Genomic DNA, 57671 nt, shown 5'->3' with positions numbered 1-57671 from the left:
TGCCAGCTCTGGTGGGTGGAGCACGGAGGGCGTCTGGACACCGTACATGATACCGAGCGTATCAAGTGGGAGCTGTGGCGCGTGGTGTACGGCATCTGGGACTATATTAAAAACTCCGGTAAGTTTCCGGAAGCCGGGACCATGACGCTTGAATGGGTAGGGATGATTCCGGGCAAGCGTGAGAGCCGCCGTTTCGAGGGCGACTACATGCTGAGCCAGCGTGACCTGATCGAGAAGCGTACACATCCAGATGCGGTGGCCTACGGCGGATGGTCCATTGATCTGCATCCCGCCGACGGGGTGTTCAGCGAACGGCAGCCTTGCAATCAATGGCATAGCAAGGGCATTTTCCAGATTCCGTATCGGTGCCTATACAGCCGGAACATCCAAAACCTGTTCTTCGCCGGCCGGATCATCAGCGTCAGTCACGTGGCGTTCGGCGCCACACGCGTAATGGCCACCAGTGCCTACGTGGGGCAGGCGGTAGCGGTAGCGGCAGCCTTGTGCAAACGGCAGGGTGTGCTTCCACGCGCACTTTACGAACAGGGGTACATCGGCCAGTTGCAGCGCGAATTGATGAAGACCGGGCAGCATATTCCCGGTCTTGTGCTGACCGATGATGCAGACCTGGTCGCACATGCGCGGCTGGTGGCTTCGAGTACCCTGGCTTTTTCGAGATTCTCGCGCGGAAATTTGCGCTGGAAATCGCTTGACATCGGCGCTGCCCAGTTGGTGCCGTTGCATGCCGGCGCCGTGCCGGTGTTTTCCCTACCCGTTCAGGCCAGCGGCAATACCGCACTGACCGTAGAACTGCGGGTGAGCAGCCGGAAAGGCGGATTTACGCCGGATACGGTGCTGGCCACGGAATCTGTTGCGCTTGCGCCTGGAATAACTGACCTGGAGCTTGATTTCGGGGTTGTGCTGGAGGAGGCACAATATGTCTTCCTGACTTTCCTTGCAAACCCGGAGGTACAGCTTCCTTACACCAACCAGCGGATCACAGGGCTGCTCTCGGTGTTTAATGGTGTAAACAAGAAAGTGTCAAACAATGGCTGCCAGCAGCCGCCCGTCGGCTCGGGGGTCGATGAGTTTGAGTTCTGGTGCCCCCAACGCCGCCCTGAAGGGCAGAACATCGCCATTGCGTTAGCTAATCCACTGATGGCATTCGAACCAGACAATATCCGGAACGGCGTGGACCGGCCGGTTACCGGGCCTAACGCCTGGGTGGCCGACCCGAATGACACTGATCCATATGTCTCGTTGCAATGGGATACGCCTCAAACGATCAGCCGCATCGTGCTGGTGTTTGACACCGACGCAGACCACGCGATGGAGTCCGTACTGATGACTCACCCCGAACGGGTGATGCCGTTCTGTGTGCGGAATTACAGAATAGAAGATGCGGCCGGGAACGTGATCTACCGAAAGACGGATAACTACCAGACAAGGAATACCATTGTCTTGGACGAACCGGTGACGACCGATAAGTTCACAATCCATGTCGCACATCCGTCCGCAGAAGTTCCCGCGGCCGTGTTTGCCATCAGATGTTATGGGGGGATGCAATGACGACACTGGACTACTGGGTAATTGCAATTTTTTCCATCGGCATACTGGTTGCCGGACTATCCATGAGCGACCGCAAACCCGATATGCAGTCCTATTTCGGCGCAAGCGGAGCCTTGCCCTGGTGGATGAGCGGTTTGTCCCTGTACATGGGGTTTTTCTCTGCGGGCACTTTTGTGGTATGGGGTGCCATTGCCTATGAACAGGGATGGGTGGCCATTACCATACAGTGGATGATGGCCATTGCCGGATTCCTGATCGGTCGTTTCATCGCACCGCGATGGCGACAAACCGGTGTGCTTACCGCAGCTGAATTCGTGCAACAGCGGTTTGGCAGTGGTGTCCATAAGTTTTATACGTACGTTTTTCTCCTGATGAGCTTCGCATACAACGGGGCCTTCCTTTATCCGGTGGCCAAATTGGTGAATGTGTCAACCGGACTGCCTTCCCATTATGCGATCATGCTTTTCGGTCTCATGGCCGTGCTCTACACGACTTCCGGCGGGCTATGGGCAGTTATCGTGACCAATGTGCTGCAATTCGTGGTGCTCACCGCAGCGGTGGTCATCGTCGTGCCGCTGGCATTCGATCGGGTAGGCGGCATATCCGCTTTCGTAAAAGCGGCTCCCGAGGGATTTTTTAACCTTACGGGCGGTGAATACACCCCATGGTTTATCGCCGCTTTCGGCCTTTATAACATGGTGTTCATCGGCGGCAATTGGGCTTATGTACAACGGTACACCAGTGTGCCCACCAAGCAGGAAGCGAAAAAAGTGGGCTACCTCTTCGGCTTGCTGTATCTGATCAGTCCCGTCATATGGATGCTGCCGCCCATGCTGTACCGATTGGTAAACGTGGATCTGGCAGGCCTCGAGAATGAGGGCGCCTACCTGATGATGTGCAAGGAGGTGTTGCCGGCAGGCCTCATGGGGCTCATGATAACCGGGATGATTTTTGCCACTACCGATTCAGTGAACGCATCGCTCAACGTATCGTCTGCGGTGTTTACCAATGATGTCTATAAACGGATAAATTCCGGGGCTACCAACCGGTCGTTGATGTGGGTGGCCCGCTTATCCACGCTTACGTTTGGCATGATCACCGTTCTGGTTGCCCTGATGGTACCCGCAATGGGCGGCATTGTACAGGTTGTGCTCAGCATCGGTGCGCTTACCGGGGTGCCGCTGTATGGCCCCGCTGTGTGGGCGTTGTTTTCAAACCGGCAGACCGGCTTTTCCGTTTTGTTTACTACCATTGCCAGTTTGGCGGTCAACCTGTTTTATAAGTTTGGTGCTCCTTTGCTGTTCGATATTTCGCTAAACAGAATGCAAGAGACGGTGCTGGGTGTGTCTCTTCCCATACTCCTACTGGTAGTCTTCGAAGTGATTTACCGAAACAAAGCCTATCGCGTTCCAGATGTTGCCGTGCCGGATAGTTCAAGAGACACTGACGCGGGCTCATCACGGGGCAAGCGCCAAAGTGCACTGGCGACAAAGACCATTGGCGTGACCTTGCTGGGAGTCAGTCTGATAATTTTTGTGCTGGGACTATTTGCTACGCACGGCAGAACCATTGTGCTGGCAACATCCCTGGCCACCACACTCCTGGGCACCGGGCTGCTGGTTTCGCGGCCGCGGCAAAAGCGCAATGCAGACAGCGTGCTTTAACAGCTTTATCCGAGATGTCAACCATTTCATCGAGAAAGAAACCGGCGCTAATGCTCATGCAACATACTCCAGACTGCTTCTCTATATAAAATCCTTTAAGCTATTAACCACAGAAGATATTCTTCAGCTTTATAAGCCGGCCGCCCTGGTTAATTTTCAACTAAGCGAATTGCCTTTGGCAGGCGAAAAACGCGACAGGATTTTAGCTGCCCTGCAAACCTATCTGGACCGAAATAATCTGACTTATTCTTTAGACCATGAAATTGCCAACCTTGAAATCTCCGGCGCATCCGAAGGCCAGTTGATAGAAATCGTCCGCAACTACGACGTCGCACTACAAGTCACCTCGTCGCTATCCACCCGCATCCGCCCGGGAAGATTCGCCCAACCGGTGCGTTCTTATGGCTTTGAAGTATTCATGCCCGCCGCAGATCCTCCTATTGTTGCCATCGTGGATACAGGCATCAGCGCATCCACTCCGCTGGCCCCTTTGCTTATTGCAGACGAGGACCTTAATCTCACTGGAACTCCCGTCAGCCAAGACAATCCGATCGTAGAAGGGGTCATGGCACCGCCGTAGCAGCCTTGGCAGCACTCGGCAAGGGTCATGTAGCCAAGGTTATCAAGGGGCTATGGTCCCCTTTCTCTTGATAATTTGGACGTTTGGATTTTAGGGAGAGTTACAATTTGCTTATGCAGACATATGAACATTGTCAATTATATAAAACCGCTGCTGCATACCGCCGGAGGAAACAAAAGAATAAACGCTCGTTGCAATCATATCAGAGAAAGGCCGTGGTGTCATTAAATGATCTTGATCGAGACATTTACAACCACCAGGACGCACCTGGAATCTTATTGGAATGCTACGATCTCAATTATACTGCTTCTACCGGACGCGAGGCTCCAGACCATCGACGGCATCACGTAGTCGCCTTAATCGTCGCAGCCACAGCCTAAGATTAAGTACTAACTGGACAATAAAAAAACAGCAATTCCAAGCAATACTCCATATTTTCCAGAAATGAAGCTGATCCCGTAGCTAAAAAAGACCGGTTTGAACTCCCCAGGCGATGATTTATTGATGAATCAAGCTTTCATAGTACGCTACCGAAGCACCCATACCTGCAGCACCATGATAGTTGGGCGCTTCAAAAACAAATGCATAAGGTTTGTAGAGCGTAGCACAGCTTGGATAGTCTTTTTCTAATTGTTTATACTCATCCCAATATGCATGGTATAATTTAATAGATTCTGCCATGTTGGTTTTATCATACGTCCCACTTTGATCCCCTGTATAACCCAAGGCCATTACCTTCCAGCCTTCGGCGATAATTTTATGTAGCAATAATCCATACTTGGAAGAAACAAATAGGTATTGCTGGTCTTCTTTGTCAGACATTGTGATCTGCTTACTCAGCTGCACCATTTTATCGAATATTTTGATTGCTTCGTATCTTTCTTCAACCGCTTCATCAAGTTTTTTGTCTTTATAAAGCTGTTCGAAAGCCCTTAACAATACAGGTTCATTTGAATCAGGAATCTTTTTCCCATGAATTCCTCCCAAAAATTCATCTCTGGTCCACCAAACCCATCCACGTTGGAAAGATTCTATTTTGGCTGTAGCATGTCCTCTTAATACCGCTTGTGAGGATAACATACATAACTCGCGGAATTTTTTTCTTGACTCGCCTTTAATTCCGCTCTCGTCCATGAAGTTATTAAAAACCTGCTCTTCGGTTAAATCGGTATTTTGCGCCCAATGACTGATAACATATGCGTTTAAACGGCACCAAAGCTCATTTTTAATATAGGGACCAACCCAACCGCCACCTCTTGACCATGACCATATTCCACGAAAGTTAGGCATGTTTTTAATGTCATTTAATCCTTTAAATCCGGTTTGCGGGGCAATACTAAAATATTCTTCAAAACCATTAATTACTCCATTCATAACATAATTTGGATATGCGCCTTTTCCTTCATATTCACGCTGACATTGAACCTCAACAATCTGTGGGTGTTTGCCAATAGTTATAGTAGGGTTAAAATCATATAACCTGCGATAATCTCCGCGGATATGTTTGATAGAAAACACCAAATTAGGATGTTTTTCGATTCGGTTAGTAACGTTTAAATAATAGTCCGGATTTTCATGCATACCGCCAAAAGACCATGTTCTGTAAAAGAGCATTTTGTTTCGCTTCACGCAAACTTCGTCTCGTAGCAGGTTGATCAGCTTTACATGACTCTCTTCAGCATTGGTAATAGGTCCGTTTCCGGTATGATAGGGGACGTTATCCAAATATGTTTCTCCGGTTCTGATAATCAATCCGTCTAAGTCTGGAAATGTTTCAAACACTTCTTTTAGCATTGCCCGGTGAATTTCAATAGTCTTTGGTCGTTCAAAAGAAATACGGCCTTCGCTATCCATGATTTCGTCTTTATATATTTCTACTAATTTTTTTGGGAGTATAATAATGTCAGTCTGATAATATATTTTGATACCTGCCTTATGGGCTTTCTTTATATTATTTCGTATTCTTTCTGCAGCAGCTAATACCCAGGCTCGTTCTTCGGAGCCTTCAGGGAATATAGTTGGGTTGAGCTTGTCGTACGTAATAGCTGCATGTACAAATGTGAAATCAGTAATTACCTGGCCCGTGTAGCCATTTTTTGCCAAAAAGGCCGGGTCGTTAAAAATAGTTTCTGTTAAGGGTTCTCCGGGATTATTTTGCACCATATCCAGGATGTAGAAGTCATTTTTCTTCTGGGCAGTGGCTATAATATGAGTTACAGTGATCAAAAGAACAGCGCAAATCGATTTAAATTTTAGCATTGTAGTTATAAATTAATGTTTAAAGGTTTACCTTCTGTTATCAGTTTAGAAAATGTCTGTACTCCATTTTTTACGATACTCACACGTATCTGATTTTTTTCTCTTTTCAACTCGATATCAAACAGATTCTCAAATGCGTGTATTTTTCTGAGCGCCATTTTGTTCCAGGTTGTTGGTAAATATGGGCTGATTGTAAATGACCGTAAGCCAGTAGGCCTTATTCCTAAAAGGCCTTCTGTATAAATGCGGCAGTATAATCCGCTTTCTGCAGAAAGATGCCGCTGATTGCCTTCCGGGTATGCTTCTACAGCGTAAGGCACATGCTCGCCTAACAGGCGGCGGTTTGAATAGTAAGTTAGGTATTTAAGTGCCTTTTCTTTTTCTCCGGCAGCAAAAACACCACGTAAGGCGTATAAGGTAGATCTGTCCCAGAATGTCTCTTTGCCTGCTTCGGTTGCAAGTCCGTCAGCTGTCCACAATCTTGGAGAAAAGAGTGCTTCGATTGTTCCCTTTTTGCGGTCAAAAATATCAACGGTTAATGGTAAACAGATCCAAGCCCGTAAAACATCGTTATCCTCATAATAGCGATAGGTATCATAGCCTTCAACTTTTGCTCCGAAATAGCCTTCAATTGCTTTGCGTAATTTCCCTGCCTGGTTGTGATAAGCTTTTATTTGTGAAGCGCTTTTGGATAGTGCTTTAGCAAGAAAACCTGCCGATATGAGTGCATCGTAATAGAGAGCGGATGTACTTAAGTTAGCTTTTCCGGACGGAAAGCGGTTTTCAAGCTCGTCGGTGTCGGAAGCAACGACACCATCCTCATTTAGCTTGCGTCTGCAATATTCTAAGCACCATTCAATAAGCGGCCAAAGTTCTTCGGCTTTTGTTTTGTTTCCCAGAGCCAGGGCAAATCTTGTAGCTCCGTAAGCAACCATAGCAGCATCACCACGATCGCCGACTCCACGCCAAAATGTATCTCCCTGCGAAGTTATAGAACTTGGTAAGGGATCAAAATCACTGTTCATGAATCGTGCGAAATGCCTGTATGCATTTAATGACGCTTCATTTCCAGAAGCGTAACCCAAAAACGGGAAGAATGGTGCTATGTATTCCGCCTGATCGTTTGCCCAAACAGCAGCATAATACTCGCCGCCGCCCGGGCCATGCATAAGCCCGCCTTTAGTCCGATAAATGCTCTCTGATGCTCTTACTTTAGCAAAGGCGAAAGTGCGGTTAAGCACCTCATTGGGGGTTTCTAATTGTAGCTGATTATGCCATTGTTTTACCAATTGCATTCTTCGAAGGCGCTCATTTTCTGTGTCGAACGTTAATGGGTTGTCATTCGTTCTGGCAGCCTGAAAACTGGCAGTGAAGTGTATCGTCTCCCCTGGCTGCAGGTGTTTGCTGCCCGGGCCTTTTAGTTTTTCAGAAAAGATATATTTTCCTTCAATTCCAACCTCAGGATCTGTGGTAAATGTTGATTCGTAAGCAGGAATTTCGATGAATACAGACTGGTTGGAGTGGTTTGTCAATTCATATGCTTCTAAATAAACAGGCTTATCTACAGAGGGGAAAAAGGTTCGTTTGCAACTGATGTTATTCGCAAACACGCTATTACAAACAAAAAGACCGTTTAGCGAGATCGTTTTTACTTTTTCTCCGGTTAGTTTTGCTCCATTTACATATATATATGTTAAAGGATCCCAGTTAAAGGTACGTTTCAGGTGATCGCGTGTTTTATTGGGGTGTTTCCTCAACATTGGCCATATAATTGTACGGCTTAACATGAAAGCGTTTTCAGCATTTACCCCATAATCAACAATCACCGAAAGATGCTCTCCGCTCATTTCCAGGTGATCTTCATGTGGCACCCGTTTATCAATATGCCAAATGATACCACCGTCTTCATCCATTTGCCATCTGCTTTCCTGTTGTGCTAAAGAAGATTTGTCGTCTGTTAATAAAATAGTGAACAATACGGTTAAACGCATGGCAAACCTGGAAATACTCTTGAATGCTTCTGTCATTTTTGTTTGTATTTATAATTCGTGTTCTGTTTAAATCTAAAAAGCTGTGTGATGGGCTTATAATAATAGGTATGTTCGAAGGGATGCATCCCCCAAAGCTCCCTGGTTTTTTGAATGTGGTGTTGACCTACTGGAAGCGATCTCGAAATTGGTCGGGAGCTGACTTATTTTGGGGGGTAGGTTAGTTTAGGAATACTTATAATAAAGCGAGAACCTAAAAAATCTATAAAAAGAAAACATATGAAGATTCGATTGGTCATTCTAATGCTTTTGTCTTTATGCGCTGTTTTCTCCAGCACTTGCTTGGGGGAAAGCATCTATGTGCATCCACAAAATGGATCAGATAGTAGTAAGGGAGATTTTTCAGCACCTTTTAGAACCTTAAAAAAGGCGGTGAGCGTAGTAATGCCCGGAGATACGATCCATTTGTATCCGATGGTATACCAGGAATCATTAGAATTTCGAAACAATAAGTCAGGTACGCCGGACAAGCCCATTGTGGTTGAGGGGCATGGTGCAATCATAGATGGCGCAGTTCCGTTGGTTCTTTCCAGTTGGGAAAAATTACCGGACGGGATATACAAAAACACAAAGTTGCCGCTGATTAAGGGATTTGATATCAGCCGTTATAATTTTTTCTTTAACAATGAAATGATCAGGATGGGAAGAACCTCCAAAGGGATAAAAGCACCATTTAAACCATATGAAAGTTTAAAACAGGGGGAATGGACTTATAGCGAAAGCGAGAGCGCTTTTTATATCAAAACAGCGCCGGGGACCTCGCTTACTTCCTATAAAATCACAGCTCCCATACTGTCTAATGGCGTTTCTTTTACCAGCTGTAGTTATGTTACTATTAAAAATATTACTGCAATGCGGGTGATTAACGATGGGTTTAATATTCATGGCGATTGTGTTGGTCTTTACTTCGAAAATATAACTGCCAGGGATTGTGGAGATGATGGTTTCAGTGCTCATGAAAATAGTTTAGTTAGGGTAAACGGTTTTACAAGCATCGGAAATAGCACAGGGGTGTGTAGCATTAATAATAGCAGTTCTGAAATGGCCAATATTCTTATAAAAGACTGTATCGGCCACGACATTTTCTTTCCGCAGGGTGGGGTTAATGTAATACGCAACTGTGTAGTTTTATCGTCTTCCCAAAAAGGAATTACAGTTGGTGCTCAGCCAGATCTAAACTTTTATTCTACACTGATCTTTGACAACCTTCTTGTTATCCGCAATGGAGATCCCATTTCAATCCGGGTTTCCGTAGGAGGGACATTAAAGATTAATGCAGCCTTATTATCCGGAATTGGACTCATCAATGAAGGGACAGCAAGCTTAACAAATGCTGTAATAGGAGGAGATAAAGGCGTCTCGTTAGAAATAAGGAAAGACGCAACATGGAAGGCAAATCAAAATCAATATGGATTGTCTGCAATAAGTCTTTTTGGTAAAGTATTTACAAAAGAAGATTTTTCCGAATATAAGTCGATTACACGGCAAGACAGTCAATCCAGCTGGGATTTAACCACGATAGACATTAAAAGTCAATATGGCAAGGCTGGAGTAAATATTGATCTTCTGCCAAAATTTTAATTAAACAATATGCAAATGCTACTACGATCAGCTTTCATTACACTTTCTTTTTTCTTGGCCCCAACTTTTAGTTCTCTGGCGAAGGATACCAATTCTTTCGAAAAAACAATTTTTGCCCATTACATGGGCTGTTATCCGTTGGATAAATATAACGCCAGACTCAGCAGCGTTAATCCGTATGACTTCAATGTGTATACCAATGCAATAGGAGGCAAGATTGTTAATTTCCCGATTTTACAAGCAGGTAAACAGCTGGATGAGATTGAAGCTGCAGCATTGGATATAAGAAGAGCTATAAGGGCCGGCCTTGATGGATTTGCAGTTGATGTTTTAGCCGGCAAAGAGATTGGTTTGCATACATTAGATGTATTGTTCGCAGCGGCAGAAAAATATGATTTACCTTTTGCTATCACTTTTTGTCTGGATAACCCGAGTAGAAATCCGGGGGCAATTAAATATTTGCTGGACAATCATGGTAATAGTCCAAAGCTAGCCCGCAGAGATGGGAAGGTATTACTTTTTGGTTATTACTCTATGAGGGATGCGGAGAACTATGCAAGAGAATATTTTGAACGCAAAAGAACTGGTAAGCAGGTAGTTCCAGAATATTATCATAATGATACTAATTTCAAAGGGTTTCCTCAGTTACCCAGGGATACCTTAGCTTTTCCAGAGCTTAACAGTATGAACGATTTTTTAGTGGATCCTAAAGCATTTGCTGCTCACGTTAAAACATTCAGACACTATGAGGAAAAATGGGGAACACCGCTTCATATGCAATTTGAATTAAGTTCTGTATTGAGGGCTCCTTCGCCGCAATTCCGTGGTGAAGAAGGATATCAAAAAATAAAAGAAATTGTAAACATACTTTCCAGCGGTTTTAATTCTTTGGGTTTATTCCTTCCTTCGACTTTTCTGACTCCCGAACAAATCATTGAGCTGTCTGAAATTTGCAGAAAGAACAATTGTGAATGGGGCGAAGCGCTGAGCTATCAATATGACAATGAACTTTGGGAAAGAATCCACATTGGAGCAACCGGATTGGAAATGCAGAAGAGATGGGAAATGATAGAAAAGACAGGATCTACGCTTCTGCAGTTTACTACATGGAACGATTATGCAGAGAATACCCAGTTGGCTCCGTCTCAGGAGGTGAATTACACATTTTTGGACTTGAATGCATGGTTTGTGAAAAGATGGAAAGATGGCCGCGACCCACAAGTTGATGACGATAAAATTCATGTTATCTATCCAAAATACCCAAAAGGGGCAGAGGAAAACAGCTATCCTTTTAAGGTGACCCGGGTACTTAATTTTGATAGGCCTATAGAGGTGATTACAATTTTGAAATCTCCGGCAGTAGTACGTTTACCGGGGCGAAATATTTCCTGGAAGGCCCCTGCCGGATTCTTTTATAAGCAGATCAAAGCTGAAACAGGCGCGGTTTCGGTAGAAGTTTTACGAGAACAAAAAGTGGTGAAATTGCTGCAATGCCCTGAACCAATTACTTCGATGATCTTTAGGCAACAGGCAACGCCTACTACTTTTACGACAGAATATGAGAAACACTGGAAGGCAGATTTTGGTGATAGCCCTGTTGTGATAAATAGCTGGTACGGCGATCAGGACAATGACGGACTTCCAAACTGGTTTGAAATGTTATGGTTTGGTACATACGGAGATTTTAGCACAGCAACAGGCGCTAGTCCCGATGATGATCCCGATCAGGATGGTTTTACTAATTTGCAGGAGTATCAAAACAGGACCGATCCAACGTGTAAAGATCCTGTAGCATACAACAGCCAATTCGAATGGGATCTTACAGATAACTCCCGAACACTGAGTTTTAATCCGGAATCAGACGCAAACTACAACAATGTTTGGTATTATCTTGCGTCCACAGGCGGATCTAAACCCTCTTTTTCCCGATATGAATTGACGGCTTACATTCCTAGAAGAAAAGGCGAGGTGACGCATAAATCTTTTCCATACCCGGTTTTCCAATTTCCGTTCGGTACTGATCAACGAGATCCTGGCAAGCCAACTTCCTCCATTAGCTTCTTATCAAGGGAAAATCAAAATTATTTGACATTAAATACAACAGTTGAAAATGGGGCAGCAGTTGCGTGGAAGAGTCCAGTAGATGCAAAAGTTGACATTGAAGTGGTATGCAAAACGGACAACAAGGACATTCAGTTTGAAATTTTCTCCAGAGGGGTACCCCAAAAGTTACATAGTGAAAAACTTTCAAAAGGTAAGGTGCTTAAGAAAGCCCTTAACGGAGTTTCCGTGAAAAAAGGTGATACGATTATGTTTCATGCTGAAAAGGGAGTGGATGCCACTTTAACCTTTGATAAGCTGCGTATAACAATGGAGTAGCCGCATTGCAGATCTCTGGGATACCCAAAGTTTAAATTTTAAGAGAAATAATCTGTTTTGTGGTATCCTAAGTCTCAAAATCAATGAGCGTGCAGGTAAGTTTTAACCTTAATTGATAATACTTCGAGTAGATATCTATTAAAATACTATTTATAACCCCAAAGAAAAGTTAGATGGCGAAAAGACCCTTACGTTGTTTGTGCTTGCTTATTCTTGTGTGTTCATTTTATGGATGTAAGCCAACAAGACAATATCAATATCCGTTTCAAGACCCCGATTTATCTATAGAAGACAGGGTTGATAATCTAGTTTCACTACTGACCCTGGAGGAGAAGGTAATGCAAATGGTAAATAATGCTCCCGCTATAGAACGTTTGGGTGTTCCGCCTTATAACTGGTGGAACGAAACCTTACATGGTGTAGCCCGTAGTCCTTATCCTGTAACATCTTATCCACAAGCAATTGTCATGGCAGCCACATGGGATACCTTGTCTTTGCACACTATGGCAAACTACTGCGCTTTAGAAGGGCGGGCGATTTTTAACGATTTGCAAAGGAGAGGGAAGAGGGGGATTTATCTTGGTTTGACCCATTGGCCACCTAATATCAATATTTTCAGAGACCCGCGATGGGGAAGAGGGCAAGAAACTTATGGAGAAGACCCTACATTTCGCAGCCGGACAAAGGCAGCGAGTTGTTTTTAAAATTAGCCCTAAACAGATGGAATGGTGGGACGAGGGAAGCCAATCGATGTCAATGATTCCTGGAGATTTTGAACTTTTGGTAGGAGGCGGTTCCGATGGCAGAAGTTTAAAGCCTGTAGCTTTTCGCATCAGGTAAATTTAAAATTGGATAACACAACGTGTTTATTAAGAAGTAAAATGGACAGAACAACCTATTTATTTAAACTTTTTTTCTGCATTTTTTTAGCCTCAAGTTTTTCTATATCAGCTCAACCTGTACGCGAAAAGTTATCCCTGGATAAAGGGTGGCGTTTTTTTCAGGGCGATATTCCTTTTCCCAAGGTTTTAGGCCACTCCATGTCGTATCATTCTTCAAAAGCTGGGGCGGCACTTGGACCTGCTGCTATAAATTTTGATGATAGGGGATGGAAAACAGTAAACTTACCTCACGATTGGGCGGTAGAGAATCCCTTTGATTCTTTGGAAAATTTGTCTCAGGGCTTTCGAAAAAGAGGAATTGGATGGTACCGTCGCTCTTTTAGAATGGAAGAGAGTGAAAGAGGGAAAAATATAGAATTACAACTCGATGGGATAGCAACAAATAGCACCATATGGGTAAATGGGCACGAGGTGGGACATAACTGGAGCGGGTACACATCTATTTATATTGATCTTAGCTCATTACTGCTATACGGAGATAATTTAAACACTATAGCTGTAAGAGTTGATGCGGAAAAGCATGAAGGCTGGTGGTATGAAGGAGCCGGAATATACAGGCACACCTGGCTGGTAAAACGTAATCCATTGCATGTCATTACAGACGGTATCTATGCTCATCCGGTTAAAATGGATAACAAATGGGTAATACCTGCAGAAGTAACTGTAGAAAACAGAGGAAAAAATTCAGAACAGTCTTCTGTAAAAATTGATGTAATTCATCCTTCAGGTAAAGTAGTGGCAAGTGGCAAAACTAACATATCGGTTGATGCTTTAAAGAGATCTGTAGCGAAAATTAACCTGGAAGTAGATAAGCCCGAACTTTGGACGCTTGAGAATCCGGTGCTGTATCAGGTAAGAACACGACTTGAAGCGTCGGCAAACAATATTTCAGATGAAGTAATCACCCGCTGTGGATTCAGAACTATTGAGTTTACTTCCGATTCAGGATTTTTTCTAAACGGAAAGCATGTAAAAATAAAAGGGGTTTGCAACCATCAGGATCATGCAGGTGTAGGCGTTGCCGTACCAGATGCGCTATGGGCCTTCAGAATTAAGCGCCTTAAGGATATGGGAGCAAACGCGTACCGGTGTGCACATAATCCTCCTGCAGCAGAGTTTTTAGATGCCTGCGATAGTTTGGGCTTGCTGGTTATGAACGAAAATAGAAACTTCAATATCGGGGAAGACTACATCCGGCAGCTGGAGTGGATGGTCCGGCGGGATAGAAATCATCCCTCAATTATTCTTTGGTCTGTGTTTAACGAGGAGCCAATGCAGGGAACAGAAAACGGATATGAAATGGTGAGACTTATGACTTCCAAGGTTAAGAATTTAGATACTACCCGTCCTGTAACTGCCGCTATGAACGGAGGACTATTTACGCCCATCAATGTGTCACAAGCGGTAGACGTTGTAGGCTTTAATTATCAGATGGGGTCCTACGATAAATTTCATGAAGCTAATCCTAATATGAAATTAACCAGTTCTGAAGATGGCTGTGGCCTGATGACAAGAGGTGAATATGTTACGGATCCAACAAGAAATATTATTGATCAATATGATAGTCAAAGCGCAGCCTGGGGAGCTACTCACCGTGAAGCCTGGAAAGCTATACATCAAAGGCCCTGGTTGGCCGGATGCTTTCTCTGGACAGGTTTTGACTATAGAGGGGAACCTACTCCTTATGTTTGGCCTTCTGTAAGTACGTTTTTTGGAGCTATGGACGTATGCGGCTTTCCTAAAACGGCTTTCTGGATACATCAAGCACAGTGGCGAGAAGATATAAATGTTCTTCAGTTGGTTCCGCATTGGAACTGGCCAAAAGACTCAATTGGAAAAAAGATCAAGGTAATGTGCTTAAGTAATGCGGACTCCGTAACTCTCTATTTGAACAAGAAGCTTATTGGTGGACAAAAGGCTGATTACTATGAAATGAATACCTGGATGGTACCTTATCAGCCGGGCCGTTTGGAAGCCTTCGGTTTTAAAAAGGGAAAGAAAATTTCTCATTTTGTTGTTGAAACAACGGGGGAGCCAGCAAGTTTAAGGTTACTGCCGGATAGAAAAACCATAGATAATAATGGTTGGGATGCGATGCCTGTAACTGTTGAAGCCCTTGATAGCAAGGGTAGACACATATCAACAGCAAATGTAGATATTACCTTTGAAATCAAAGGATCGGGCAAAATAATCGGGCATGGAAACGGAAACCCTAACTCTCACGAGCCGGAAAAAGGAAACCGCAGAAGCCTGTTTAATGGATTAGCACAAGTGATAGTGCAATCGGAAGAAGGCGGAAATGATCCAATAGTCTTGATTGCCCGATCTGGACGGTTAAAGGCCGGTGAGGTGGTGATTCCTGTTAAACAGGTTCCGGCTGTAAAATCAATAGCAGCCGAAGTCCCTAATTTCCAGTTGCAGGACTGGCAAGTGTCTCCGTTTTCTGTTGTTAAGCCCAACCCTAACCAAAACGTGGCGCTTAACGATATGAACACGTGGACTTCCATTAAAACTGGTGTTTTGCGACAGCATGAGTCTAGCGGATATTTTATCTACCGTACTAACTTTGAGCCTTACCAGTCACAAAAAGCCGAAGGTGGGGTCCTGTCGATTAAGCGGCTAACCGGAAAAGCCGAAGTTTGGGTAAATGGACAACTATTAGCAAACAAGGAAAGTCATACTACCGAAGATTTGGCGATCCCTTTTCCAGCATCTGAAAATGTTAATTTAAACATTCTAATAGAAGCACCCGAAGGTAAAAAGGTTGGTTTAGGCGGGGTTGTTACCGTTTTACCAAAAAATCAGAAATAGGATGTTGCGTATTTTGTTCAATAGTTTTTTATAATAAGAAACCCTTATAATAAAGTAATTTATAACCATTTAGAAAACAAATTATGAAATACTTAATAAAATCCTGCTGTTGGGTTAACGTTATTTGAAAGGCTTGCAGAGGATTTCTAAAATGAAATAGTTACGACTTAATCTGACAGTTACGATTAGAAGGTAACTTTAAACAGTTAAGTAATATGACAACACAACAAAAAATCATCAAGAACAAGTTAGGAGTATTGGAGCTGGCACAGCATCTGGGCAATGTATCGAAGGCGTGCAAAGTGATGGGCTATTCCCGCGACAGCTTTTACCGTTTCAAGGAACTGTATGAACAAGGAGGCGAATTTGCCCTGCAGGAGATCTCGAGGCGTAAGCCGATCCTGAAGAACAGGGTTGAGGAGCATGTCGAACGTGCAGCGGTTGAAATGGCCATCGACCAACCTGCCTTTGGCCAGTTGAGGACAAGCAACGAACTGAAGAAAAAGGGCATCGTCATTTCCCCGGGCGAGGTCAGGAGTATCTAGCTGCGTCACGATCTCCATACTTTCAAACTTCGTTTAAAAGCACTGGAAGCCAAATCGGCACAGGAAGGCATCGTGCTGACCGAAGCACAGCTGGCCGCATTGGAACGTGCCAGGGAAGAGACCGTGTAGTACCTTTTTATGAGGAACACGGCCTTAGGCTGCTTCGGGTGTTGACCGATAGAGGCACGGAATACTGAGGCGCAAGGGAACGCCACGAGTACCAGCTCTATCTTGCCATGTAGGACATAGATCATAGCAGGACAAAGGCTAAAAGTCCCCGGACCAATGGAATATGCGAACGTTTCCACAGGACCATCCACGACGAGTTCTATGCGGTGGCATTCCGCAAAAAAGTGTACCGGGGAATTGAGGAGCTACAGCGTGACCTCGATAAATGGATGACGTGATATAACCGCGAAAGAACCCACACGGGAAAATACTGTTACGGTAAGACACCGATGGAGACCTTTTTTGCAGAGCATGCCGCTAGCGCACGAAAAGTTGTTGGAAACACTAACCGAAGACCATTTTGCGCCCAAGCCCTCCTCCCCACAGAGAGAGGGCGTGGCTCAAAATGAGTCTGTCGAGTTTGAGGAAAATGAGTATATTAGCAGAGAACAACTGACAGTTTTTTAAAACCCCTGACTGTCAGATCAAGTAGTGGCTATTACATCTAAAACGATGTTTTATGTAATACCTTGCTCTATGTCTTTTTTATCTTTAGCATTACGAGTGTTTTGATTACCTATTTCTTTTCAGGAATGGAAAATGTTCGTTTTCTGTATGCTGCTCCAACATCACTTTTTCTATACGCTTTACAATTTTGGGATTAGTTTTAGCGAGGTCATCCTTTTCTCCGGGGTCTTTTGATAAGTCGTAAAGTTCGATTGGCCCATTCGGGTTTTGCAAGACCTGTTCTCTGATGCCTTTCCAATTGCCTATTCTCACGGCCTGTCTTCCTCCGTCTTCATGGAATTCCCAGTACAAAAATTTGTGTTTAGTTTGCTTTGGCTTATTCAAAAGCGTTGGTAAGATTGAAATACCATCTGTTCTGTTTTGCAGGTTTATACCGGCTAATTCGGCGAATGTTGGCAAAAAGTCCCAGAAAGCACCAATATGATTGGAAGTTTGGCCCGGGCGGATGGTTCCTGGCCAGGTTGCTATCGTAGACACCCTGATTCCGCCCTCAGAAAGACTTCTTTTAATACCTCTGAATTGCCCGCTGCTGTTAAAAAACTCGGGCTCATTTCCCCCTTCGGCGTGAGGACCGTTGTCGCTGGTAAATACGATCAACGTGTTTTTTTCTAATCCTAAAGCCTTTAGTTTGTTTACGATCTCACCAACATAGTTATCCAGTTTGGTTACCATTGCGGCATAAGCAGCGCGAGGGTACGCCTGTGGCTGATAGCCCTTTCCATTCCAGCTTGTTGGGATGTTCCGAGAGTCTTCTTTGAATTTTCTTTTGTAATATTCGAAAGCTTGGTCATCCGCGGGTAGTTGCAAGGCTGCATGTGGAAGCGTATAAGCAAGGTATACAAAGAAGGGATTTGCCTTATTAGTTTCTATAAATCGAATAGCTTGCTTTTGTATCAATTGCGGAGCATATTCAGTTTGATTGTGCGGAGTGTTCTTGAGCGCTATCCGCTTTGTGTTGCTCCATAAATGACCCGGAAAGAAATTGTGCGATTGACGCTGACAGTTATATCCGTAAAACTGATCTGCGCCTTGCCGGGTGGGGTCCCCTTCCGAGCCAGGGTACCCAAGTCCCCATTTTCCAAAAACACCTGTAATATATCCGGCATCCTTGAACATTTCAGGCATAGTGTATGCCGAATCTGGCAGGGGAAACTGGCCCTCTTCGCCAATTTCATGATTTCCTCTTATAGCTGTTTTACCTGTATGATAGCCTGTCATTAAAGATGCCCGGGATGGTGCACAAACGCTGGTGCCTGCATAAAACTGTGTAAAACGCATACCGTCTGCAGCTAACTTGTCGATATGAGGAGTGGCGATTTTCGTTTGACCATAACAGCCCAAATCGCCGTACCCTAAATCATCCGCCAGAATAAATATGACGTTTGGCATTTGTTGGGCCTTCGCAACAACGACTAACATCGTGAATAGACAAACAAAAAGTTTAAAACGCATGATATTAATTTATTTTATAAGAATTTATATAATACCGGTTTTTTATAGGCTGAGTTCTATTGTGGTGAAGCCCCAGGCGGGTAAACTAATGTTTATTTCGTCCTTCGCCTTATTTAAAGTTGCTTCGTTACCTTCAATGATTTTTACTGTTTTTGGCTGTACGTGCTTGCCACAGATTTTTGAGGTATTGATATTAACAATTCCAGTTTGTTTAGTTGGACTTTGACTAAGAATCATCAGGTAAATTTTTCCTGTTTTGGAATCTTTTGCAGTAATATATTCGAAATACGGGTTTGTACTGCTGAAGCCTCCATTGGTGATCAGCAGGTCGGCTTTTTTGCCATATACTGTGCCTTCTGCAAAACCATAACTTACATGAGGGCCTACCTTGGGTGTCATATAGCCTGAAGGGAAGCTGACCTTGCCTTCAGAACGTAAGTGGATTTCAGCCATTAAATAATCAGTTATCCAACCTATTTGCCAATATGCATGATGAGGGAACTCTCTAGCCCCTGCTCCAAGAGTCGGCAAGCGATCCCAATAATAAGTGGTCATGGATGAGTAGGGGTCTATAAAAGCATGTCTTCCACGGCTCCCGGCTCTGGCCATATCCAAGAATAAGCTTTCGCCAGTTAGTTCATATATACGAACAAACAAACTTGTAAAGCTGGAGATGAGAATTGGACCGGCGGAAGAAGCAGTGCCATTAATGTGTTCTACGCTTAATCCTACTTGGCTTATCTCCCAGTCTTTAAATTCTTTCCCGTTAACCCATCTTGGGCTTCCGTTAGCTACTGGATGTGTATAAATAGTGGTTGCATATATCCGGGCAGTTTCGATAGCAGCATTTTTAAAGCGATCTTCTTTTGTTATGGCGTACAGGTCTAAAAAGGCCTGAGCACACTGTGCGGTGGCAAAATCCCATACATTTCTCGCATCACCGCAAACTCCTAAATAATAACCTTTATCTACTCCGTTTACAATTAACCAATCGGCCCCTTTCTTAGCTCTATCCAGGTATTGTGTGTCGCCAAAGGTCTTATACGCTACCAAAAGCCCGTACCAGGTTGGACGTAGATCTTTTAGGTCTGGAAATGCCAGCCTGTTGCTTAATCTGTCATAGGCAACATCCCAACCGCCATCGGCTTTTTGCCAGCTCATCAGCTTATCGGCAGCAAGACGCATTCGTTCGCGAATTTCCTTATCTTCAGGATTAAACAGAAGCATGTTCCCCATATCCATTAATGTATAGTATGTAGTGTATAATGGCTCTATCCAATTTCCTACTTCGGAAAAGAACACAGGGTTTTCTTCTATATTGCCATGATTGGAAGGGTATTCCCCGGTCGCACTGTATTGGAAGAAACCTGGACTTGTTTGCTGTTGTGCAAGTTTATAATTTCTTACAAAGGGAATGCGGCGCTGCATAACGGTATCGTTTGCGTTTTTGGCAAGCATATACAGCGCACCAATATCAGCATTTTTAGATCCGTTTGCCCCAATAGTCAAGTTATTGAAATCCCAGGTCGTCCAGGCTGACCTTTTATCTTCAGAGAGAAATTGAGCGAGGTTTTGTAACCTTTCGGAAAGTGACACTCGCTGCTTTTGCAATGTTAGGAAGTTTTTGAATTCGTAAATATTGTTTACGACATGATTAAAAACGGTAAACCAGTCTGCATCCTGAATAATGTAGCGGAATTTGAACTTAAATGTCTCGCCGGCTTGTAGGTAAGACCCTTCCTGTCCAAGTACGGGAGCATAGACTACCGGAGAAAGCTCATTATGACGGTTCATCGTTGACATCCCAACCTTATTAATTTTTCTTAACATACTATCTTTTGGCCATGGATCGGCTGCTGTTCCAGGCTCCGGAACAGCAGTAAATGTAATGCCATCTTTCCCACTCAACAAAGGGCTGAGCGTCATGGTAGAATTTTCTCTGGCCAGTGTGGGGACAGATGGTAGTCCCTGGCTGTATTGTGCCGCCAAATACCTGTCATTAACCAATTCACGGCCGTACCATGCTCCAGGTATCATTCCCCAGGCAAGTTCTTCAGGATCAAGAACAGCGATAGTCGGGGTTGCTATAGAATAATATCCATTGTTTGCCGCAGTCAGGCTGATTTCAACTATAAGGTCTGAAGTATCAATGGAGTCGGTTTTCCAATGCGCGGTTACTTCACCTACGCCATTTTTTTCTGAAAATAATAGAGAACCGTCTTTCATTTTTTTTATTTCTGACGGGAAAAACGTGTAACCCCGCCCCTCGATATCAAGATCAACACGAGCACCTGCTGGAGTTCCTTTCTTATATAAAATGGTATAGGCGCCCGAAGGATGAGCAACTTTCTTCATACCTGTAATGATCTCACTGATATACCAGCCTTGCTGTTTTTTCTGCCATGTCACTTTTAATTGCTCGGATGACAACGAAAATGAAGAATCACCTTCGTGTGAGATGCTACCAGTCGCCAACGTAGAAAGAGTAGCTGAAAAGTTGATTAGACAAAAGAAAATGAACTTACGATTCATATATGTTTTAGGGTGTATTATAAAGCTATAAGAGGAAATTTTGGTGCACTAAGATCAACGATCCCTTTTTATAAAATAAGATTAGATACGGTATAACTAAAGCCTTCTTATTATTAGTACTTTCAAACGCCTACATCCCCTAAATGTTGCATAGAAAACGTCTGGAAATACGAGAAAGTGCATATCATTATAAGAAGTTTATTCATGAGCGATGCGTTAACCATCGATCGCTAATCATATTCTTTACCATAGGGTATTGCTGTCTGCTCTGTTTTGATATTTTATTTTTTGGGGGCGGAGCAGTTTTAAAAAGACATATTACTAAAGCGGCAGACTAAATCATCAGCAAAAATGGTTTTATCAGCAATGTTTAGAGGATTCAGAAATCATTCCTCACCAAGATAAACTTATTTTAATACTGTAATTCTATGAAAAAAAGAATTTGGATCCTGAGTATTTCTTTAACATTTCTTTGCTTAAGTAATAATAAAGAAAGCATAGGACAAGTCATAAATACTAATGAAGTAACTCGTTATGACCAGTTTAGAGATATACCGCTTAATACAAAACCGGAAGGATGGTTGTTAGAGTTTCTTCGGCGTCAACAATCAGGCCTAACCGGACGTCCGGATGTACTTTCTTATCCTTTCAATACATCACTCTGGGGAGGTGTAATTGACCGCATTGGCGACAAGCGTGGTGCAGACTGGTGGAGGTATGAACAAACTGCGTATTATACTGACGGCTTAATAAGGTTAGGGTACTTATTAGGAAACGATAGTCTCATCCAAAAATCTAAAGAGGGTATCAAATATACATTGGATCGTCCTCAGGATAATGGACGGCTTGGTCCTTCTTTTTTTACTAGCCAATGGCCCATAGCTGTCTTTTTTCGAGTACTGGAAGCAGAGTATTCGGTAACAAAAGATCCACGTATTGTTGAAGCTCTCCATAGGCATTATCTTAGTTATACACCTAAGGAATTAGGAGATGCTAAAAGAGCAATTGTAAATATTGAAGGAGCATTATGGACTTATGGCAAAACCGGGGACCAACGTCTTCTAGAGCTTGCAGAGAAATCTTACGCTATTGGTGGTTTTGAATTGAATCTGGAAAAATGTTTGTCTTCAGAAAAGGATAGTATTCATGGTGTTACTTATATGGAAATGGCTAAACTACCGGCTATTCTTTATACATATACTAATAAACAGCTCTATTTAGACGCTGCTGTAAATGCAATGAAAAAGTTGGAGCGGGACCACATGTTGCCGGACGGGGTGCCAAGTTCAAGTGAATTTCTTTCTGGTAAAGATCCATTGGTCAGTCATGAAACTTGTGATATTACTGATTATACATGGGCTCTTGGTTACTTGCTGATGGCCACCGGAGACGCTCACTGGGCAGATAATATTGAAAGGGCTGTGTTCAATGCAGGGCCAGGTGCTGTCTCTAAAGATTTTAAGAATTTACAGTATTTTTCAAGTGTAAATCAGGTAATTGCTACCGGAATCTCTAATCATAACCCATACAAACATGGTACCACCTGGATGGCATACTGGCCTTGCCACGAAACCGAATGTTGTGCAGGTAATGTTCACAGGTTTATGCCAAATTATATTACACGTATGTGGATGAGAGATTCAGCAGGTAACCCGGTAGCAACGCTGTATGGCCCGTCCCTGGAAAAAGTGAAGTTAAGCAACGGAACGGAAATGACGATTAAGGAAACAACTTCTTATCCATTCTCCGAAAAAATTGATTTTAGTTTTGAGGTTTCATCTCCAGTAAAAATGCCGTTTAAATTCAGAATTCCTGTTTGGTGTGACAAGCCACAGGTTTTGATTAACGGTAAAGCCTATAAAGGAAATCTAAAAAAGGGCTCATTTATAACTATCGACCGTGAATTTAAAAATGGAGATAGGATTAGTTTGAATTTCCCTATGGAAGCGAAGATGGTAAAATGGGGCCGATGGGGAGGACTTGTCGAAAGAGGCCCTCTTCTGTACGCTTATGCTGTGCCGGAAGCGATAACCATAGATACAGCCACTTATCCCAGGTTGGACGGTAAAAGGTCAAATGATCCAGCATTTCCGGCATTAGACATTAGGCCAAAAGGAAATTGGAATTACGCTTTGGATATGGACAGCACCGATTTTTCGAAGAAAATAAAGGTAGTTAAAACAAAAAAGACGGGTTACCCTCTTGATCCCGGAAATGCTCCCGTTGTAATAAGGGTTCCGGCCAGAAAAGTAAACGATTGGACACTTGAACAAGGTCGTTTCACGCCACCTTTGCCCCTGGCTAATGGTTTTGAGGTGGACAGTAAGCGGGAGATGATTACCCTTGTTCCTTACGGCAGTACAAGACTTAGGGTTACTGTCTTTCCAATAGCTGAACAATAAATGCGATAGACGTATTTATAAAAATAAATAAGCACATCAACATAAACAAGGAGACATCATGAATATTCAACGGTTTAATGAACTTATTAACAGGTATTCAGATGGCCAGCTATCTCCTGAAGAGACAGATGAATTGATGCATCTATTAAAGGAATTGGAAGAATGTGAACTAACATGGGACGATGAAATTCATGGAGATTTAGACTCTTTCAAAGATGAGATGCATTACAAAAGCATAGCAAAGCTAAAAAAATATCAGCGAAAAGGGCAATTTGTAAAATTAGCAGCATTAATTTTAGTTGTGTTGACGCCGCTGCTTTTAATTTATAAGTCCCGTAGTACGATCTCGGATTTTTTGAGTCCAACGCAAATGAATATCCTTGCTACTGCAGGAGAGGTTAAAGAAATCGAACTAAAAGACGGAACCAAAGTCTGGCTCAATTCGGGTTCTACTTTGTATTACCCCGAAGAGTTTAAATCAAGTGGTCCACGTTATGTCGAATTGGTGGGAGAAGCCTTTTTTGAAGTTAAGCATTCTGATAATCAGCAATTCGTAATCAAGTCGGGCGATTTGGAGACAACTGTACTGGGTACTTCATTTAACATACGGTCCTATCCAGATGAGGAAACAGGTGAGGTTACCGTACTCAGCGGAAAAGTTCGAATCGAGACACTGCTCCAAAGTGAGATAAAAAGAGCTGAAGCCATATTTCTTGAAAAAGATCAGAAAGTTGTTTTTAGTAAAATCACGCAAAAGCTAGCAAAGCATGATACTAAAGCTGCTGATGATATCTTGTGGAAAGAAGGCCTTCTAAAATTCGTTGGTGTTCCCTTATTCAAAGTTTTGGCAAGTTTAGAACGCCATTACCAAATAACGATTAAGTACAATAATGAAATTAAAAATTGCCCTGTATTCGCTGACTTTAAAGGGGAGTCCCCGGATAACGTTTTGCAAATACTGGCATTGTCACTTAATGGAAGGGTAATTAAGGAAAGTGGCCATTTTTTCCTAGACGGAAAGACTTGTGAGTAACTCATTTAAGTGATGTAATGAACCCTACTTGGCAATACGGTTAAGGATTGATGTATGAAAAATTAAGATTTAACCATATAAATAGTTTTGGAAAGCACAATAAGTAGATAAATCACAAAATTCGCTTTCATTACTCGGCTTCATAAACTAATTATAAATCTAACAATATGAGTGTATTTTTACAATGGAGAATTAAGTTCTCCGGGCCCAATCCGTCGCGATTAGTCACGGCATTTAAACTGGTTTGTTGTCTAAATTTAGTAATTCCTTTCGCAAGTTGGGCTGGCGTGTCACAAACGCTTGAAAAAGTTGTCACAATCCAATTGGAAGAGAAAAATGTGCCTGAAGCTTTAGACAAGCTGGCTAAACTTACCGGTGCAAACTTCTCGTTTACTGGGAGTAAAATTTCGGGGGCCGGTCCAGTTAAAGCTTCGTTCAAAGAACAAAAGCTGTCAGCGGTGTTAAATTCAATTTTGACTCCTCACAATTTGGAATATAAGGCAGTCGGTCAAACGATTGTTATAAATGTTGCTGCATCAAAAAAGGCTGCTCCGATATTAATAGTTGGAGTAATAACTGATGAGGTAGGCGAACCTTTACCAGGTGTCAGTATCAAAATCAAAAATTCTGAAAAGGGTACCACAAGTGATGTAAATGGAAAGTATAGCATAAGTGTACCGGACAGGACAAGTATTTTAGTTTTCTCCTACATTGGATCAGAGACGGTGGAGGAAATGGTGGGAGCCAGAAAAACGATTAACATAATTTTAAAATCATCCAGTAGCAGGTTTGATGAGGTAGTGGTAACGGGCTATGGAGATCCAATAGACAGAAAAGATTTGGTGGGATCTGTAGGAAAAGTAAATATGGAAGACCTTAATAAGGCACCTGTTGTGAGTTTTGATCAGGCTTTGGCCGGTCGTGTTGCTGGGGTTCAGGTAAGCTCCGTGGACGGTCAGCCAGGATCCGCTATCAACATTGTTATACGTGGTGCAAATTCCATCACTCAAGACAACTCGCCATTGTATGTGATAGACGGGTTCCCGATAGAAGATAATGAAAACCCAGCTATCAATCCAGCTGACATTGAGTCAATAGATGTGTTAAAGGACGCTGCATCAACTTCGATATATGGTTCCAGAGGATCTAACGGCGTAATTATGATCACTACGAAAAGGGGAAAGGCTGGAGCACCGAGAATAAACTATGATGGCTATCAGGGTTTCCAAACCATAAGTAAGGCAATACCAGTGCTCGATCCTTACGAATTCGTGAAGCTTCAATTTGAAATAGATAGTAACTATACGATCGCGAACTATCTGAATGATGGTAAAACAATCGAATCATACAGGGAGATAAAAGGAATAGACTGGCAGGATAAAGTGTTTAACACTGCCCCTTTCGGAAATCATCATATTTCAATGTCAGGCGGCGATAACAAAACCCGGTATACTGTTTCAGGATCTATCACAAATCAGGATGGGATCTTGGTAAATTCTGGATTCAAGAGATATCAAGGCAGGGTGACACTAGATCAAAATGTCAACGACAAGCTAAAGGTCGGGATATCTGCAAATTATAGTGATATAAATAGCTATGGCACAATTGTTACCAATAATAACAGCTTGCCTTCAGCATCTTTTATGTACGCCGTTTGGAGTTTTAGACCAACCGCAGGGGATGTTGCTAATCTTGATTTCGAAAACGAATTATTTGACCCTTCTATAGACCCTAATACCGATTACAGGGTAAATCCGTATATGCAGGCAAAGAACGAATTGCGTCAATCCGCGTCAACGAGTTTGTTGAGCAATGTATTTGCAGAATACAAGTTTAATAAACATCTGAAGTTGAGAGTTACCGGGGCAATGAACCGCTCGGGCCGGGAGGCAATTTCATTCTATAATTCGTCAACCAGACAAGGAAGCCCCCGCAACCCCCAGTCATTGGGCGTAAATGGAGGGCGCATTCTCTTTGGCACCACCAATTTGAGTAACGAAAACATGCTGATTTATAACCGTAAATTCGGTCAGCATCACTTGGATTTTGTTGTCGATTATAGTCAACAAAGGAGCGAATCCTATTCTTCAGGCGCCACTGCAGTACAGGTGCCGAACGAGTCTTTAGGCATTAGCGGGATTGATGAGGGTACACCACGGTCTATTACTGCTGCGTCATCCGCGTGGGCATTACAGTCTGTGCTTGGACGTGTAAATTATAGATACAAATCGAAATACGCTTTATCAGCCAGTCTGCGTACCGATGGGTCTTCTAAATTTGCTGCGGGAAACCGCTGGTCTTACTTTTCTTCCCTGGGTGTGAGTTACCGCCTGAGCGAGGAAGAATTTATCAAAGATCTTTCGTTCCTGTCAGACGCAAAACTGAGAATCAACTACGGGTCTATTGGAAACAATCGGGTCAATGATTTTGCAAGTTTATCATCTATTGCATTTCCGGTTGGATTCTTTTATTCTTTCGGTAATTCTACACCCAGTGTGGGTGGCGGGCCGGTTACTTTAGGCAATCCAACCCTTAAATGGGAAACAACCAATGAAGTCGACTTTGGAATTGATGTAGGTTTCATAGAAGATAAGATCAGGTTAACGGCAGATTACTATAAAAAGGTTACTTCAAATTTACTATTGAATGCACAATTGCCGACCATGACAGGGTATACCTCTGCCTTTGAAAATATTGGAAAAGTAAGCAATAGTGGTTTCGAGCTGTCAATAAGCTCGGATAACATATCAACAGAAAATTTCAGATGGAATTCTAATTTTAATATTGCTTTTAACCGAAATAAGGTGCTGGCCTTAACCAGAGGTCAGGAATCGATTACTACAGCAGTTGGGGGGCTTTTTAATACCACGCCTTTATGGATTGCAAAAATCGGTCAGCCAATAGCCATGTTTTATGGTGTATTAAGCGATGGATTGTACCAATATGAAGACTTCAATCAGCTTGCAAATGGCAGGTATGTCTTAAAAGACGAAGTACCTGCGAATGGGCTGGCAAGAAATATCATACAACCTGGATTTTTGAAATATAGGGATCTTAATAATGACGGTAATGTAACAGCAACTGACTTTACAGTGATCGGAAACCCAAATCCAGATTTCATAGGTGGTTTTACAAATAACTTTTTTTACAAGGGTTTTGACCTAAATGTCTTTTTTCAGTTTTCCTATGGAAATGATATCATGAATGCAAATAGAATAGTTATGGAGGGGGCAAATCTTGTAAACCTTAATACTAATATGTATGCAACATACGCAAATCGTTGGACTCCTTCTAATACGAATACAACAATACCGAGCAGGGCCGGCGCTGTGGGCCAGCCCTATTATTCTAACAGAACAATAGAGGATGGGTCGTATTTACGGTTAAAGACGGTTTCACTGGGTTATACTTTGCCTGCTAAATTAACAAAATCTGTCGGGGTTAGCACTATGCGTTTCTATTCATCAGCCCAAAACTTGCTTACGATAACTGGATATTCGGGACCTGATCCCGAAGTTTCAACGCGTCACTCGGCTCTAACTACGGGGTTAGATTTCTCTTCTTATCCAAGAGCAAAAACATTGGTTTTTGGCTTACAATTAACATTATAAAAATGATTATCATGAAATCACTGATCATTAAAATCCTTTTGGCAGTAGCGATTTGCAACGTTTTGATTTCCTGTAATAAAGCACTCGAAATTAGACCTACAGACTTTATAGCTGCAGAATATTATTATAATAACGAAGAACAGCTCAATACGGCCTTAAATGGAGTTTACGAAGTACTTGGCCGTGAGGTTATCTACAGGTCTTCCGGAAATAGCTTGTTTACAGCGTTTGAAATCACTGATGACGTATCCTATTCCGCTTCGGCAACGGGGATTGCACAAAAGTATGACTATACTTCCAGCTTTAGAGGCGTTTATGATATTTGGAGGACCTTGTATATAGGCGTAGAAAAATCTAATATGCTGCTGGCAAACATTAATAAGCCTCAAATGGATGAAAGCAGGCGTAGAGTAATTGAAGGCCAAGCCAGGTTTTTAAGAGCTTATTACTATTTTTTATTGGTTAGTAATTTTGGAGATGTCCCGTTAAGAACGAAGCCGACCGAATCGGTAAAAGATGTTTACGCTGCCCGTACCCCTGCCAAAGAGGTGTATCAGTTTATAATTGATGAAATGACAATGGCAGAAGGAATGGTTTTGCCAATTACAGAATATGGGCATTCTGGTAGAGTAAGCAAATCTGCAGTTCAGGCAATTTTAGCGCGTGTATGTTTATACAATGCGGGGTATCCGCACAACGACGCTAGCAAATATGCAGAAGCGTTGAAATGGGCAAACAAAGTAATCGATTCAAAAATACACAGTTTAGTTCCTGACTATTCAAAATTATATGTTGATCTTATTCAGGATAGGTATAATATTGAGGAAAACATATGGGAAGTAGAGTTTTACTCAATAGGAAATACTGATCCCCATGGTAAGACGGGTGGAGTTGGAGTTGGTTTTGGAATCAGGCAAAATAATATACAATTAGGCTTTTCCCCGGGTAGTTATGGCGCTCAAGCTATATTATTTAACAAATACGATGATGCTGATTTGAGACGAGATTGGGCTATTGCTCCATATAGTTATCAAGGCAATAATACATTAATAAAAGTTCCGTGGACTCCAAATCAGCTGTATGAGCGTCGTATTGGGAAATTCAGACGTGAATACGAGCTAACCACTAATAAGATAAATAATTATAATTCAACCAACTATCCTGTTATACGGTATTCAGATGTCTTATTGATGGCAGCAGAAGCGGAATACGAGGCAGAGGCGCAACAGAACCCAAGCGAATTTGCTAAAAAATGCGTAAACGAAGTTCGTCAAAGAGCTTATGGAAGTGGCAAAACGATTAAATCTTTCACAATTATTAACGGGGGGGCTGGTTATACAACCGCTCCAATTATCACTGTATCAGGAGGTGTAGATGCAGTAGGGATAGACCCTGTAAAAGCTACTGCCGTTGTCCAGGATGGTCGTGTTACCGCCGTTGAAATCATTTCGAGGGGGACATTTTACACAGGAACACCTACAGTTACGCTTACGGGAGGTGATGGCAACGGAGCTATTATTACAGCAAATCTAAGCTCCACTGATGATTCTGATTTAACACCTGCAGATTTGTCCGACTTTCGAAAAGTTATTCAGGATGAGCGCTCCCGCGAGTTGTGCTTTGAGGGTTTGAGAAGAATGGATCTGATTCGCTGGGGAATTTTTGTGCCAACATTGAAAGCTGTAGCGAACCATATCACGTTAAATGCGCCTACATCACTCAGAAATGCTGCCGATGCTGGGAATAATGTAACTGACAAATATATTTATTTACCTATTCCGTTAAGTGAATTGGCGCTAAATAATTTGCTGGTACAAAATAATGGATTCTAACATGAACAATATGACTATTTCTAAATTTAAATACATAGCCCTAATCTTTTCGGCTATAGGATTCTCCGTTAGCTGTACCAAAGATGAGGTAGAATGGCCAACCGACTTTGACGTTAAAACAGAAAAAAACGTCTTCATTGTCGATGAGCCAGTCGAATTTCTATTGTCTGGCAATCCTAATTTTGTAATCTTTTACTCTGGGGAAAACGGAAAGAAGTATGAAAATGCCAATCGAACGAAAGCTGATGGACAACAGATCATAAATTTTGAAACATCAGCCCAAAATGGCAACCAGGTAAATTCACTTGCATTAATGATATCAAGTGATTTTAGTGGAACCTATAATGCACAAGGGGTAAAATCTGCTACCTGGACAGATATCACCAGTAGGGCAACGCTTTCTATGGGAACTGCCAATGTGAAATCTGGTGATGTCGATATTTCTGACTTTGCATCGGAAGATCAGGTATATATTGCTTTTAAGTTTACAGGAGAGGCCTCATCTACTTCTCCTCAAAGGCAATGGACAATTAGGAATTTTACCTTGCACAACAACCTGACGGACGGAACGGTTTACCCGATTTTTGCAAATATCAGCGCTCCTAACTGGTTAGCTGTAAATGTACTGAACCCAGCAGTTGGCTGGGCAACCCCTTCAGCAACGCAGTTGTCAATAAATGGTGGGCCTGTAAACACTCCGGACAACGAGGATTGGATAATAAGCTCAGCAGTTGGCCTCCGGAATATTACCCCCGATAGAGCTACACTTGTACGGGATATGACAACTCGCAGCAACAGCTTTTCATATCAGTTTTCGACTCCGGGGAAATATACGGTCACTTTTGTAGGAATTAATCATACAGTCTACGGAGAAAGGTCTCAGGTACGCGAGATTAATCTAGAAATTCAATAACTAATTTTACGCAACAAATGTTAAGCAACAGCACGATCATAAAGGGATTAATCCTATTTGTTTTCCCTTTTTCTATTGCCTATGGTCAGCATGAAAAGATATCAACAGACCAGTATAAAGCTCCCGAGGATCCTTTGGTCCGAAAAAATTTGGAAACCTGGCACGGTCTTAAATTCGGTCTATTTATTCATTGGGGACCATATAGTCAGTGGGGTGTGGTGGAATCATGGACACTTTGTCCTGAAGACCGTGATTTTATAAAACGAACCGGTCCTTATGGCCATGATTGGTACCAGTATAAAATTGCTTATGAAAAACTGGGCCAAACGTTTAATCCCAAAAATTTTGATCCTTCACGCTGGGCTGCAGCGGCGGAAAACGCTGGTATGCGATACATGGTGTTTACAACTAAGCACCATGATGGTTTTTGCATGTATGACACAAAAGAAACAGATTATAAGATCACCTCGCCTTCTGGCGCTTTTTACAAAAACACAAAGATTGACATCACTAAGGAGATTTTCTCCGCTTTCAGAGACAAAGGCTTCATGATTGGAGCTTATTTTTCGAAACCAGACTGGCACTCTCAGGATTTTTGGTGGTCATATTTTCCTCCAAAAGACCGCAATGCGAGTTACGACGTTACAAAATACCCTGAACGTTGGCAGAGGTTCCGAGATTTTAGCTATCGTCAGGTAGAGGAATTGATGAAAAACTACGGCAAAGTCGATGTCTTATGGTTTGATGGCTCATGGGTTCGGCCAGCAATACAAAATCAAGATCTAAACATGGCGAATATTGCCAGGATGGCCAGATCGCATCAACCAGGTATTCTCTTTGTAGATCGTAAAGGCCCTGCAGAGCTTGAAAATTATTTAACACCGGAACAAGAAGTTCCTGAAAGTTTTATCCCTATACCTTGGGAAACATGTATGACACTGGGTGAATCCTGGTCCTATAAACCAAATGATCAGTACAAGTCGGCCCGTAGTGTCTTACACACGTTGGTTGACATAGTTGCCAAGAACGGGAATTTGCTACTGAATATAGGGCCGGATCAGAATGGAGACTGGGACCCGAAAGCTAAAGCGTGTCTGGAGCAAATAGGGTCGTGGATGAAGGTCAATCACGAAGCATTGTATGAAAGTAGACCTCTGGCTCCTTACCGGCATGGAAAATGGGCTTTTACGCAAAAGAACAATGTATATTATGCTTTTTATTTGCCTTCTGAGGATGAACAAATACTTCCTGAAAGGCTACTTCTGCCCGACGGTATTGTTGGAAATAATGATGTGCTGACATTGCTTGGCAATTCTCGTAAAATAGACCATTCTGTGAATAGTTCGGGTGGTACAAACCTGAACTTACCCAGCAGTTTCAGAAGGGCAACCTCAGGACAGCCGGTATACGTATTCAAAATTGTTTCTAAAGTTTCAAAAACATGAAATTGCTGCAAATCAGTTTTGTTTTGTTGTTCATCGTTTCAATTGGTTTTAACGTCAGCAGCCAGGAGATCGATAACGACCCTTTTGCTGCTTACAGGACGGGAAAGGCACCTGCTATTATTAAAAAACTGGGAATAGACACAACCAATAGCGGTATAATAGTAGATAAACTTGTTTTTCATTCCCGCGATATAACGTCGGCAGACGGTAAGGCAGAAGTTAGTGTTTTTGCTGCAATTGCACACCCCAAAGGTACAGGTCCTTTTCCGGGTGTGCTCCGACTTCATGGAGGAGGGGGAAAGGCTGATATAAATGTAGCGGAGTCTTTAGCGCAGGACGGATATGTAGCTATGGTTCTGGATATTCCTGGAATATCTCACTATGGCGGAAATCACCACCCTGAAACCTCATGGCCTAAGCAGGAAACCTACGGTGTAACACCAGACATAACGCATGGTGCGTTGTTTACCGGTATAGTAGCTTCTCTACAGGCATTTTACCTGCTAAAAGCTCAGCCAGATATCGATAAAAATAAAATTGGAATTGCGGGAGGATCATGGGGCGGTTATATAGCTACCATGCTGGCGGCTATGCTTGATGATGATCTTGCGGCTACCTGGTCGGTTTATGGAACAGGTAATTTTATGGCCGGATCTTTTGGAATGCAGATGCTTAATAAAATGTCTGATTATGATAGATTTGAATGGATAAAATATTTGGATCCCGGCCAGAGAGCTGCTAATATAACAAAGCCATTTGGTATCATCACAGCCACGAATGATAAGCATTGGTCATGGATGGCGGTGCAAAAGACATTGTCTAAAATGAAGGGAGAAACGTTCGTATCCTATGCCCCTAACGAGGACCATAAAATCAGTTACCCGGGAAGCTGGAAAATGATGGAATTTTTTAATTATTATCTTAAGAATGCAGGGCCACCTATTCCGAAAGTTATTGAATCTGAATCGCATCTGGATAAAAATGGAAATCTACATGTAAAACTCGTCACACAAAATGCAGCGAAGCCAGAAATGGTAAACATATTTTACAGTGATCCATCTGTAAAGACGACAGAACGCAAATGGATACAAGTTGAAGCTAAAAGAGAAAATGACGGTATTTTTTCGGCATCGGTAGCAAACGCTGCGTTTCCGTCAGGCGTCGACTGGTATGCAAGTATGACAGATAGGAATACAAGCTGGACAGACCAATTATTTACCACATCTACCTGGATTAAACATCTTAAGTCAACTCATTGAGATAATAATGACAAAAATTATGATTAAAGATTTGCTATTACTTCTTTTCTTTTGTTGCAGTTTCGGGGTAACTGTCTATGCACAAGGTAAAGACCCGTTTCAAAAATATTTGAATGACTCGCCACCAAAAATTATAAAGGAATTGGGAAATGAAACGCACGATGGTGTAAGCGTTAAAAAAGTTGTATTTCACTCAAGAGATGTTTTCATAGATGAGAAAACGGTTCCTTCAACAATTTTCGCAGTCATCGCTCGTCCGGACAAACCTGGAAAATATCCGGGTCTACTGGTCCTACATGGAGGAGGGGGAACTGCTGAAACAGAAAAAGCCATAGCTTGGGCAAAATTAGGGTATATAACGCTGGCCTTGGATGAACCTGGAATAACTAACCCGGAAAAAGTACAACACTCCGATGGACACTGGAAATCGTTTTCCTACGGAAAATCCAGGTTTACTGCAAAACCTGATATTACAACCAGTACTATATATGATGGTGTTGTAGTAGGGATACAAGGATTCCATCTACTAGCTACGCAGCCTGATGTTGTCAAAGAAAAGATAGGGGTAGTTGGGATTTCGTGGGGCGGATATCTAACAACTATGTTAACAGGCTTGCTAGGTGATAAAATTCGAGCTTCGTTTTCTGTTTTTGGGTCGGGATTTTACGATTATGGAACTTCGTTCAAAAAGGAAATAGAGAAGATGTCTCCAGAAGAGAAAAAGATATGGTTGCAATATCTCGATGCAGGAAGAAGAATATCTTCTTCAAGAACTCCTTATTTTTTAGCTGCCGCCACTAATGATGCTTTTTTCTTTCCTCCTGCCGTAATGGAAACAGTTAAAGCTAAGAGGGGTTCAGCAAATCAATTATTTGCTCCAAATGAGAACCACAAGATTTCTGTTCCGGGTGGGAATGACAGAAAGTCAACAGATACACCAGGCTGGTTGGTTATGGAACGAACCTGGTTTGACTACTGGCTGAAAGGTTCCGGCAAGCCTTTCCCGGAAATACGAAATGCCGTTGTCAATGGCAAAAGTCCCAGTGGGGAGAGTAAGGTTCAATTCTCGGTTAAAACAAGCACTCCTGTTACGCAGGCATTAGTCTGGTACAGTAATAGCGCAGACGAGTGGACAAAGCGCAACTGGGTAAGTGTGCGTGCAGAATTGAATTTGGATGGAAAATATATTGCTACTATTCCGGTTTCGGAAGGAATAAAATATGACTGGTTTGCAAGCATATCTGATGACCGACCCGTTACTGTTTCCAGCTTAATACAGCCTATACCGTAATTAATATTAACCTATAGTAAGCTCACGTTTTGAATTCATTCGCCAGCACTTGTGTGAAAAGTTCATCCTTAAGACTAATAGTGGTATCAACGTTTGCTTTAGTTTTAAGTTTGATTTATCCTTCTAAAGCTCAAAAGCTTTTTAAAGATGGGGACAAAGTATGTTTCCTAGGAAATAGTATTACCAAACATGGTGGCTTTCATCATTACCTAGCGTTGTTTTATGCAACACGGTATCCTAATCAGAAAATAGAAATTATAAATAGCGGGATAGGCGGTGATAAAACAGAGCATGTGTTGGCTCGAATGCACGATGATGCACTTATACATCAACCAAATTGGGTAGTGCTTAAATTGGGGATGAATGATGTTGCAAAGCTTATGTATACTGACTCTGCTTATGCTCGCCCGACAATTGACAAGGAACGGAAAGAGATGATGGAAACCTATAAGCAAAATTATGAAAAAATTGTTCATAACCTCTTGAGCAGTAAAGCGAAATTAATCTTGCAAACGCCCACTATATATGACGAGACCGTATATCTGCCACATCTTAAAGGTGTGATAGGAAGAAATGTTGGCCTCAAAGAAGCTGGCAAATATGTTAAAGATCTAGCAAAGCAGTATAACCTTCCAGTAGTTGACTATTGGCAAGTAATGATGGACGTTACAAAACGAATGCAGAAAATAAAGCCTACAGCATCGTTAGTGGTTGGTGACCGTACACACCCCACTCCGCAAGGGCACTTCGTAATGGCCTATCAGTTTTTGAAAACAACAAAGGCAGATCCGCATGTTTTTTCAATCAAAGTAAAAGCTAACAGGAAGCGGATGAGAATTGTGAGGTCAAATGCAAAAATCTTTGATTCTTTTGGTAATGATAATGGCGTTAGCTTTAATGTTCTGGAAAAATCTTTACCGTTTCCTATGCCAAAAGGTGTCAGCGAAGTTCTTGATTTTGTACCGTTTGAGAAAGAGCTTAATCAGGAGTTGCTAATGGTAAAAGGTTTGACAAAGGGTATTTACACATTGAAGATTGATGGAATCTCTATTGCAAATTATACTGCTGCAGAATTAGCTACGGGCGTTAATATTGCTTCTATAGCAACGACTCCCCAGCAGCAACAAGCACAAAAGGTCTTAAAATTGTTTGAAGAATATTGGGAACTCGAAGCCGTTATCCGATATGTGCGCAGTACAGAAATAAACCGCCTAAAGCCGCTAGGCATTGAGAGTTTACAAGAAGTTAGTAGTTATATCGCTAAGGCAAAGGCATCGGAGAAAGATACTACTAAAAAGAGCTATAAAGAGTTATTAGATCTTCAGGATAATTATGTGCCTGCCAAAATGGATTGGTCAAAAACTTTAGCAAGGATGGAGAAACTACATCATTTAATATATCAAGCCAATGAGCCAATCCCTCATCGGTTTGAGATTGTTAAAAAAGAGCTTGCCCAAGAATAATTTGATAAAAAAGCATCTTGATTAAAATTCGTCTGGGCTATTTGGAAAATAAAATGGAAATTAATGACCATGAAAAAGCGTCAGACAACAATAACAGATATCGCAAAAAAACTTCACATTTCTAAATCAACCGTTTCGAGGGCACTTCAAAATCATCCGAATGTAAGCCAGAAGACCCGAAAAGCCGTACTTGATTTGGCCAATGAGATGGACTATCGAAGGAACCTCCATGCGCTGAGTTTGTTGAACAGGAAAAGCAATACAATAGGCATTATTGTTCCGGAATTAATAGGTTCATATTTCCCTCAAATGATTATAAGTGCGCAAAAAGAGGCTATAAAAGCGGGATATAATATAATTATTAGCCAGTGCAATGAATGTTATAAAGATGAGGTTGAAAACGCAAAGCTTATGCTTGCATATCAAGTAGACGGCCTTCTGATTTCGCTAACTAAAGAAACCCGCAATTACGATCACCTTGAAATTTTTCTGAGAAAAGGGATTCCAGTGGTCTTTTTTAATAGAATATGTGAAAAAATGATTGTACCAAAGGTTATTGTGGATGATTATGAGGGAGCATTTCTAGCTGTAGAACATTTAATCGAAACAAATAAAAGGCGTATTGCTCATCTTGGCGGGCCGCCATCCCTTGCTATTAGTAGGCACAGATTAAATGGCTATAAAGATGCTTTAAAAAAGCATCAAATTCCAATTGACGAAGAACTGATTGTTTCCTTCGATTTATCCTTTGAAAAAATCAATATTTACTTACAATATTTTTTAAGCTTACAAAGTCCACCTGACGCAATTTTTGTAATTAACGATACCACTGCGATAGAAGTTATACAACTTCTCAAACGCAAAGGATTAAGAATACCAGAGGATGTTGCTGTGGTAGGCTTTAGTGATGATTATGCATCTGCGCTAATTGACCCGCCGCTTACAACAGTCGCACAACCCATTGAACTTATTGGAGCAACCGCTGCCAAAATGCTTATTGAACAAATAGATAGAGATGTGTCTGAATGGAAAGCTGTAACCAAAATGCTTAAAACTAACTTAGTGATTCGACAGTCTACAGTAAAACTGAAACATAATAATTAGTATAATACTTTTCGAAAACTGGACAGCTGCTTAAAGTGGCCATCGAATCTCACAGATCAGGGAGCAACAGACGATCCATGAACTGGCCGCCAAATACGAGGTCCATCCCACGCAGATCAACACATGGAACAACCGAGCGGGAAGGCGGGTTTCATTCCGATGAGCGGTCCCCATATGGAAAGCTACGGTCAAGGTAAATAATCTTCTAATGCAATTTTCAATCGCCTTAAAGCTATCGTCATTTGATTTTCTACGGTTTTAACGGCTACTCCCATTTTCTCAGCTATTTCTTTATTCGAAAGATATTGTTGCCTACTTAAAACAAATGCTTCACGGCATTTTTTGGGAAGCTCCGCTATTCCTTTTCTTAAAAGGTTGCTTATTTCTTGTTTAGCCAGACGATCTTCTGCCTCTTCAGTTCCACCAATTTCTTCCAAAGCACACTCATCCAGAACGACTTTCTTATTACATGCCTTGATTGCTGTAAGAACCCTGAATCTTACTGCCTGAAATAAATAGCTGCGTAAAGACTGAATATTAGATTCTTTTTTCCTAATCCATAGCTGTACCATGACTTCCTGAACAATATCTTTACTAAGATCAACATCTTTCAAGACACTGAAGGCATACAGATAAAGTTTAACTTCATAGTTTTTATAGATAGCATTAAACGCATTACGGTCTCCGTTACGTAGACGTAAGACCAAAGCCTCATCGTTTAAAACTTTTTCACTAATTTCAGTTGAAGATTTCATAATCTATCGCTTATAATCAACAATCTTACATGCAGCTTTTTACTCCTTTGCTTCACAAAGCAGTGCTTGAGTTTATAATATAGCGTAAACTGGTTTGTGTCTGCCAGTGGTTTATAATTTTGAGGTTTACTATTACGATGTGTTTAGTTTTCAAACCATTGTAAAGCTTGTGTATGTATTATAATTGGAATTGTTCTTTGTGTTTTTTTGTAATTTGACCCATAGATTTGCCGCTGAGAAATGCGGCTATCATTCAGTGAACCGGGTTCCTGCGCAGTTGCTGCAATTTGCTGACAGATACGAGCAGTCAAGGACATGCTTTCTTGGATCTCAGGGGAACATTGTCTCCTAGGGCTAAAACTTTCATGGACGTTTCTGTTGTTGAAAGCAACGTCAACATCGATCTGTGGACAGCGTTGACACCACCCAATAAGTTAATCGCTCGGGATCAAAAGTTAAAATGCCAAAGAACAAATTCTTATACTTTTTGATGATGCAACTTAACGCATCAATACTTGGGAACAAGTATAAATAATTGAACGTTTTTAAGCGTATATTAAAGAGTAGTTTTCAGCCTGGGAACGTTCCCTTATTGTGGGAACGTTCCCAAATTGATTGGAATTCTTTAGTTTTGAGTGTAGCTAGCTAGGGGAAAATTACATTTTGAGTTTATCAAGGTAATTCTTATCTTTCTCTCAGGTTTAGGTTGATAGCCCCTAATCCCATTGGGGCGGATTCCCGTTATCTTTTAGGTAACGGGTTTCTTTTTTTATCACTTCATTGTCTTTTTAACATATCTTAACAATCCTGCTGTAACAAAGCAGGGCCGGGGTGCGTTATATAATCAGTTAAGATTTGTCTTTTCATAATTTAGGTTTATAATTGGTTAGTTAGCAAGCCCCGATTCTCCCCGTTTCGGGGCCTTGCATTTTGCGGCTTCTATTGTGATATATACAATACTGCAATGCCGAGTTTTCGATTTTTGGACGCCGCGATCTCGGAAAATTACACCAGGCATAAGTCTATATCGCATTGGTTTAGCTAAAAGTGATAACCTAAGTGTTGAAGTTCAAAATCAGACCACTTCGAATGGGGGTTTACAAAAAATACTAAGAACGGTGGTTGATTGCTGACAATAAAAATTTTGTCAATCATTTTGACAATAAAAAATTTGTCGCCGATTCTCCTCGTTTCAGGGCTTTGTTTATTGGATATTCAGCTGGGTAGGAAAGTCCAGTCTATTTCATTAGTGACTTTATGGTGAGTAGAGATATCCTGCGATGCCGAGTTTTCGATTTTTGGGCGTAGCGGAAGTCTGGGGAGATTACACGAATAGAAGGATGTTCATATTGTGTACAGAAAAATTAAGTTATAGTGTATGGCCTGGTTTCATATTGATATAAATGAAGTTTCGTATAAGTTTGAAATACGCGATGATTGCCAAAACCGCACTTAAAACAGTAAGGATAGTTCTTGCTATGTGAATAATTTCCCAACGTATTAGTTCTGACGGAACTTCGTTAGGGTTCATTGTTTGATTTACAAACTGAAAATTGATAGGTAGAAAATATGCTAAAAGCATAATCAGAATAACGATGTTTGAAACATTTACCCAAAACCACAAACCCTTTCCGTCTTCTTTTCTTTTTCTGGCTGAAATATAAGCGTATATTGAAAGGATAAGCGGAATAATCTGCATTGGTAACATTGTAATCCCCACTCTTGCCCCATAATGATTAAACCAAAGCATTAGTTCGTTTGGGGCCAAAGAGTGCCAAAACGGAACAATGATAAACAGGATTGTGATACTGCCACCTGCAAAAAGTCCTAATAATGCGATTGTCGAAATGTAAACCAATGTATTTTTCATCTTGCCTTTTTGTTTTAGTTAATAGTGCAAAATTGACTATTTTGATGCAAACAGGTAAGGATTGACAGTTCCATTACTCGGACAAATCGTGCATCGGCTTTGAGCGGTATTCCTGTGGCGAAACGCCGATGATTTTTTTAAACAACCTACCGAAATAAGAGGGGTCGCTAAAGTTCAAATGATAGGCAATACCCGATATAGGTTCGGAAAAATCCTGTAGATATTTTTGGGATTGGATAATAATAAACTCCTGTGTAAACTGCTTGGCTGATTTGTTCCAAACATTTTGAATACAACGATTTAAATAGTTAGATGAAATATTTAGAAGCTCAGCATAATCGTTTATACTGTAATGCTCTGAATAGTGCTTATACACTAATTCCCTAAAAGAAATCGCAATATCAAACTGCCTCGACAAGCCTTTTTTCAGCTCCGAAGATTTTAAGAGCTTCAGTAATAACGATTGAAAAAGATAGAGGACAATTTGTTCATCAGGTTTTTGCGTTTCCAATTCCTGAATGATGAGTTTGCAAACCTGTTCCAAAAATTCACTGTCGTTGCTGTGTAGCTGAATGATTGGGGCGATAGTAAATAGCTTTATAAAGTAACTTTGGTCTTTGAACTGCTGTAATATTATATCATCAAAGGTGATGTAATAGCCTTTGACATTTTTCGACTGTCGCAATAGCGATGTTACTTCGCCTTGCATTACTAACAAAGCCTGATTTGCCGACACTTTCTTTATTTCATTTCCAACTCGCTGTTCAAAATTTCCGTTTGTAGGGAATACAATAAAATTGAAATTAGCTTTTAACAGCGGTGTCGGCGTGATGATGTTTTTAGTAAATAAATCATCTACATTATAGATTTGCACAAGCGTTTCTAAATACCGAAACTTATCAGGAAAATTCCTGATATATGTCTTTGTGAATTCTTTAAATGTGGTCTCGGTATTTTTCAATGTTAATCGCCTTAAAATAACGGTTTTATTATATCTAATTATGATTTGTGTAAAATTACAAAAACAAGTGTGCTATACCCTCCTTTGCATCTTCTTTTTCTTCATTCGTTTGGCAGATTTAATTTCATTCCCGCTTTTAGTCTGACCGCCTTTGCTGGAACCAACTCGTTCAGATTTAATAACTGGTTTGATCTCCCGGGATCGCTGGTGAAAAACATTGCTGCCAACATGACTCAGCCTATATTCCGCAAGAAAGCGTTGAAAACAGCTTATGAAATTGCGGCTTTAGAGCAGGAAAAATCGGTTACTCAATTCGGCCAGACCGTAATGGTGGCGGTCGGCGAAGTCTCTGATGCCTTAGCTGCTATTCGGCAAACAGAAAAGCGACTGCTGCTGGTAGAGCAAAAAAATCAATCGCTGACCAAGGCGTCGAACGATGCTGTACTACTCTATAAGAGCGCAATGGCCAATTACCTTGAAGTGATAACGGCACAGAGCAACGCTCTTCAAAACGAGTTGGATGCAATTTCTATTAAAAAAGAGAAATTGATTGCGGTAACCAATCTATATAGAGCTTTAGGCGGAGGAGCGGAAGACTGACGAATTCGGCTCATTGAAAAATCCATGGTCAATCATGCCGTTTAACACCAGCCGCATGTCGTCGGGATTGGCTAGACTCAATATGTTTTCCACTGTGGTGCCATCGCCTACCGGCCGGTCGGTGAACGCCATCGGCGGATATTTAGGTTTTGGTTAGCCTAAGGTTTGTAAATCAATACCTTTCTCTGTGTCTATTTTTTCGCTGTATGAAACCTGCCATTTCGTTATCCACATGCTCCTTTCGATAAGCAGAGATTGCATATAAACTAGCAATAACGCCAATTAGCCCGAAAATGAAGAGTGCTGTTTCCATCGCAGCTTAAGGTCATTGTTTTATTCCCCAATCTTATATCCCACCATCTCCCTGTCCGGCAGTAACGGCGGCCGTTTGATTTTATCGTTCAGTTCATCGAGGTACTGAAATACTAGTTCGATATTTTTATCTTGGTTATCAAGCGATCGTTTTATCTTCTCAATTTCTAGGCGGATGTCTGTTTCGCTCATTATGGCAGTCCGGAGCTGATTAAATATCCGCATGATTCGTATGTTGACTTGGATGGCTCGTTGGCTGTTGAGGACGCTCGATAGCATTAGTACCCCGTACTCAGTAAACGCAAAAGGCTCGTTTCGCCGACCTCCCCAACTTGCGGTCACAATTTGTGACCGCAAGTTGGCCCACTCCTCCTTAGTTAGTTGAAACATGAAATCGTTGGGAAAACGCTCAATATTGCGTCTTACAGACTGGTTCAACGCCTTAGTTTCTAACCCGTAAAGTGTTGCCAAGTCGCTGTCTATCATTACATTTAATCCTCTGATATGATAGATTTGATTCTGAACATCTGCCTCTAGTAATATAACTTCGGTTTGTGTTGATTCAGTTTTTGTCATAAGTTGGTCGTTTGGTCTTGAAGTCACAAATTGTGACCTCAAGATAGATAATCTACTTGAGGTAAATATAGGTGTTTAGTTTTTTACGTCCAATAATATAGATGAAAAATGCTAAAAAATTTACTTTTTTGATTTCGGGTTTATGAACGATACGATGGATACTATATCATTTCAACGTTATCGTATTCTTGCATCCGGGATAATTGGTACACCCCAAAAAGTCGCCGAACCTACCATTTCGTTTAATCACAAAGCCACTTTGACAACCCGGACATAACATACTGTCCGATAAAATTTCCACGTTTTTAAACGTCTGGTTACAACTGGGGTAGTGCGAGCATCCTAAAAATTGACTGCCATTAGAAGGGTTCTGCCTGATCACCAGTTTCCCGGTTTACAATATGGACACGCTGTGGCGTTCACAACCCCATCAGTCGCGGTTAATACATAATTGTTGTCTTTTAGCAGCTCTTCTACAAACAACGACGCCTCTGATGGAGCAAGCCACATAAAACAACCTGCGCTCCTCGGCAAACCGGTATGCTTCGTTATCACTTAGCAAAAGCGATAGGAGGGGGTCATCCGTCATTTTGTTGGGAAAGCCGAGCAAATGGTTGCTGAGTTTTAACACGATTATTAGCCGAATAAGAAGTTGTTGTAAAGATTAATCGTAAAAAGGTTCTTGCCGATTATCCCAAAAGAAATGTAGAATGATGCGAGTATTTGTTACCTCGTACAGGAATGAAGTGTACCGACTAATTAGGCCTAGCCGGATATGTTCCCCCAATTCACTTTTCTTAAAGAGATATGGTTGCTCCTTTAGTAGGAGAATCGTTTTTTCAGCTTCCCTGATAAATTTATCAGCGCGTCTCTTACCGAATTTTTCCGTGATGAATGCGTATAAAAATTGAAGGGATTTCTTGGCCTTGGGTGTATAATGAATTTCGAGACTCATTTTACATCTAGCATTTCTCGAATTGAAGTGAATGGCGTCAATTTGCCGGCTTGTGCTTCCAGCATCGACTCCTTCGTCCCATCCGCGACATATGTAGGTAAAGCTTCGTCTTCTTCGACAACGAAATTAATCTTAAGTAGCTTCAATACGGCTTCAACAGCAAGAAGTTGTTCCTTGTTTTCTGGTTGGACAATCAAAGTTTGCATGTTTGGACCATTCATTTTTGTAAAAATACGAAATAATTGCCAACTACAAAAATGTGATACGAGATTGCAGCGATTCCGAAATTGGCTTTCGGTTACCATCAATCCATCCAACTCTTTACGCAATTTCGGATTGCTTACCCAAAATGCCTCATCCACTGATTGTACACTTTTAAGTAAGTCGCCGGCGTAGAGGTCGCCTTCCGTTAACAGGTCTTTTTCTAAGAAATCAATAGCCAAAGGGATTAGGTAATTCAATGAAGCCCCTGTCCAATCATAAGGTTCTCATTCAAATTTAAAGAAATGCCCAAGCATATTCGGGAAGTTAGATATCGTTTCAAATTTAAGAAATACGCTCTTCGTTTTAGCACATTGGAAATCAAACCTTTTTTCCATAATTTTAGTGCAAGTTATGGAATACAAGTCATTGATCTGTTTTATCGCGGGAGTTGCCTTCCTGCTATTTTATGTCATACGTTATTCAAAGCGGCGCAAGATTCAACATTACGGAACAGCGACCAAAGGCAGAGTGGTCGAGATTGTTTCCGAAAGCCGTGCGGGGCGGGGGATATTCTATTATCCTATTATCCGTTTTACGCTTGCCGATGGCGAGCATGTGCGATACAAATATTCCGACGGAAGTATGCCGGCAGCATACAGGAAGGGCGATGAAGTGACAGTTTATTACCAATCGGATCGTCCTGAAGATTTCATTGTCGAAGGCCAGCAGCGTACGGATATCCTTTTTCTATTGCTTGGTTTGGTATTGATAGGAGGGGGCATCTATTTTCAATACACACCTGCCGGATGATTTTTCAGCTTTTCATACCTAACAAGCAGCAGCACTTTATCACCGTTGACGGGGTTGTCGTTGTCCTGTGGCTGGTGTATTTCACTATATTTTGGGGTTTTGAAGGTTTGCTTTTTTCCAAAGGCTCGCTAATCGGCATGGTATACGGTATATCCCTTGTTTGCGTCAGCCTGTTTTTGCTGATAGCCTTCCATTTCCGCTATGAGCCCTTGCGCGGCAAGCTGCAAGGCGACATCGTGCTTGCGGCCGATGGAATTCATGTAAACGATCACTATTATGCACTAACCGACATCACATCAATCGACTTTTTCGTCGGAGATTATTACGGCCATAATCCGCCGATGCGCCATACATTGAATCCCCGGTTGTCACAAGGCGTAAACAATTATATCAAGTTTACTGATGCCATTGGAAAGGAACATCAATATTATTTCAAGCTGTTCAGTGCAAACGGTTCCCAGGAACTTTATCCGATTATTAAGCAAGCTACCGTGCTTGGCAAAATGCCGTTGCTCCGCGGCCTGGAATTGCTAGGTATTAACGACTATGACGAGATACAACGTTTCAAGGCCGAACATTTTAAAGGATGAAGAGCGGACGATGATTAGCCTGGATCTATCTAAGACAGCGCCATTCTCCGATAATAGGAAGAGCCATTTGGAGCCATGTGTAAACGGCTGATTGCTTGAAACGTCAAAGCACAGTCCATCAATTGGCAATCCCGACCAAAAGAAACACCGTGCTTAAATACATCCACAATAAGCTAAACATCACATGCACGGTTGTTTCGAACACCTTCCCACGCCAGAGCTCTGAGGCGTACCCAAAAAACTGGATCAACAGCCGGATTAGCCAAAAAACACCCAATCCCAAGGAAATTGTCTTGCCCAAGCTGGTTGTGATAAGGTCCTCCGCATGCATTACGCATAGCAAGCCCATCATGAAAACGGTCAGCGCAATGAAGAATACATGTACCAGCATCATTTGCCGATTAATCAGGTTCAGCGGTCTCAGCGCTTCCCGCCAGTTGAAATACCTGGGAAAAAATAAATGGATGAAAGCCAATGTCATCAATAGGACGCCCGTGATTTTAAGATGCAGAGCCATGTTTTTCCAGTATAAATGTCCGTATAAAGGGTGTCGACCTGATTTCCTGCTTTACGTTCAAACCTGCCGCCCGAAACGTCTGTAGCCACGATGTTCGTGGGTAAAAATGGAAAAAACCTATCGAAAACGCCAAGAAATTGTTCAAGTCGCGCAGATGTTCGGTTACGGCCACGTTTCCCGTAGTCGAGATTATCCGGTTAATTTCCCTGAAAAACCGTATCCGCTCCCCGCGGTCGCGGATTTCGTGAGCAGCAAGCATCACCACCACCAGATCAAACGCTCCATCAGAAAAAGGCAGATTATCCGTTGCTGCCGGAATGGTTTTTCTATCGGGCGGATAGGCTTTTCTTGCCCGTTTGATCGAAACCTCGGTATGCGTTTCGGAATTATAGAAATCGCAGATCGTCACGGCCGATTCGCCATACTTTTGCTTAAGTATTCCGCTCGTTTCGTCGAATCCCGAATGGATATTCAGAATATGCGGCTGGCCTTCTGGTATGCTGATACAATCAAGCCATCTCATCCGGTAAAGGCCGGAAAGATCGTAAATGTAAAAAGACACCATCAACGAAACAATAATGATTAAAGTAGCTAAGGTAATGGCAATTATTACTAAGTGCTGAATGCCGTTCGGGAAGACACCTGTCCATATCCATGCCGTAGCAATGGCCATACCGGCCATTGCGTAGAAATGCCAGTTGAAACGGACGATGTTTGCCACGCCCTGGTACGCTTTCCGCTTTATATCCATTTCTCTACTCTTCCTTTTTTCCAGTGGTAGGGGATATTCGAAACCTCAAAGGCGCTTGCCAATACCGCATCCGACAAGTGTAGCTGGTCGAAGAACCCCACTGAGTAACTGTTGACCATAACTGGGACAGGCTTCCAGCTTTTCCTCACACCTTCAACGATCACCACCTCCTTTTTTGTCTTATCGTAGCCAAACGTATATGGCATAGGGCCGGCGAACTTCCGTGCTTCCTTCCAATCGGCAAAAGGAGAATCGGCAGGTAGCGGCACGTCCTCGGGGCAATGCTCAATAGCAATCTCAAATGCCGATTTACGTGAACGTACCGTTCTCGATTTGTCGTCTACCATGACGCTTATATCCGTGGTCGAGTACGTATAGTGCGTAAAGATATTTCCGAGGAAGGTCATTTGATGGCTATCTGTTTCGGACTGGAGGATGTACAACCCCCGTAGATGTTTTCCGGAACTGGTCCGGTATCGGACAAAGATTCGGTAGCCGATTAAGAAAAAATCGTTGCCCATCCATTCCGGAAAACCAGCAGGCCGCAGGTTCTTTGTTTGCACCATGGCAACCGCAAGGAAGGCCCATTCGTTCCGCAGTAGGTCTAATTCGAGGCATTCGGGAATTACGCCAGCCACTTGTGCTTTTGGGATAGCAAATGTTAACACCAGCGAATGCTCGAAGAACGCATTAACAGCAAACGGATGGTTTTTAAATGTCATTTCTAAGCACGAATTCCCAATAATAAATAAGCCCGATGAATAACACCGCGAATAGCACATTTATCCGGCCCCAAAGCAGCAAGTCGGGTGCCATGAAAAATTCCAGTATATTCATGGATGCCACAAGTACCATTTGAACAATGGCATTAGATCTCGGTACCCACCTTGTTAGTATCCATACTGCCATCCCCATCTCAGCCGTCCCGATCAGTATGGTCAGCGGTTTGGCGAAATCATCACCCAAAATTCGGGCTACGATCTGTTCGTGCCTCGGCACCAAGCCCAGTACTTTACAAGCAAGGCCGTTTGCCAGCCATATTGCAGCGATGAAATACGTGAGTATGCGGTGTACTGTCAAGGGATAACGGTTAATGTAGCGAGGTCCTTTTGCTTCAGCTGTGCAATTGCGAGCTTGTTACTAACTGCAAAAGTAGGGAAACTTCGGAAAATTTGGGCACTCACGAAATAAACGTTTCGCTTTCCCGTTATTAAAACAGGTTTAGGTTGATAGCCCCTAATCCCATTGGGGCGGATTCCCGTTATCTTTCAGGTAACGGGTTTCTTTTTATCACGCTATTGTCTTTTTAACATAGCTTTAACAATCCAAATGTAACAAAGCGGGGTCTGGGTGCGTTATATAGTCAGTTAGTAAAATTTGTCTTTTCATCTGTTCGTTGATTTGATTTTTTAATGGTCAGATGGAGCCTTTGATGATTTAAATAATTCTTATCCCTTCGTGATTTAATAACTATTTAAATCATGTCGGGTTCATAATTTAGGTTTATAATTGGTTAGTTAGCAAGCCCCGATTCTCCCCGTTTCGGGGCTTTGCATTTTGCCGCTTTTATGGCGTATAACGCAACGTTTTTCAATTGTGCGCGTAGCTGAACTCTGGGAAGATTACAAATTTAGGGTACGATTATCAAAACGGTTTACGGTGGTCTTTTTATGAGTTATCCCAGCTTCAATAAAACATGATCAGGTTATACTTTCTTAGCCCGAAAAAGAAAGCTAAAAATTCAGTATTTTGAAACGTTTCTTTATCTTAGCATCGTAAACCAATCAATAACCGAGGTTAGCCATCGATGAAATAGCCAAAACACCATCATCCTATTGCCTATGAATTATCCTTTAGAAGAACTAGATAGCGGCTCGTTTGAAAAGTTAATCAATACCATATGCCAGAATCTGCTCGGCATTGGGGGTCGTCTCTTTTCCCGAGGGAAAAGACGTTTGAATATGGAAAACGCCAAATTGGACTCGATAAACTTTTGCTGTTTCGATAAGAGACGGAAACTACACTCAACCAATATTATGCAATTGATATGATAGAAAAGTCGTCCAGAAATCCATGGCTTCTTGTCAAAGCTATCGGCTTTCGCTCGGTTACAATATTCTTTATCCTTTATATTTTTCCGTTCCCATTGACACTGATTTCGGCCTTTGAGCCAATTACACAACTATATTCAGACGGTTGTAAATCACTTGTGGTTTGGGTAGCTGATCATGTCTTGCTCCTGTCAAAACCTATTGTTTTGTTTGACAGCGATATCGGAGATAAGGTTTTTGATTTCGTTTTCCTATTCACGGTGACCTTAATTTCACTTTTGACCGCAACGATATGGAGTATTTTGGACAGAAAAAATGCTAAGCATGAAATCGTACGGCACTGGCTCCTGGTGATAGTCAGGTATTATCTGGCGACGGCTATGGTATTCTACGGAACAGCAAAGATATTTCATTTGCAAATGCCACCACCAACTTTGTTCGAATTGGTGCAGCCGTTCGGCGACAAAACCCCTATGGGATTAGCCTGGTCCTATATTGGATTTTCGGCAGGCTTCAGCGCTTTTGTAGGTTGGGTAGAATTGCTTGGCGGCTTGTTACTTTTTTTCAGGAAGACAAGCACACTCGGTGCGCTAGTTGTTGCGACGGTAATGCTCAATGTAGTAGTGATGAACTTAGCGTTTGAAATACCGGTAAAACTTTACTCTTCGCTACTGCTTTTAATGGCAATATTCCTGATACAGCCCGACATGGACCGTTTAACGCGTGTATTACTCTTGAATAAGCTTGCACAACCGAGGCTATATCGGGAGTACTTAATTGCAAGATGGCAGCGAATTACAGCATTAGTTGTCAAAATTGTTTTTATCGCATCCGTGTTGATTGGGAATATAGCAAGCTGTTTTGAACGGGTACAGAAGCATGGTAAAAATCGAGCGGTGTCGCCTTTGTACGGGATCTACGACACAGAGCGATTTATTTTAAACGGCGATACTCTCGCACCGATAACGACTGACAGTAAGCGTTGGCAGCAGCTAATTATGGATTTTCCAGACCATGCCCATATTAAATTTATGAACGATTCTGTAGTATATTGCCCAATACAGTGGAACATCCGAGACAGAAAAATCGTGCTTTCTCCAGGACACCCTAATGAAAAATCAATATTTGCGTATAAACGGCTTTTAAAGTCCCTCCAACTCGAAGGGACGATTGGTTCTGATTCAGTGAAGATTACCTTACGCGAACGTGATCTAAAATCCTTCAATTTGATAAATACGGAATTCCGTTGGATACAGGAGTATTAAAAACACGTGCTCCGCGGTATGGCACACCGGTCGTTGGCTTATACACCGAAAGACCGATCGCTCGTTGCGCTCTTAGAACTTCCAGCCTTCGTGGCGCCAGCGGAAGCTGAGGCGCTCAACATCATGCGCCTGGATTTACAGCGGCTGACGGCCTTGTTTCGTCATACCCGCTATGGGCGGTTGGCAATGTACGACGAGCATGAAGTAACTAAGTTACAACGTAAACTTGGGAATGCGTTGGATACACTTAAATATTCTGGGTTACTTGGGTTCGTCCTGTCGCCCTTTAACCCGAAACACCACTTCTTTATAATGATCCTTTTTTTTCGCAGTAAACCAATGTATTACCCTGCCAAAGCCCGCCCTTCACTTGCTAATTTAAACAGTTATAACGAATATTGCAAACTAAAATAATTAGTAATACGAAGATAGGGATGGGACGTCACGTGGTACATTGCGATCTGGATACGTTCTTCGTATCGGTAGAGCGGCTGCTGAACAGCAGCCTGGTGGGCAGGCCGGTGTTGATCGGGGGCGGCAGCGACAGGGGGGTAGTGGCCTCGTGCAGTTACGAGGCCCGGCGGTTCGGCATCCACAGCGCCATGCCCATGCGGCTGGCCCTGCGGCTGTGCCCCGAGGCGGTGGTGGTGCGGGGCGACCACGACCTGTACAGCCGCTACTCGGGCATCGTCACCGAAATCATCGAGGAGGTCACCCCCGTGGTCGAGAAGGCCAGCATCGACGAGCACTACCTCGATATCACCGGCATGGACCGCTACTTCGGCTGCTGGAAATGGACACAGGAATTGCGGCAACGCATCATCAAAGAAACCGGGCTGCCCATCTCGTTCGGCCTGTCGGTCAACAAAACGGTGAGCAAGATCGCCACCGGCGAGGCCAAGCCCTGCGGCGAAAGGGAAGTGCAGGGCGGTGCCGAGCGGCCCTTCCTCGCCCCGCTGTCCATCCGCAAAATCCCCATGGTGGGCGAGAAGTCCTATACGCTGCTGCGCAACATGGGCATCCACCGCATCGGCACGGTGCAGCAGATGGAAGCGCCCACCATGCGGCGCGTGCTCGGCGAAAACGGCGTCACCATCTGGCGCAGGGCCAACGGGCTGGACGATGCACCCGTGGTGCCCTTCCGCGAGCAGAAGTCCATGAGCAAAGAGACTACCTTCCAGCAGGATACCATCGATGTAGATATGCTGCGGCGGGTGCTCGCCGGCATGGTCGATGCCCTGGCGTTCGAACTGCGGCGCGAAAAGAAGCTCACCGGCTGCGTCACCCTCAAGATACGGTACAGCAATTTCGATACCCACACCCAGCAGCTGCGCATCCCGTACACCAACTCCGACCGCACGCTTACCGCCAGGGTCGGCGAGCTGTTCAAAAAGCTTTACAGCCGCCGCATGCTCATCCGGCTCATCGGGGTCAGGTTCTCGCACCTCATCCACGGTGCCTACCAGGTAGACCTGTTCAACGACACGCTCGAAGAGGTGAGCCTCATGCAGGCGATGGACCGCATCCGGCTGCGCTACGGCACGGAGGCCATCGTGAAGGGCATCTGCCTGCCCGATGGGATGCCGGCCAAACCGACGAAAGGAGGGCGCCGTGCTGCTCAACGTCCATAGTTATTATTCGCTCCGGTACGGCACGCTCTCGCTGGATGACCTCATCCACGGCATGATGCACCATGGATACGACACGGCCGTGCTCACCGACATCAACACCACCACCGGGTCGCTTGATTTCCTGAGACAGGCCCGAGCGGCGGGGCTCACCGCCCTGGCGGGGATGGAATTCCGCAACGGCGACGCGCTGCTGTACATCGGCATCGCGCGCAACAACGACGGCTTCCGTGCGCTCAACGAATTCCGTACGCGCCACAACCGCGATGGAAGGCCGCTGCCCACGCGGCCCCCCGAACTGGGCGATACCTTCGTCGTGTACCCCTACGGGGCGGTGCCACCCGCAGATCTCCGCGATAACGAATACATCGGCATCCGTCCGCACCACCGCAACCGCATCCGCATGGAGCCCGCCGCCCACCTGGAGCGGTATGTCATCCTCGCGCCCGTCACCTTCGCCCCGCAGGATTACAGGCTGCACCGGCAGCTGCGCGCCATCGACCACAACCTGCTCTATTCGCAGCTGGAGCCGCAGATGGTGGCCCCGGAAGACGAGGTGTTCATTCCCCGTACGCAGCTCATGGCGCTGTACCGTGATTTTCCGCAGCTCATCCGCAACACCAACCGGCTGCTGGGGCAGTGCAGCTTCGAGTTCGACTTCCATACGATGAAAAACAAGCAGACCTTCACCGGCAACCGCTACAACGACCGGCAGCTGCTCATCAAGTACACCAACGACGGCCTGGCCCGCCGGTACGGAAAAAACGACAGGGAGGCCCATACGCGCGTAGCGCGCGAGCTGGAAATCATCGAGCAGCTCAATTTTTCCAGCTACTTTCTCATCACGGATGATATCTGCCGGTACGCCCGCGGCCGCGATTTCCACTACGTAGGGCGGGGCAGCGGCGCCAATAGCGCTGTTGCCTATTGCCTGGGCATCACCGATGTCGATCCCATCGCGCTGCACCTGCCCTTCGAGCGCTTCCTCAACCCCAAGCGGCAGTCGCCCCCCGATTTCGATATCGACTTCAGCTGGAACGAGCGCGACGAGATGTACGACTACATCTTCAACCGCTACCAGTCGGGCCACACCGCCCTGATGGGTGCCATGGGCACGTTCCGCAGCCGCAGCATCCTGCGCGAGCTGGGCAAGGTGTACGGCCTGCCCAAGGGCGATATCGATAGGCTTGTCAACGAGCCCGAACACCTGCTCAACAAGAACGAGGTCACCAATACCATCCTGTCGGTATACAACCGCATGGCCGACTTCCCCAACCAGCGCACCATCCACGCCAGCGGCGTGCTCATTTCCGAGCTGCCGCTCACCCACTATTCGGCCATGGACTACCCGCCCAAGGGGCTGCCCACCATGCAGTTCGACATGTACGTGGCCGAAGATATCGGCTTCGAGAAGTTCGACATCCTCAGCCAGCGGGGCATCGGCCACATCAAGGACTGCCGCGAAATCGTGCAGCAGAACCGCGGCGAGACCATCAGCACCGACAATCCCAAGCGGTTCTTCACCGACCCGCGGGTCGCCGCCCAGCTCAAAAGCGCCAACACCATCGGCTGCTTCTACATCGAGAGCCCCGCCATGCGGCAGCTGCTCACCAAGCTGCGGTGCGGCGATTACCTCACGCTGGTGGCCGCCTCGTCCATCATCCGGCCCGGCGTGGCCAGCAGCGGCATGATGGCCGAGTACATCCGCCGTCACCACGACCCCGCCGCGGTCACCTACCCGCACCCCGTGTTCCGGGAGCAGCTGGCGGAAACCTACGGCGTGATGGTGTACCAGGAAGACGTGATGAAAATCGCCAACGCCTACGGCGGGCTCGATATGGCCGATGCCGACGTCTTAAGGCGCATGATGAGCGGCAAGTACCGCAGCCGGGACCACCTCATTGAGATCGAGGATAAGTTTTTCAGCAACTGCCGGGCACGCGGCTACGACGAGCAGGTCAGCCGCGAAATCTGGCGGCAGATGGAAAGCTTCGCCGGCTACAGCTTCAACAAGGCCCACTCGGCCAGCTTCGCCGTGGAGAGTTACCAGAGTCTTTACCTTAAAACCTATTTCCCCAAGGAGTTCATGGTGGCCGTGCTCAACAACTACGGCGGCTTCTACAACCGCAAGGTGTACGTCAACGAGGCCAAAAGGGCAGGGGCGAAGGTTCACCTGCCCTGCGTAAACCGCAGCGGCTACCAGGCCACCATCTGCGGCAGCGACATCCACCTCGGCTTCGACTGCCTCCTCAATCTGGAGGAGGGGTTGGCCCGTACCATCCCCGAAGAGCGGCAGCGGAACGGCGACTACACCGGCCTGGAGAATTTCACCCGGCGCACCGGCGCCATGCTGGAGCAGCTCGTCATCCTCATCCGCACGGGTGCGCTGCGATTCACCGGTACGGGCAAGAAAGAGCTGCTGTGGGAAGCCCACCTGCTGCTGTCGTCCGATAAGCGCGCGGGCCGGGCGGCCGGCCCGGCCTTGTTCGAGTCGTTCAGCACCAAGCTCGTCCTGCCCCCGCTGGAGACCTCACCGGTGGAGGACCTCTACGACGAGATGGAGCTCATCGGCTTTGCCGTATCGGGCAGCCTGTTTGATCTGGCCCGGAGCGACTACCGCGGCGACGTCATGGCGGCCGATCTCCTGCAGCACGAGGGCAAAACGGTGCGCATGGTGGGCGATTTCGTGGCCGAGAAGACCGTCAAGACCAAGCGCGGTGACTTCATGAAGTTCGGCACTTTCTTCGATGCCGAAGGGGCGTTCTTCGATACGGTGCACTTCCCGCAGACGCTGCAGCGCTATGCCCTTCGCGGCGCGGGGCTGTACCTCATCGAGGGCAAGGTCGTCGTCGAGTTCGGCTGCCCCTCGCTGGAGGTAACCCGCTGCGGCAGGATGCCGCTGAAGAATGATCCACGGAGTGAATGATGCTTTGTATATTTGTTTGTCTGTAATGCAAATAGCCCATGTACAACCCCTTCGTTCCGTTCACCGATGCCGTTCTCAGGCAAGCCCTCCAAGAGGGTGCCTACCTCTTCGTCATTCAACGGTTCAATTGGCCGCTGGTGGAGAAGGGCAAAGGGTTCATGGTCACGGTGTATAAAGATACGGACGGGGCTTAAGTCTCTACGCTCTTTCCTATCAATAATATTTGGGCGTAAAACCACAACGGATCAATTATTCAGAAAATATGCAGTTTGTAGGGAGGATACATTTGGGTAGCAGCATTTTATTGAGAATCGGTGGCGGCGTTTAGGTGATAATCAAACTTACCAAGACTATCACGGCTTTGAGGATATCACCAATTACTTTTCTTTGTCAGCTCGTTAATGGTTTGTTTTACCGTCGGACGGGGTTTTGTTTCTTCAGATTTTAGCTGCTCATTAGTCACTTCAATTATCCAGTTGTCGAAGTCTGCAAAAAAACCAAGCATTGAGTTAGTTACGTCGTAATTTATCTTAACTTCTAAATTATCAACCTTTTCAATTAAATGAGCTATTTGTTTGTGTCGAATTGGAAGGTACCACCTAACATTGGGTTCGTTTTGCCAATTGGCATAATTCACCACAAGTACTTCGGCATTTTCGAAGTCTTTTTTTGTCGGTTTATTTTGTTGGTTCATTCTTGTCGAGGCGATAAGGTTATATCCGTATTCACTGTCTTTAATCGCTTCCAGAACAACTGCGCCACCATAATTTCCATTTTGGAGTTTAAAGGTCAGGCAATCACCTTTCTCAAAAACTGGTTGACGAATTGTTTTCTTTTTTCTCTTCCTTGCCCTTGGTCTTTCGGTTGTTAGGTCTGCTAAAAATTTATCAAGTACAATTTTGCGCTTCTTAATATCTTTTTCGCCTGCTTCAAGTCGTCTCCAAACTTCAAGGTCAGCGCCTGTTTTAATAATAGTTTTTACTCGCTCAAATAGCTCTTTGTCAAGCTGCTTACATTCCCATTGTGCTTTTGCCAATGCGAACCAAAAATTGTTACTATCGTCTTTGTCCTTTATTATTTCTTGGTTGTCAGTAAGTAGTTTTTTTGAAATCTCTGCAATGTCAAGTCCCTCATTGTAAAGGTCGAAAAACTCACCATAAATGTCCGCGTAAGTGTCGTTAGATGATATTGCTGTTCCCCAAGCTCCCATGTTTTTCTGCGTCGTGTTTTTTAGCTAATTTTTGTCTTTTCCTTCCCCAATCTTATAGCCCACCATCTCCCTATCCGGTAACAGTGGCGGTCGCTTAATCTTATCGTTCAACTCATCGAGGTAGTGAAATACTAACTCAATATTTTTGTCGTGGTTATCAAGCGATCGTTTTATCTTTTCAATTTCGAGGCGGATATCAGTTTCGCTCATGATAGCTGTTCGGAGTTGGTTAAATATCCGCATGATCCGTATGTTGACTTGGATGGCTCGTTGGCTGTTGAGGACACTTGATAGCATTAGTACCCCGTACTCAGTAAACACAAAGGGCTCGTTTCGCCGACCTCCCCAACTTGCGGTCACAATTTGTGACCGCAAGTTAGCCCACTCTTCCTTAGTCAATTGAAACATGAAATCGTTGGGAAATCGCTCAATATTACGTCTTACGGCTTGGTTCAGTGCCTTGGTTTCTAATTCGTAAAGTGTGGCCAAGTCACTGTCTATCATTACGTTTAATCCTCTGATGTTGTAAATCTGGTTTTGAACATCCGCCTCTAGCAATATAACTTCGGTTTGTGTTGATTCAGTTTTTGTCATAAGTTGGTTGTTTAGTCTTGAGGTCACAAATTGTGACCTCAAGACGGATAATCTACTTGAGGTAAATATAGGTGTTTAGTTTTTGACGTCCAATAATATAGATAGTCCCGCTGTAACAAAGTGGGGCCGGAATGCGTCACCCCGATCCGCCCGTTTCGGGGCTTTGCCTTTTAGGATTTTATAGCGAATGCAGATTACACTGCAATGTCGGCTGCTTACTCTATTATCTCAAAGTGATTCAGCCACTCTTTTTCGACGTCAAACCCACCGTCTTTGTTTCTATTGATGAAAATCGCATGCTGAGTCTTATCCAAAAGTACGGTATCCGGAATGAAGTCGTTGTCGTAAGGTCTTTTGCTGAAAACGATTAAACTGTCTTTCAGCTTATACCGGCCATGGTAGGTTGTTGCGTATCCAAACATGCCATAAACCTGGTTTTCCACCCGGCCGTTTTTGCGGAATACGAGTTTATAATGAAAAAGGTCATCTTTCAAAATAGCCGTCATCACCCGTTTGGACTTCAGCAAATCCGATTCGGCAACATTTAATAGGATAACGAGTGATATCACGGCTCCGTGAGCGATCAGTTTCGTCTTGCTCGTTGCTTTTCCATTTCTAATTAGCGAGATCAGCGTCTCAATAAATGATACAACGTACAAAATGATGATAGGCACAATGATGAACCCGTAAGCGAGAAGGAACAATACCATTCCTCCAAAATAGCTGGTGATTATCCAGCCGATCATCCCGATAGCGGATAGTCCCGCTAGCATATCGAAGCCTACAGGTTTTTTATGGGTTTCTGGTGCGGTCGCCATCTTCAATGGAGTTGCATAAATACCAATAGATTCCTTGTTGAATGCGATTCCCCCATCTCCGCATCCAGCGGTCGATCCTGTAGGGCAGATTTCTTAAGCATTCCAAACATCATCAAGGTTATGGAGTAAAGGTAAGGAAACCGAATTATTATGTCTGCAAAAAGATTATCTTTGATTTAGCTCAATCTCCGCCTGGTGGAACTCACCAATGGAGGCGAGTCATGGCGACTAAGTATCATTACTAAACGTATGTTAAAGTAACCTAGAAACCTGTGGTTTATTGTGCTGATTCTCCTTTCTATAGCAGAAGCTTTGAATCAATTTTTCGTGTCATTTTCCGGAGTAACCGATAGCAATACGAAGATACTTTTGCGTGTCGTGGATGCACTTGTCGGAATGGCATTACTTTTGGGTTTTGCTGCAGTACCCGCCGCATTGTCAGCGTTTGTCCCTTTACGGAATAAAACATACAGCGCCAAATTCCGTTATCTTTTGCCGCTTATTTCATGTGTGCTGGGATTGTTGCTATGTGCTTTTAATGGCTATCGGCTTTGTCTTAAGTCAAAAGGCGAATACATTGAGGTTCATAGGTAATATAGTCCACCTGTATAAAGGGCGTTTGTGTTTACATTTCAACCGGGTAGCGTATTCAATCAAGAATCCGTTCATACGTCAGCGCGTTTCCGGTCTTCGATATCGAAATCCGGTCCCAAGTAGGTGTATACCCCTTTTTGTTCGGTTGATAGAACTCGTAGATGTAATTCCATTTGTCTTGATAATTTGCGGTGAATGATGTGTCCTCATGTATCCGGCCTACCAAGTACATATTTTCTGATTAACTGATCGGCTGTAGTTTTACGCCCACAAATAATATGATTATGAAGGAGCGTAGAGAGTACATGTTTAC

The 57671-nt window shown here is 43.6% G+C and carries 46 protein-coding genes and 1 pseudogene (1 of these 47 running past the window's edge); 27 read left to right on the top strand and 20 right to left on the bottom strand.

Annotated features, from left to right (window positions below; all coding sequences use genetic code 11):
- The 3 genes in view from ACFOET_RS08875 to ACFOET_RS08865 are tightly spaced (each overlapping or abutting the next) and all read left to right on the top strand, a layout consistent with a single transcriptional unit that may run on beyond the window.
- Window positions 1–1569 carry the 3' portion of an FAD-dependent oxidoreductase gene (locus ACFOET_RS08875; RefSeq protein WP_379021701.1) on the top strand. It extends 723 nt beyond the left edge of the window, so 1569 of the gene's 2292 nt are visible here — the last part of the coding sequence; the start codon falls outside the window, past its left edge; its stop codon occupies window positions 1567–1569.
- Complete coding sequence (locus tag ACFOET_RS08870) at window positions 1566–3233, top strand: sodium:solute symporter family protein (RefSeq protein WP_379021699.1); 1668 nt, start codon at window positions 1566–1568, stop codon at window positions 3231–3233. Before ACFOET_RS08875 ends, ACFOET_RS08870 begins: the two co-directional genes overlap by 4 nt.
- A complete protein-coding gene (locus ACFOET_RS08865) occupies window positions 3214–3813 on the top strand; it encodes a hypothetical protein (RefSeq protein ID WP_379021697.1) in 600 nt (199 codons plus the stop codon). Before ACFOET_RS08870 ends, ACFOET_RS08865 begins: the two co-directional genes overlap by 20 nt.
- A gap of 498 nt (window positions 3814–4311) precedes the next feature.
- Here the strand turns inward: ACFOET_RS08865 and ACFOET_RS08860 are convergent, their stop codons facing one another.
- A complete protein-coding gene (locus tag ACFOET_RS08860; protein ID WP_379021695.1) occupies window positions 4312–6072 on the bottom strand; it encodes a hypothetical protein in 1761 nt (586 codons plus the stop codon).
- A gap of 5 nt (window positions 6073–6077) precedes the next feature.
- The gene (locus ACFOET_RS08855; RefSeq protein ID WP_379021693.1) at window positions 6078–8099 is read right to left on the bottom strand and encodes a glucosidase family protein; all 2022 of its coding nucleotides are present in this window, start codon (window positions 8097–8099) and stop codon (window positions 6078–6080) included.
- A 240-nt stretch (window positions 8100–8339) separates the two neighbouring features.
- Here ACFOET_RS08855 and ACFOET_RS08850 point away from each other — a divergent pair, with 240 nt between their 5' ends.
- The 6 genes and pseudogenes from ACFOET_RS08850 to ACFOET_RS08825 all read left to right on the top strand — a co-directional run bounded on the left by ACFOET_RS08850 (window position 8340) and on the right by ACFOET_RS08825 (window position 16916).
- Window positions 8340–9701 (top strand): right-handed parallel beta-helix repeat-containing protein, encoded by a 1362-nt coding sequence (locus ACFOET_RS08850; RefSeq protein ID WP_379021691.1) that lies wholly within the window; start codon window positions 8340–8342, stop codon window positions 9699–9701.
- 15 nt (window positions 9702–9716) lie between these two features.
- Complete coding sequence (locus ACFOET_RS08845; RefSeq protein ID WP_379021689.1) at window positions 9717–12080, top strand: endo-1,3-alpha-glucanase family glycosylhydrolase; 2364 nt, start codon at window positions 9717–9719, stop codon at window positions 12078–12080.
- 173 nt (window positions 12081–12253) lie between these two features.
- Window positions 12254–12784, top strand: a complete 531-nt coding sequence (locus ACFOET_RS08840) for a glycoside hydrolase family 3 N-terminal domain-containing protein (RefSeq protein ID WP_379021687.1) — start codon at window positions 12254–12256, stop codon at window positions 12782–12784.
- A complete protein-coding gene (locus ACFOET_RS08835) occupies window positions 12732–12920 on the top strand; it encodes a fibronectin type III-like domain-contianing protein (protein ID WP_379021685.1) in 189 nt (62 codons plus the stop codon). Before ACFOET_RS08840 ends, ACFOET_RS08835 begins: the two co-directional genes overlap by 53 nt.
- Before the next feature lie 41 nt (window positions 12921–12961).
- The gene (gene galA / locus ACFOET_RS08830; protein WP_379021683.1) at window positions 12962–15793 is read left to right on the top strand and encodes a beta-galactosidase GalA; all 2832 of its coding nucleotides are present in this window, start codon (window positions 12962–12964) and stop codon (window positions 15791–15793) included.
- A gap of 215 nt (window positions 15794–16008) precedes the next feature.
- Window positions 16009–16916, top strand: a pseudogene (locus ACFOET_RS08825) (helix-turn-helix domain-containing protein).
- A 163-nt stretch (window positions 16917–17079) separates the two neighbouring features.
- Here the strand turns inward: ACFOET_RS08825 and ACFOET_RS08820 are convergent.
- Window positions 17080–18486 carry an arylsulfatase gene (locus ACFOET_RS08820; RefSeq protein ID WP_379021681.1) on the bottom strand — a complete coding sequence of 469 codons (1407 nt, stop codon included), beginning with the start codon at window positions 18484–18486 and terminating at the stop codon, window positions 17080–17082.
- 42 nt (window positions 18487–18528) lie between these two features.
- Window positions 18529–21018, bottom strand: a complete 2490-nt coding sequence (locus ACFOET_RS08815) for a glycoside hydrolase family protein (protein ID WP_379021679.1) — start codon at window positions 21016–21018, stop codon at window positions 18529–18531.
- Between the two features lie 428 nt (window positions 21019–21446).
- Between ACFOET_RS08815 and ACFOET_RS08810 the strand changes: the two genes are divergently transcribed.
- From ACFOET_RS08810 to ACFOET_RS08765, 10 genes are all read left to right on the top strand, one after another.
- Complete coding sequence (locus tag ACFOET_RS08810; protein WP_379021677.1) at window positions 21447–23420, top strand: beta-L-arabinofuranosidase domain-containing protein; 1974 nt, start codon at window positions 21447–21449, stop codon at window positions 23418–23420.
- A gap of 58 nt (window positions 23421–23478) precedes the next feature.
- On the top strand, window positions 23479–24453 hold the full coding sequence (locus ACFOET_RS08805; protein ID WP_379021675.1) for a FecR family protein: 975 nt from the start codon (window positions 23479–23481) through the stop codon (window positions 24451–24453).
- A gap of 167 nt (window positions 24454–24620) precedes the next feature.
- The gene (locus ACFOET_RS08800) at window positions 24621–28064 is read left to right on the top strand and encodes a SusC/RagA family TonB-linked outer membrane protein (protein ID WP_379021673.1); all 3444 of its coding nucleotides are present in this window, start codon (window positions 24621–24623) and stop codon (window positions 28062–28064) included.
- Between the two features lie 11 nt (window positions 28065–28075).
- The gene (locus ACFOET_RS08795) at window positions 28076–29896 is read left to right on the top strand and encodes a RagB/SusD family nutrient uptake outer membrane protein (RefSeq protein WP_379021671.1); all 1821 of its coding nucleotides are present in this window, start codon (window positions 28076–28078) and stop codon (window positions 29894–29896) included.
- Window position 29897: 1 nt separating this feature from the next.
- The gene (locus ACFOET_RS08790; protein ID WP_379021669.1) at window positions 29898–30809 is read left to right on the top strand and encodes a DUF5017 domain-containing protein; all 912 of its coding nucleotides are present in this window, start codon (window positions 29898–29900) and stop codon (window positions 30807–30809) included.
- 17 nt (window positions 30810–30826) lie between these two features.
- The gene (locus ACFOET_RS08785; RefSeq protein ID WP_379021667.1) at window positions 30827–32254 is read left to right on the top strand and encodes an alpha-L-fucosidase; all 1428 of its coding nucleotides are present in this window, start codon (window positions 30827–30829) and stop codon (window positions 32252–32254) included.
- Window positions 32251–33513, top strand: a complete 1263-nt coding sequence (locus ACFOET_RS08780) for an alpha/beta hydrolase family protein (protein ID WP_379021665.1) — start codon at window positions 32251–32253, stop codon at window positions 33511–33513. The genes ACFOET_RS08785 and ACFOET_RS08780 overlap by 4 nt, the downstream gene beginning before the upstream one ends.
- Window positions 33514–33520: 7 nt before the next feature.
- Complete coding sequence (locus ACFOET_RS08775) at window positions 33521–34804, top strand: alpha/beta hydrolase family protein (protein WP_379021663.1); 1284 nt, start codon at window positions 33521–33523, stop codon at window positions 34802–34804.
- 53 nt (window positions 34805–34857) lie between these two features.
- Window positions 34858–36267: an SGNH/GDSL hydrolase family protein gene (locus ACFOET_RS08770; RefSeq protein WP_379021662.1), complete on the top strand. Its 1410-nt coding sequence runs from the start codon at window positions 34858–34860 to the stop codon at window positions 36265–36267.
- 69 nt (window positions 36268–36336) lie between these two features.
- Window positions 36337–37371: a LacI family DNA-binding transcriptional regulator gene (locus ACFOET_RS08765; RefSeq protein WP_379021660.1), complete on the top strand. Its 1035-nt coding sequence runs from the start codon at window positions 36337–36339 to the stop codon at window positions 37369–37371.
- Between the two features lie 188 nt (window positions 37372–37559).
- Here the strand turns inward: ACFOET_RS08765 and ACFOET_RS08760 are convergent, their stop codons facing one another.
- The 3 genes from ACFOET_RS08760 to ACFOET_RS08750 form a co-directional block, all read right to left on the bottom strand.
- Entirely contained in the window at window positions 37560–38126 is a 567-nt protein-coding gene (locus ACFOET_RS08760; RefSeq protein WP_379021658.1) for an RNA polymerase sigma factor, read from the bottom strand.
- 1369 nt (window positions 38127–39495) lie between these two features.
- Complete coding sequence (locus ACFOET_RS08755) at window positions 39496–39996, bottom strand: hypothetical protein (RefSeq protein WP_379021656.1); 501 nt, start codon at window positions 39994–39996, stop codon at window positions 39496–39498.
- Window positions 39997–40069: 73 nt separating this feature from the next.
- On the bottom strand, window positions 40070–40957 hold the full coding sequence (locus tag ACFOET_RS08750) for a helix-turn-helix domain-containing protein (RefSeq protein WP_379021654.1): 888 nt from the start codon (window positions 40955–40957) through the stop codon (window positions 40070–40072).
- Between the two features lie 45 nt (window positions 40958–41002).
- Here ACFOET_RS08750 and ACFOET_RS08745 point away from each other — a divergent pair, with 45 nt between their 5' ends.
- On the top strand, window positions 41003–41557 hold the full coding sequence (locus ACFOET_RS08745) for a TolC family protein (RefSeq protein WP_379021652.1): 555 nt from the start codon (window positions 41003–41005) through the stop codon (window positions 41555–41557).
- Here the strand turns inward: ACFOET_RS08745 and ACFOET_RS08740 are convergent.
- The 5 genes from ACFOET_RS08740 to ACFOET_RS08720 all read right to left on the bottom strand — a co-directional run bounded on the left by ACFOET_RS08740 (window position 41534) and on the right by ACFOET_RS08720 (window position 43861).
- Window positions 41534–41689, bottom strand: coding sequence for a hypothetical protein (locus tag ACFOET_RS08740; RefSeq protein ID WP_379021650.1), 156 nt, complete (start codon window positions 41687–41689; stop codon window positions 41534–41536). The genes ACFOET_RS08745 and ACFOET_RS08740 overlap by 24 nt on opposite strands.
- A gap of 201 nt (window positions 41690–41890) precedes the next feature.
- Window positions 41891–42355 carry an ORF6N domain-containing protein gene (locus ACFOET_RS08735; RefSeq protein ID WP_379021648.1) on the bottom strand — a complete coding sequence of 155 codons (465 nt, stop codon included), beginning with the start codon at window positions 42353–42355 and terminating at the stop codon, window positions 41891–41893.
- 256 nt (window positions 42356–42611) lie between these two features.
- The gene (locus tag ACFOET_RS08730) at window positions 42612–42827 is read right to left on the bottom strand and encodes a topoisomerase DNA-binding C4 zinc finger domain-containing protein (protein ID WP_379021646.1); all 216 of its coding nucleotides are present in this window, start codon (window positions 42825–42827) and stop codon (window positions 42612–42614) included.
- Between the two features lie 282 nt (window positions 42828–43109).
- On the bottom strand, window positions 43110–43400 hold the full coding sequence (locus ACFOET_RS08725) for a type II toxin-antitoxin system RelE/ParE family toxin (protein WP_379021644.1): 291 nt from the start codon (window positions 43398–43400) through the stop codon (window positions 43110–43112).
- Window positions 43397–43861: a contact-dependent growth inhibition system immunity protein gene (locus tag ACFOET_RS08720; protein ID WP_379021642.1), complete on the bottom strand. Its 465-nt coding sequence runs from the start codon at window positions 43859–43861 to the stop codon at window positions 43397–43399. Before ACFOET_RS08720 ends, ACFOET_RS08725 begins: the two co-directional genes overlap by 4 nt.
- Before the next feature lie 154 nt (window positions 43862–44015).
- Between ACFOET_RS08720 and ACFOET_RS08715 the strand changes: the two genes are divergently transcribed.
- Together ACFOET_RS08715 and ACFOET_RS08710 are read left to right on the top strand one after the other, a co-directional pair.
- Window positions 44016–44414, top strand: coding sequence for a DUF3592 domain-containing protein (locus ACFOET_RS08715; RefSeq protein ID WP_379021641.1), 399 nt, complete (start codon window positions 44016–44018; stop codon window positions 44412–44414).
- Window positions 44411–45004, top strand: a complete 594-nt coding sequence (locus tag ACFOET_RS08710; RefSeq protein ID WP_379021639.1) for a hypothetical protein — start codon at window positions 44411–44413, stop codon at window positions 45002–45004. Before ACFOET_RS08715 ends, ACFOET_RS08710 begins: the two co-directional genes overlap by 4 nt.
- 118 nt (window positions 45005–45122) lie before the next feature.
- Here the strand turns inward: ACFOET_RS08710 and ACFOET_RS08705 are convergent, their stop codons facing one another.
- Genes ACFOET_RS08705 through ACFOET_RS08690 form a run of 4 tightly spaced genes read right to left on the bottom strand, consistent with a single transcriptional unit; the run spans window position 45123 to window position 47352 of the window.
- A complete protein-coding gene (locus ACFOET_RS08705) occupies window positions 45123–45521 on the bottom strand; it encodes a hypothetical protein (protein ID WP_379021637.1) in 399 nt (132 codons plus the stop codon).
- A complete protein-coding gene (locus ACFOET_RS08700; protein ID WP_379021635.1) occupies window positions 45505–46272 on the bottom strand; it encodes a class I SAM-dependent methyltransferase in 768 nt (255 codons plus the stop codon). Before ACFOET_RS08700 ends, ACFOET_RS08705 begins: the two co-directional genes overlap by 17 nt.
- Window positions 46263–46994, bottom strand: a complete 732-nt coding sequence (locus ACFOET_RS08695) for a DUF2071 domain-containing protein (protein WP_379021633.1) — start codon at window positions 46992–46994, stop codon at window positions 46263–46265. The genes ACFOET_RS08700 and ACFOET_RS08695 overlap by 10 nt, the downstream gene beginning before the upstream one ends.
- Window positions 46984–47352, bottom strand: a complete 369-nt coding sequence (locus ACFOET_RS08690) for a DoxX-like family protein (protein ID WP_379021631.1) — start codon at window positions 47350–47352, stop codon at window positions 46984–46986. Before ACFOET_RS08690 ends, ACFOET_RS08695 begins: the two co-directional genes overlap by 11 nt.
- Before the next feature lie 967 nt (window positions 47353–48319).
- Between ACFOET_RS08690 and ACFOET_RS08685 the strand changes: the two genes are divergently transcribed.
- The 5 genes from ACFOET_RS08685 to ACFOET_RS08665 are packed head-to-tail and all read left to right on the top strand — an operon-like array spanning window position 48320 to window position 54336.
- Window positions 48320–49588, top strand: a complete 1269-nt coding sequence (locus ACFOET_RS08685) for a hypothetical protein (protein ID WP_379021629.1) — start codon at window positions 48320–48322, stop codon at window positions 49586–49588.
- 18 nt (window positions 49589–49606) lie between these two features.
- Window positions 49607–50002, top strand: a complete 396-nt coding sequence (locus tag ACFOET_RS08680; protein WP_379021627.1) for a hypothetical protein — start codon at window positions 49607–49609, stop codon at window positions 50000–50002.
- Between the two features lie 20 nt (window positions 50003–50022).
- Window positions 50023–51219 carry a DNA polymerase IV gene (dinB, locus tag ACFOET_RS08675; RefSeq protein WP_379021625.1) on the top strand — a complete coding sequence of 399 codons (1197 nt, stop codon included), beginning with the start codon at window positions 50023–50025 and terminating at the stop codon, window positions 51217–51219.
- Complete coding sequence (locus tag ACFOET_RS08670) at window positions 51200–54142, top strand: DNA polymerase III subunit alpha (RefSeq protein ID WP_379021623.1); 2943 nt, start codon at window positions 51200–51202, stop codon at window positions 54140–54142. The genes dinB and ACFOET_RS08670 overlap by 20 nt, the downstream gene beginning before the upstream one ends.
- A gap of 38 nt (window positions 54143–54180) precedes the next feature.
- Entirely contained in the window at window positions 54181–54336 is a 156-nt protein-coding gene (locus ACFOET_RS08665) for a hypothetical protein (protein ID WP_379021621.1), read from the top strand.
- A gap of 176 nt (window positions 54337–54512) precedes the next feature.
- Here ACFOET_RS08665 and ACFOET_RS08660 read toward each other — a convergent pair whose 3' ends face one another.
- The 4 genes from ACFOET_RS08660 to ACFOET_RS08645 all read right to left on the bottom strand — a co-directional run bounded on the left by ACFOET_RS08660 (window position 54513) and on the right by ACFOET_RS08645 (window position 57590).
- The gene (locus ACFOET_RS08660) at window positions 54513–55352 is read right to left on the bottom strand and encodes a hypothetical protein (RefSeq protein ID WP_379021619.1); all 840 of its coding nucleotides are present in this window, start codon (window positions 55350–55352) and stop codon (window positions 54513–54515) included.
- 24 nt (window positions 55353–55376) lie between these two features.
- Window positions 55377–55946 (bottom strand): ORF6N domain-containing protein, encoded by a 570-nt coding sequence (locus tag ACFOET_RS08655; protein WP_379021617.1) that lies wholly within the window; start codon window positions 55944–55946, stop codon window positions 55377–55379.
- 215 nt (window positions 55947–56161) lie between these two features.
- Window positions 56162–56764: a hypothetical protein gene (locus tag ACFOET_RS08650; RefSeq protein WP_379021615.1), complete on the bottom strand. Its 603-nt coding sequence runs from the start codon at window positions 56762–56764 to the stop codon at window positions 56162–56164.
- Window positions 56765–57413: 649 nt separating this feature from the next.
- Entirely contained in the window at window positions 57414–57590 is a 177-nt protein-coding gene (locus ACFOET_RS08645; protein ID WP_379021613.1) for a hypothetical protein, read from the bottom strand.
- Between the last annotated feature and the right edge of the window lie 81 nt (window positions 57591–57671).

It is taken from the genome of Parapedobacter deserti (assembly GCF_042646065.1).
GTDB lineage: Bacteria > Bacteroidota > Bacteroidia > Sphingobacteriales > Sphingobacteriaceae > Parapedobacter > Parapedobacter deserti.
The sequence above is the reverse complement of the archived record's forward strand: the minus strand, read 5'-3'. Positions and strand labels throughout refer to the sequence as shown.

Excerpts from the sequence above, each read along its gene's own strand:
- ACFOET_RS08810 (WP_379021677.1), top strand. The coding sequence starts at position 21,447 with ATGAAAAAAAGAATTTGGATCCTGAGTATTTCTTTAACATTTCTTTGC.
- ACFOET_RS08785 (WP_379021667.1), top strand. The coding sequence starts at position 30,827 with ATGTTAAGCAACAGCACGATCATAAAGGGATTAATCCTATTTGTTTTC.
- ACFOET_RS08765 (WP_379021660.1), top strand. The coding sequence starts at position 36,337 with ATGAAAAAGCGTCAGACAACAATAACAGATATCGCAAAAAAACTTCAC.
- ACFOET_RS08710 (WP_379021639.1), top strand. The coding sequence starts at position 44,411 with ATGATTTTTCAGCTTTTCATACCTAACAAGCAGCAGCACTTTATCACC.
- ACFOET_RS08820 (WP_379021681.1), bottom strand. The coding sequence starts at position 18,486 with ATGCGTTTTAAACTTTTTGTTTGTCTATTCACGATGTTAGTCGTTGTT.
- ACFOET_RS08790 (WP_379021669.1), top strand. The coding sequence starts at position 29,898 with ATGAACAATATGACTATTTCTAAATTTAAATACATAGCCCTAATCTTT.
- ACFOET_RS08695 (WP_379021633.1), bottom strand. The coding sequence starts at position 46,994 with ATGACATTTAAAAACCATCCGTTTGCTGTTAATGCGTTCTTCGAGCAT.
- ACFOET_RS08840 (WP_379021687.1), top strand. The coding sequence starts at position 12,254 with ATGGCGAAAAGACCCTTACGTTGTTTGTGCTTGCTTATTCTTGTGTGT.
- ACFOET_RS08680 (WP_379021627.1), top strand. The coding sequence starts at position 49,607 with ATGGCACACCGGTCGTTGGCTTATACACCGAAAGACCGATCGCTCGTT.
- ACFOET_RS08650 (WP_379021615.1), bottom strand. The coding sequence starts at position 56,764 with ATGGCGACCGCACCAGAAACCCATAAAAAACCTGTAGGCTTCGATATG.
- ACFOET_RS08645 (WP_379021613.1), bottom strand. The coding sequence starts at position 57,590 with ATGTACTTGGTAGGCCGGATACATGAGGACACATCATTCACCGCAAAT.
- ACFOET_RS08865 (WP_379021697.1), top strand. The coding sequence starts at position 3,214 with ATGCAGACAGCGTGCTTTAACAGCTTTATCCGAGATGTCAACCATTTC.
- ACFOET_RS08795 (WP_379021671.1), top strand. The coding sequence starts at position 28,076 with ATGAAATCACTGATCATTAAAATCCTTTTGGCAGTAGCGATTTGCAAC.
- ACFOET_RS08700 (WP_379021635.1), bottom strand. The coding sequence starts at position 46,272 with ATGGATATAAAGCGGAAAGCGTACCAGGGCGTGGCAAACATCGTCCGT.
- ACFOET_RS08845 (WP_379021689.1), top strand. The coding sequence starts at position 9,717 with ATGCTACTACGATCAGCTTTCATTACACTTTCTTTTTTCTTGGCCCCA.
- ACFOET_RS08870 (WP_379021699.1), top strand. The coding sequence starts at position 1,566 with ATGACGACACTGGACTACTGGGTAATTGCAATTTTTTCCATCGGCATA.
- dinB (WP_379021625.1), top strand. The coding sequence starts at position 50,023 with ATGGGACGTCACGTGGTACATTGCGATCTGGATACGTTCTTCGTATCG.
- ACFOET_RS08725 (WP_379021644.1), bottom strand. The coding sequence starts at position 43,400 with ATGAGTCTCGAAATTCATTATACACCCAAGGCCAAGAAATCCCTTCAA.
- ACFOET_RS08805 (WP_379021675.1), top strand. The coding sequence starts at position 23,479 with ATGAATATTCAACGGTTTAATGAACTTATTAACAGGTATTCAGATGGC.
- ACFOET_RS08715 (WP_379021641.1), top strand. The coding sequence starts at position 44,016 with ATGGAATACAAGTCATTGATCTGTTTTATCGCGGGAGTTGCCTTCCTG.
- galA (WP_379021683.1), top strand. The coding sequence starts at position 12,962 with ATGGACAGAACAACCTATTTATTTAAACTTTTTTTCTGCATTTTTTTA.
- ACFOET_RS08835 (WP_379021685.1), top strand. The coding sequence starts at position 12,732 with ATGGAGAAGACCCTACATTTCGCAGCCGGACAAAGGCAGCGAGTTGTT.
- ACFOET_RS08685 (WP_379021629.1), top strand. The coding sequence starts at position 48,320 with ATGATAGAAAAGTCGTCCAGAAATCCATGGCTTCTTGTCAAAGCTATC.
- ACFOET_RS08740 (WP_379021650.1), bottom strand. The coding sequence starts at position 41,689 with ATGGCGTTCACCGACCGGCCGGTAGGCGATGGCACCACAGTGGAAAAC.
- ACFOET_RS08755 (WP_379021656.1), bottom strand. The coding sequence starts at position 39,996 with ATGAAAAATACATTGGTTTACATTTCGACAATCGCATTATTAGGACTT.
- ACFOET_RS08735 (WP_379021648.1), bottom strand. The coding sequence starts at position 42,355 with ATGATAGACAGCGACTTGGCAACACTTTACGGGTTAGAAACTAAGGCG.
- ACFOET_RS08850 (WP_379021691.1), top strand. The coding sequence starts at position 8,340 with ATGAAGATTCGATTGGTCATTCTAATGCTTTTGTCTTTATGCGCTGTT.
- ACFOET_RS08855 (WP_379021693.1), bottom strand. The coding sequence starts at position 8,099 with ATGACAGAAGCATTCAAGAGTATTTCCAGGTTTGCCATGCGTTTAACC.
- ACFOET_RS08815 (WP_379021679.1), bottom strand. The coding sequence starts at position 21,018 with ATGAATCGTAAGTTCATTTTCTTTTGTCTAATCAACTTTTCAGCTACT.
- ACFOET_RS08780 (WP_379021665.1), top strand. The coding sequence starts at position 32,251 with ATGAAATTGCTGCAAATCAGTTTTGTTTTGTTGTTCATCGTTTCAATT.
- ACFOET_RS08665 (WP_379021621.1), top strand. The coding sequence starts at position 54,181 with ATGTACAACCCCTTCGTTCCGTTCACCGATGCCGTTCTCAGGCAAGCC.
- ACFOET_RS08660 (WP_379021619.1), bottom strand. The coding sequence starts at position 55,352 with ATGGGAGCTTGGGGAACAGCAATATCATCTAACGACACTTACGCGGAC.
- ACFOET_RS08775 (WP_379021663.1), top strand. The coding sequence starts at position 33,521 with ATGACAAAAATTATGATTAAAGATTTGCTATTACTTCTTTTCTTTTGT.
- ACFOET_RS08760 (WP_379021658.1), bottom strand. The coding sequence starts at position 38,126 with ATGAAATCTTCAACTGAAATTAGTGAAAAAGTTTTAAACGATGAGGCT.
- ACFOET_RS08860 (WP_379021695.1), bottom strand. The coding sequence starts at position 6,072 with ATGCTAAAATTTAAATCGATTTGCGCTGTTCTTTTGATCACTGTAACT.
- ACFOET_RS08655 (WP_379021617.1), bottom strand. The coding sequence starts at position 55,946 with ATGACAAAAACTGAATCAACACAAACCGAAGTTATATTGCTAGAGGCG.
- ACFOET_RS08800 (WP_379021673.1), top strand. The coding sequence starts at position 24,621 with ATGAGTGTATTTTTACAATGGAGAATTAAGTTCTCCGGGCCCAATCCG.
- ACFOET_RS08705 (WP_379021637.1), bottom strand. The coding sequence starts at position 45,521 with ATGGCTCTGCATCTTAAAATCACGGGCGTCCTATTGATGACATTGGCT.